The following is a 57,671-nucleotide window of genomic DNA, read 5'->3' as shown; positions in this document are numbered from 1 at the left end:
CGGCGCCTTGGCCCGGTGCCGACCCGCCGCTCACCGCGACCCGACCACCATCGCGGTGTTGACCGCGGCCAAATCGCTCGCACAACGCGCGGCCTTCCTCGAAGAGCAGAAGCAGGAGTTGACCGACCATCTCGAACTCCTTGTCCGACAGATCAATCCGGCACTGCGCGCCGCCTACGGTGTCGGTACCGACACCGCCGCCCAACTGCTGGTGACCGCCGGCACCAACCCCCACCGGTTCCGCAACGAGTCGTCCTTCGCCGCGCTGTGCGGGGCGGCCCCGGTGCCGGCCTCGTCGGGCAAGATCACCCGCCACCGGCTGTCACGTGGTGGTGACCGAGCTGCCAACAACGCCCTGTACCGAATCGCACTGGTCCGTATGTCCGCACACCGGCAGACCCGCGACTACGTCGAGCGTCAGATGGCCAAGGGGCGCACCAAGAGGGAGATCCTGCGTCTCCTTAAACGGGCCATCGCCCGCGAAGTCTTCAGACTGCTGACCCGCCCCGTTCCAGTCGACGACTACGGCGACCTGCGGCCCGCCCGGCAAGCCAAAAACCTCACGCTAGCCACGGTGGCCACCCACTTCGGCGTTCCGATCATCACCATCTCGCGGCTGGAACGCGGATGCCAACGCAACGACACCCTCGTCAACGACTACCGCCAGTGGCTCACCGCCGCTTGACTTCTAACAGCAATAGGAGCATCAAGCGGTGCGAATCGGGTGGGTTGGCGGGAGACGGCTTGAGACCCTTTTGCGCTGGTCGCGGTGCTACGAAAGCCATTGCAACACACTGCAATTCGGCCAATGTCCGACTGGGGGTCGAGTGGTCGCAGGTTCAAAATCCTGTCAGCCCGACCTGTCAGCCCGACCATAAGAAGCACGCGTTGAACTGCAGCGATTCGCTGTCACCTGCCGCAGATTCCTGGGCCTGCAGGACCAGCCGCGACGGCCCAGGCGTCTACGGGTTTGGGCGGCCTGTCTAGCGTTTGAGGACGCTGGAAGATCTTTCGCGGAATTGCCATGTACGACTTACGGCGGTAACAGGCCGTTGGCATGGTCGACCATTGTGTCGCGATTGTTGTCGGGGCTGGTGTTGGTGCGCGTGACCGCGGCCTACTCGGTGATGCTGATACTCGTCGCCGCGGCGTTGGTGGTGTTGGGCCCGCAGGCGCAGTGCCGTGTGATCGATCAGTTGAGCACCAATTTGCATAACCTCGCGCGCGGGCCTGTGGGCACGTTGATCGGCAGTGCCTTCGTCACTGGCGACGATCGCGTCTACGTCTGGCTGCCGGGGCTGGCATGCCTGCTGGCTCTGGGCGAATTGCTCTGGCGCGGGAAAGGTGTCGTCGTCGCGTTCACGGTCGGCCATGTCGGGGCGACCCTGATCATCGCCGCCGTGCTGGCCACCGCGATCGTAGCGGGCTGGCTACCGGCTTCGATCGCTGGTGCCAGCGACGTCGGGATCAGCTACGGCGCCGCGGCGGTACTGGGCACCCTCACCGCCGCCATACCTACGTGGTGGCGGTTGGCCTGGGTGTGTTTTTGGCTGGTCAACGCCGTCCTCGTCGCGACATCCGCGGGCGGTTTCGACTTCACCGCCGTCGGGCACGTGGTTGCTTTGGCCCTGGGCATCCTGCTGTCCACCCGGTTTCGCTTGCTGGGGTCGCACTGGACACCGTTGCGCCTGGTGCTACTGGCCAGCGCGGTCGCCTTTGGGTACAACTCATTGATCGGGTTCTCGGTGGTAGGCACTCCGGTTGTCGGACTGGCCACAGCCCTGATCGCGCTCGCTGCGCGCGCGGCGGCGCACCGATGGAGAAGTCGCGAGCGGTCGCGATCCGTTGCGCCGCCTGATCGTTCCGGCGCGCTCGCCGTCTAGCTGGTTGAGACTCTCTAGTGCTCGGCATCGCCGACAACATGCTCGCGGGGGTTCACGCCAAAGCCGAGTGCTTTGTCCCGGCAGCCCGGACACCGACTGATCCCCCACATCCAACGCCGCATGGCTCCTGACTCGGGGATCAAAACTACCCAGATTGCTGAGTGAAGCACCGTCCGACCATGCCGACGGGTGCCGAGGATCGCGGCTTGCGTGCCATTGCATCCATAGCCCTCGGGCCTCGTTCGACCCCGTCCGAGAGCCGGCAAACGCGGCGTACCCTACATACCGCTATCGCATTGCGTCAGCAGGTCGGTTCAATCTTTGAGTGTGGTCGACCGGTGCCAGCTACGGTTCGAGGGCCGAAGGCTTCAACAACTCTCTCGAAGGGCACGAAACCGATGTCGACCAGAACCCAAATTGCCGAAGGTGTCCTACTGGCCGCCGATTTGCCCGACGTGGAATCAGCGACTCGCGTAAAGGAGATCGGCCCGGATGCGGTGGCCGAGGTATTGCTCGCCGAGGTGGCCAGTCGCGCGTCTCTGCTCAACGGCCCGAGCGATGAGTTCGTGATTCAGTGTGATCTGGGCTTCGGCGGTGAGCGACTGGGCTATCTCCTCACGGTCGGCGATGGCGCTCCGTCCTCCGAAAAGGGTTGGGACGGCAACGCTGCTGTGACGATCCGTCAGGATCTGGTGGACCTACTGCGTGAACTCTTCGGTCCGATGGGGCCGTACGGCGCCACTCGCGAAATCTCCGCGACCGAATACGTGAACTCGGAATATTCCGCGGCAATCGCCGCCGCGATGTGGCCGATCGTCGGCGCGATGACACAACGCCCGAAAGATTTGTCCGAACTCGCGGCATGGTTTGGTTCGGATAAGTGGGGCGGGCGCTGGTATACGCCGCATTACCAGAAGCACTTTGAGCCCTACCGGGAGCTACCGGTGAAGGTCCTTGAAATCGGAATCGGCGGCTACGACGCGATCGACGCCGGAGGAGAATCGCTGCGCATGTGGAAGCACTACTTCCGGCGCGGCCTGATCTTCGGACTAGACATCTTTGAGAAGACTGGTGTTGAAGAGAGCCGTCTGCGGGTCGTGCAAGGGGACCAAGGCGACGAGGTATTCCTTGACTCGCTGGGGCGCGAACTGGGACCGTTCGACATCATCATCGATGACGGCAGCCATATGAGCCACCACATCCTGGCCTCGTTCAATGCCCTATTCCAACACGTGAAACCGGGTGGCATCTACGTGGTGGAAGACCTCGCGACTGCCTACTGGCCGGCCTGGGGTGGCGCCACTGATCCCTCGGCTCAATACAAGGCGATCGAGTTCATCAAGAACTTGCTCGACGGTCTGCACCATTCCGAGCAGATTCGAAACGGCGACGATCAGCCCTCAATGACCGAGGCGACAGTCACCGGTGTGCACGTGTACCACAACCTTGCCCTCATCGAGAAGGGACTCAACACCGAACAAGGCGGTCCGGAGTGGCTGAAGAGGTACGACCACACAGGCGCGTACACCGAGGCATGAACGGCTAGCACGCCGATTCGTAGGTCTGTATCGAGGACAAGTCGTGGATCATCCACACGTTGGGTTCGAGGTAGGTGGCGTGATCAGCCTCGCGGTCCACTGCAAGAGGTGACAGCCCGCCCGGAAAAACATAATCGCCCGACTCGGGAAACGTCATCTTGAGCCACGATTCCCATTCCGGGACTGTTCCATCGATGCGGTATGAGGCCGGCGCGGGTGGCCCCATACGGGCCCCCATGCGTTCGTGCAGCCGCAGCCATGGATCAAACAGTGACCCGTCCTCGCGGCGCCAAGCCATGTACCGCTCGATCGGCGTGATCGGATAACGGTCCTTCCACGTCGGCCGGACCGGCGCGATCATCTGCGTTAAGCCGTGCTGCGCCGCGATGGTTCCCATAGTCTTCAGAATGTCGGCCGCGAGGCCAGTTCCGCGACCGTCCGTCGGAATCTCGGCCGCGATGGCGCACAGCGTGTTGACCGGCTGACCAGTCTCCTGCCGGGTCAAGGCGTCGGCAATGGTGGCGTCGAAACCAGCGGGTAACCCCTCCGGCGTGCCGTCCCACCAACATGGCACCGTGTGCGCGTCGGCGATGACCTCCCCGGTTTCGGAATCGCACATCGCGAACTGGAATTGCGGCAGATCATCGGACAAGCGCTCCCACGACAGGAGATAGGTCTCGCCATGAAGGTTGAACTCCGGCCAAATCTCGCCGTCCGGAATTGACTGATCCTTCAGCTCCGGCTGCTCCGCCAGCGTTATCGCTATGTGGGCCATGCGCGTACGGTACCTGCACACGGCATATGTGAACGGACTTCTCGCGAAGCGACGCGCGTCGCCGGAGCTCACCCCCGGCAACCGACCAAAACCACAGTTGTGCCAAGAGTGTGCCAAGCCGCGCAGATACGGCCCGACAAGCGCCGGACCGTACGGACATGGAATAGGGTCTGACCTGGCCATATCGTTGCGCTGTGGCATCCCGTGAAACGCAAAATACGGGCCGGCAGGCATTTACACACCAACGGTCGAGTTCGGATGCACGCGCCAGCCGAGTAGTCGAACCGCGGCAGTGCAGGGTCCCCAGCGGTTACCGATTATTCACCGGCAATGACTGGGAATCCGTGGGAAACGCTACGCCGGTGCCGGAGCGCGCACTGAACTAAATCCGTTGCGGCACAGGATAAAACACGTACAGATTGGCATTGCTGCGAACGGCGTTCTGGTAATCCGTTGGTCGCGGGTTCGAGCCCCGCCCGCCCCACTTCAGAGGCTATTTTTCAAGATCACTTTCTTGGTCTCATCGGTTTTTCATCGTTAACGCGGACGGTGCGGGCCAGCAGGTCGGCGACCTGGGTGAGGATGCGGCCGCGGCTCATGTAGCGATCTTGGGTCATGCGGACGTTGCTGACCGAGTGACCGGCGCACTGAAGACCGCGAAGGCGCGGCGCGCCGTGAGTTCGGTCGTTCCGGTGAACTGGTGCACCTCCGTCAAGTAGTTCGACTGCATTCTTGACCGGGACGGCGGCGTGCTGATGGGCTTCGAGACGAGCTCGGCCTACACCGCTTCGGGAACGTTTGCATGCAGATTTCGCGATGGCCGCACCAATTGCGAGCGATCGCGCCGCGCGGTCCTCGCGCAGAGCCCGAGATGTCATCCGACATAGGACTCGTTCCTCTATGGTCTGGGGCTCCTGATGCGTGTCGCACTACATGTGAAGGTCTGAGTCAGACTAGAAGCAATTCATCCGAACGGATGAATTCTGGCTACTCGATGGCAAGCGGAGCCCCCTTCAAGGTAGCTTTGTGTAGCCGGGGGGAAGCCGGTGGGGAAAACAGTTATTATTCGGAGGGGGAGCCTTCGTGTTGAGTTGCCGTATGCGCCTAGAGCAAATGCGGGGCAGGTGGAAATCGAGCTATTTCGTGTCGGAAGGACTTGCACGGTCCATCCCGCGAAACAGGCGACCGCGTGTGGTAAATACCTTCACGCACCCTAGAGCCTTTAGCGGTTTGTTCAGATCGCCTCCTATCCGCGATCGGTCGGGCGACCGAGGTCACGGCAGCGTGTCGGAGATGAATGGCGATGTTCGCAAGGTGCATGCTTTGCCGCTAAAGTTGGCGGCCCGCGCACATCAGCGCCGAGAAGATCTCCGGTTCAGCACTTCAGAGGCTGATGGCGGAGTTCTAGCACCAACGAGATTTGGCGACTATGACCGGGGTAGCTCTTACTCGGCCTAGGCAAATCAGCCCATATTCGGACAAAGCCAAATTATGGCTAACACCGCTTAAGTTAATTCTTTTCTGCGTCTTTAGGATCGGCGTCACAGCGAACCTGGCATGCAGTATTCAATTTGTAATTTTCTAGCAGTAAAGGCTTATTAACCATGACCATTGAAACTGTTAAGGCACGCGTCGTCGCGGATAAAGATGGATCGGGCCGTGATGGCGCGATCGTGCATCCGGGGGCTGCAGTCATCGCGTGCAAGGATGTCCAGGCTGCCGAAATTGAGCAGAATCTGCCCACGGCCGAACGCGTGGCTAAAGTAGTTTCTGGCTTGTCGGCTATCGGCTTCGCGTCCACCGCTCTGGAGCGGGCGGGATGGCAAACCAACATCGTCGGAAACCGGATCACGGTCGACGCAGACGTGATAGCCCAGTTCCTGCCCGCGGCTGTTAGCGCGCATGGCAACAGGGTGGCGGCTCGATGGATGGTCTTTTCAATGACCGACGCGGGTCCCATCTGGGTTGTGGGAACGGAGTGCCCGCGTTGACGAATGAGTCTCTCGAACGAACCTCGAGCCAGGCGATGGCGCAGCCGGTCGGGGGCGGCCTCCGCAATCAGCGGATAGCCGTCGTTGGTTTGGGTTATGTGGGACTACCGACTGCTCTGTCGTTCGCGGACCAGGGCGCCGAGATCATCGGTTGTGACGTCAGTGAAGGGCGCTTGACCGACATCAAGTCCGGCCGCGTGGATTTGCTGGATCGTGATAGAGCGCGCTTGGCGCGACATCTCCGAGGCGAACAGTTCAAATTGACAACCGAGCCGTCAGCCATCTCCTCCGCTGACGCCATCGTTATATGCGTCCCAACCCCGATAGATGCACACCAGACTCCCGATCTGACGGCTCTATCGGCCGCGTGCGATGGCGTCGTGAACAATGCCCGACCAGGCCAGACGGTTGTCTTAACTTCAACTACCTACGTTGGATGCACTCGCGACCTCCTTGTGAGATCCCTTCAAGCGAGCGGTCTCAAGGTTGGGGATGACATCTTCGTTGCGTTTAGCCCGGAGCGCATCGACCCAGGTGTGGCAACCCACGCTCCTGAGACCACTCCACGCGTCGTCGGCGGGCTCACCAGTACTTGTACCAGTCGGGCGGTCGACATCTTGCGCCACACAGCGAGCGCAATGCACCGCGTGTCGAGCCCGGAAGCTGCCGAGATGACGAAGCTTCTCGAAAACAGCTTTCGAGCAGTCAATATCGCAATGGCCAACGAATTCTGCAGCGCAGCCGAAGAACTGAATGTCGACATCGTGGAAGTCATCCGTGCTGCGGCCACGAAGCCATATGGATTCATGCCGTTCTATCCGGGCGCGGGTGCTGGTGGGCATTGCATTCCATGCGATCCCCACTATCTGCTGTGGCAGCTGCGTGCTCGGCGAATAAGTTCCCCGCTTATGCAGACGGCCATGACCGCAATCGTGACTAGACCTCGTGAGGTCGTTGCACAGGCACGAAGGATGCTTGGCGAATCCGGATGTAGAACAAGGGGAGCCCGCGTGCTGATCCTAGGGGTGACTTACAAACCAGGTGTGGCTGACACACGGGAATCGCCTGCCCTGGAGATCCTCGACCAGCTCGCTTCGGCCGGTGCTCGCGTTGCCTACTCCGATCCTCTCATTGACTACTTGGAAACCCCATACGCCGGATGCCTTTCGAGCGAGCGGAACCCGGAAGCGATGGAATGGGACCTGGTTGTTATCCATACCTTGCATGCAACGGAGGACTACGAGTGGTTAATTGGCCGTGCCTCGGTCCTCGACACAACTTACCGAATAGGCGACTTGATCGGCCGCCGCCTCGGTTGACCACAATCAAGACCCTAATAGAGGAAGAATTTGATGGGACACACCTCTATGGTGGCCGCTTCCCAACTCGGCGGGACTGGGCTACTCGATTGGATCATTGGCACCGGCTTCTCCGTTGTGGTGTTAGGGGTGCCGTGTTTTCGACTGCTAGCGATATGGCGCGGCTGGATGTCTGATGACTAGGCAGCTAATCCGCGCAGTTGTGTCAGCAATCGCGATTGGCGTGTTGGTGTCTGTGACGGTGCTTGTGCATCATCAAACGAACGACCTGATACTCCTTGCCTATTGGTATGTTGGCGCAACGGTAATGTCAGTGTGCCTAGTCGCATTTGTCGTTGGGCGCAGGTATACCTCAAAGCCGATCGCTCCCGGTCGTGTGCTCTGCATCGTGCCGAGCTACAACGAGGATCCTGCTGGCCTGCACGCGACCGTGAAAGCGCTACTGGCGCAAACAATCCCAGTCGACATCGTCGTGATTGACGACGGTTCATACATACCGGTCGCCGCGACAGTGGACCACCCAAGGGTAACCTGGCTACGGCAGGAGAACATCGGCAAACGTGGTGCACAGGTTAATGTGTTGCGAAGATTCACTCGTGACGATTACCAGTTCATACTGACCGTCGACTCGGACTCTGAACCGTATCCGGATGCCTGCGAACACCTCCTCCGTGCGATGTCAGATCCGCGTATTCAGGCGGCGACCGGCATGATCTATATCCGCAACTACAAATCCAATTGGGTAACTCTTGCCGCGGATATCGATATCGGGACATCATGCGTAATAATGCGCGCATCTCGCTCGATGCTTGGCGCACTTGAGACCACCTCCGGTGCGCTCGCTCTGTATAGGAGCGAACTCCTGTATGACCATCTCGATGCTTACGCGGTGGAGTGTGGGACCGGCGATGACCGGTGGCTGGCGTTGCGTGCCCTCCGTCGCGGAGAGGTAGTCGCTGTCGCCGAAGCCGGCGTTGAAACTGATATGCCTTCGACGTTTCGTGGAACTTATCGCCAGCGGCTTCGGTGGGCCAGGTCCTGGTGGTGGATGCTGCCATACGTCTTTCGCCACTTGACGATAAAAAAACTGTTAAGCCCGCTTTACGGCCTTACACAGCTCATCATCACGCCCGCTATGACTGGATATATCATTTTTCAGACCGCTATCTCCTTAGGTAGCCGTTACTCGGGAAATGGTCGCGTGCTAGTCGCATACATCGGCGCCTACCTGATCGTTCGATACGCTGGCTCCGCGCTCTATCTCATCGGCCGCCCAAGACTGGCAATGAACGACAAGCTGCGGTGCTGGATCGTTGGGACGCCCGGCGCAATCATCCTCAACGCATTCCTATTGATACCGATTCGCTACGTCGCGCTGGGAAAGCTCTTCGATAATCGCTGGCGCACGCGCGAGATCGATTCGCGTCTGATTTCCTCCGAACAATGTGCCGCTGGCGGAGTGGTCCTGCCGCGCGCTGGGCTGCGGTTGATCCGTGGAGGGCTCGAGAAAGCTGGTGAAAATCAGCCGCAATGTCACGGCCTGTACGAAGGACATTCCACCCACGGAGAAGCGCCAATTCGCGAGATGAATTACGCCGCCAGCCAACCCGTCTATCAGGAGAGGACGCTGTGAGGTATATCCGCAATCGCGGGTGTCGGGGAATGCACGCTGAGGGTATCAACTCACGCCAGCGGACGCGACCTGACGCATGGACCGCAGTAATCTTTGGAGCACTCATTCTCATACTCTCCGGCCAACTGGGCGGCTCTTTTGTAGCCGCGGCCAGCCCTCCACCTGGTCGGAGCGGTGCCACCGTTGTGTCTCTGACCTTCGATGACGGGTATGCATCGCAGGCACTCGCGGAAACAATTATGGCTACACACCACATGAACGGGACCTTCTACATCCCAAGCGGATTCGTTGGAGTCCCGGGGCGAATGACCCTCGACCAGATTAAGGCAATCCAGGATGCCGGCAATGAGATTGGCGGACATACCGTTAACCACCTGCATTTACCCGCGTTACAGCCTGCGGAACAAGCGCGACAGGTCTGTGATGACCGCGTTGCGTTGAGTCGTGATGGCCTGAAAATAACGTCATTCGCGTACCCGTTCGCAGCACTGGATGCGATTACAAAGCAGATCGTAGCGAGATGTGGGTATAACAGTGCGCGATCCGAAGACGGGCTGTTTACAGCGGACGAATGCAGTGGTAGTGATTGTGCCTTCGCCGAAACGATGCCTCCTGCAGACCGGTATTCCGTTCGGACCGCTACGCCCGTCATACCCCCAACAAGAGTCGCAGCGATCGAACGACAAATCACCGATGCGCGCATGCATGGCGGAGGCTGGGTACCTATCGTCTTTCATGAGGTTTGCGATCGATGTTCAAATCTCGCAATCTCAGTGAAGGACTTTGCCGTGCTGCTGGACTGGATCCAGTCCGAGTCGGGAAACGGCGTCACTGTCGCCACCGTTCAGCAAGTAGTAAATGGTGACGTGCAGAACCTAGTAACTGGGCCCGTTAACCCGAAGCGCCCCGATGGACAGTTGATCAATGCTTCCCTAGAAGTGGCTACCTCCCCTACCGATACACATCAGGCGTCAGCAGAGGACGAAAGCGAGTGCTGGCAGCGAGCTGGTTATGGGACAAACTCCAGCACCTGGGCCAGGGTCGAGTCGGCGCACTCAGGAGGATGGGCCGAACAGGTCTCTATAGGGTCCATCGCCTCGGGAGATCAGAAGCTGGTCGTCCAGCAGGACACGGGCTCTTGTTCGCCAGAGGTAAAGCAGGGCCAGTCGTACAGCTTGAGCGCCTGGTACACCTCGACGGCACCAGTCCGGTTTGTCGTTTACTATCGGGATGCGCAGGGCCGCTGGGTGTTCTGGACACAGTCGCCTGAGATGCCGCCCTCGGCTGAATGGATACAGTCTTCTTGGCAACCTCCGCCCATCCCAGCCGACGCCAAAAGGCTAAGTTTCGGCCTGCAGATCGCCAGCACGGGAACACTCACGATAGACGACTATGGCATGACGCTGCTGCCGCCGCCGCTGCCCATCTGGAAGTTCACCGGCGTCGCGCTAGTGCTTATCGTGGTGTTCCCCACCATTGGCTATGTCGGATGGCTACGGATCAAACCACTATTAAAGAGAAACTCGAGCGGAAGTGCGTGAAGCTGAAATGAGAAAACATCGCAGAACTCGTAAGGGGGGCGGCAGCCTTCCTAAGTTCGGGAGCGCACTGCGAACGCACCTGTTTTCAAGCCGGCCACGAATGCTCCTGACATATTCTATTGCGCTACTGCTGGCGTGCACGCTTGGCGCAGTAACCGTCTTCTCGGTGCATAGTGAAAAGCCCGATCCAGGACGTGCGCCCGGCGCCCTCAAGAACGGTTCAACGGTGGTAAGTTTGACGTTCGACGATGCCTTCGTTTCGCAGATGAATGCGAAAGAACTATTGGCTAGGCATTCAATGCACGGCACCTTTTTTATCCCCAGCGGATTCATTGGCAGCGAGGGTCGTTTGACGCTGGATCAGATCAAGGCTATTCAAGACGCTGGCCACGAAATAGGTGGGCACACCGTGAACCACCTCCACCTACCCGTTCTCGACCCTGCCGAGCAAGCACGCCAGATTTGCGACGATCGTGTCGCGCTCAATAGCGAAGGATTAAATGTTCGATCATTCGCGTATCCCTACGCTGTCTCAGATTTAAGGACAGAGCAAATCGTTAAAGACTGTGGATACAATAGCGCGCGTTCGGAGAGTGGTCTATTCCGCGGCGGCGCGTGCGACACATGCGATTTCGCAGAGACGGTGCCTCCAGCGAACCCCTATTCGATTCGGACGAGCACCCCAGTTATAAATACGACAAAACTTGCGTCAATTGAACGCGAGATAATTGATGCACGTAATCATGGCGGGGGGTGGCTGCCAGTTGTCTTCCATGACGTGTGCGACGGATGCTCAAGTATGGCTATTTCAACGTCAGACTTCGATGCGCTTTTGGAATGGCTCGAGTCGCAGGCGGCGAACGGCATTACCGTTGCGACCATCGATCAGGTAATTGGGGGACCCGCAAAGGGTGTAGTTGCCGGACCAGTCGATCAGCGTCCGGATGGGCAATTGGTTAACTCGTCCTTGGAAATCCCGGATCCTAACGGTGACCCCAACATCAGGGCTCAGTGTTGGCAGCGTTCTGGGTATGGCGATAATACCAGCACATGGAGCCGAGTAGAGTCGGCTCATTCGGGTGGTTGGGCCGAGCAGGTCACAATGGGCTCATGGGAATCGGGTGATCAAAAGCTGATCGTTGAGGAAGACAGCGGTGCGTGTTCTCCTGCGGTGAAACCTGGTCAGACCTACACGATGAGCGCTTGGTATAAGTCGACGGCGGAAACCAAATTTGTCGTTTTTTTCCGAAATTCACAGGGGCGGTGGAAATTTTGGACTGAATCGCCCCAAGCCGATCCAAGTCAGGACTGGACACAATTTTCCTGGCAAACTCCGCCTATCCCGGACGGTGCGACCCGGTTGAGCTTCGGATTGCAATTGGCACGTGTTGGTACGTTAAGTATCGATGATTATGGGATGGCACTTGACTCGCCGACATAGTCTCAGTGGTCCCGAGCATCTAAAAGTCTATTTGTCGTGCGAGACACTAATAGAAGGCCAACAAACAGCAGTACGCGGAAGAACAGCTCGATATATGCACTCGTCCATGCCAACCTCAGCAGACCAGCCGGCGTCGATTCGACGCGCCATGTTGGCGGTCCTGGGCGTAGCTATGCTTGTCTGCACTGCATGTGCTACTCCGCAGGCAAAGGGCGTGCCAAGTCTGCCCTTTGGGCCATTATTCATTGGAGGATGGGGTCTGACCACCTCGGATCTTGTCCATTCCGCCTCAGAGGTCGGCGTGAATTACGCACTGCTCTATGGGCCGCCCCCGGAAGCATCTAGCCCGCAAGGCCAAGCCCTCCTGCAGGCAAATATCCGCGTAATAAGTGCCGAAGTATCTGACCATGTGTCGCAGTATGAATGTTCTAGGACTGCGACGGTCGCACCGAAACCAGCGGGATCTCCGGCTGAGAGCTACTGCTCGTCCGATGTCGAATACTCGAAGTCGCAGTTGCGCGATGATGTGGAAGCGATTGCACGAAGAGATCGAACCAATCCATTAGTGGCTGGGTACTGGATTCTTGACGACACTCCTGACTGGGACTACGGCAGTCTGAAGCCCGTCCTCAATGAGTTAAAACCCTTGATTCCGGTTGATCGCCCGACTATCTGTGGCTTTAGTGCAGGCCTAGGCCCAGATGGTACTGACTCCTGGAACCCGGGCCGAGCGGAAAATTTCAGTGCTACCGCATGCGATGTGGTGGCACCCTACGTCTATGCCGATTCTAGAAACGAAACCGATCTTCCGCTGAGCGGTGTTGACTGGGCGATGACTGGACTACTTCCCAAGATTAAGGCAAGCCTCTCGGACAACGGTTGGGATCAAAGTCGCCAGCCCTTACTGGGCGTTGCTCAAGCGTTCGGTGGTCGAAGAGCCAAAAATGGCGCAATAACTGACGCGCCCAGCCCTTCCGACATGGCTGCGCAGGCCCGAGGCTTCTGCAGTATGGGAGCCTCAGGCGTCGCCTGGTTCGCATGGAGCATCACCACAAATTACCCATCGGCCCAGACCCCGGCGAATAATTCAGCTCTGCGGGATGGGGTTCGTGAAGGAGCGAAAGCGTGCCTCAGAACGTGAGTGAACCGACCTTGTATATCACTCGCATTCGCCAGGACAGTTCGGAGCATCTAGAACAATCAAACAGACCGATTGCCGGACTTTACAGTCTTTAAATGTCCTCCGCGGCCAGGGCGCCATCTTGTATGGCGCGTGCAATGAGCGCCCCTTTCGTTGGCGCTGGCCGGCCGATCGCTGCATACTTCGCTCTGATCCGCTGCAGGTGGCTCGCAACTGTGGACGGTTCGATAAAAAACTGCTTAGCTACCGCTTCCTTGCTCTCCGTTCGGAACCACGCAATAAGTATGTCGCGTTCCCGTTGCGTGAGGTTGGGCCTGCCCTTCGTCTTGTCATTCAGGAGCGCCTTCGCCGTGCGGGGCGGTATATATGGCGTGTCGGAGCGTGCGGAGTAGATAGCTTCGCATAAGTGATTCGCGCGCTCAGATTTCGCCACATAGGTTACCGCTCCAGCATCAAGGCTTGTAAGAATCACTTCGTCGGAGACTAAGGAGGAGTAGACAATGACTCGATGGCCGGCGCGGCAGAGGGTACGAAGCGCGTCGAAATCCGGACTGCGCCCCTCGTATTGAAGTGCGAACAGCACGACGTCTACGTCAGGTGTCGCCGACGGATGAGATTTCATAAAATCCGCTGGAGCGGCGTAGTTACCGACGACCTTGATTGGCGGTACTGCGCCGGTCAACCAGGCGCCGATCCCTGCATGGACCACGTCTTGACCATCAATTATCACCACCGACAGCGTTGATCCGTCGTCGCCAAACGTTGACACTCCCTACCCCCAGTTGGCTATCCCCCAGCTATTACCCGTATAACAAAGATTTACTGAGTCGTCAATGACGTTGTTGTGGATCCTCGACATTGCTGAAACTGCACAACGCTCTAAGGCGATCCTCTGGCCAGGCGACTAAGACATATCATCCGAAGTCTAAGGTTTGCTGCAATCCCGTTCTTGTGCTGTTAATCACCGGGATCCTGTCTCCAGCGGGCGTTCGGTGGTTGCGCTCGTGGCTCCTGGCAAAGATGGGAACTCGGCCGCCGAAGGTGCGAGCCGAGCGGTCGATCATCGCATCTGGTGCTTCCCCGTGCTGGTGCAGCAGCGTCACGTACAGCCCAAGCCGAATCTGAGCCCGGGTCCTGAATTCTTGCACTTCTGAGTATCCGGTCGGCTTGATCGTGGGTTGCCGGATGGGCCGTGTGAACGGTTCGCGCATGGCCATGTAGTGCCTGCACCATTCCAGCCACTCGACCGCTGCAGCCCGTTCCTCGCGCCGGCTATGTGCTCGGTCGGTCGGCCATTTCAGCCAGGAGGGGCCGTAGGCGTGCAGCCAGCTCCCGTTCTTCGAGGTCGGCATCCTTGCGTTCGGTGTCGACCAGCGCCCAGCGCTCGAAGGTTGTCGTCAGGTCTGGCAGCCGCGCCTCTAAGCGCACCTTCTTTATCTCCGGCCCTGCGATCTTCGACGAGTACTACTGTTGGTATCCAGTGCGCAGAGCCTCGTTGGGCCCCCGCCATCGTTTACAACCCGCGCCGTCCAAAATATGTGGTCTAACCGGGGGCATTTTCGTCATCCCTTTTTCACCCTGTATGACCGGGATTCGACCGGAATCAGCACTTATTCGTTGAGAACGGAGGCACGCCGAATCCATTGTGGCACTAGGAATTAACGGGATCTCAGGCGATTCGGTGAGATCGGCCAAACCGAATCCGTTGGTCGCGGGTTCGAGCCCCGCCCGCCCCACGCGAAGCTACAACTGCCAGTCGTTCGAGCCATCGTGGCGCGAGTAGGTACCGCCGCTTGAGTTCTTCACCACGATGGGGTCACCGGCGCCGAAGTTGTCGAAGAACCACTTGGCATTGGCCGGGCTGATGTTGATACAGCCATGGCTGACGTCGCGCTTGCCCTGGTCATCCACTGACCAGGGGGCACTGTGGACGAAGTCGCCGCTGTCGTCGAACCGAACGGCCAGTTCCACCGTCGTCTTGTATCCGTACGTCGAGTTGACCGGAACGCCGTAGGTCGAGGAGTCCATCACTACCGAGGGCATCTTCTCTTGGACGTAGTATGTGCCGTTCGGGGTTTGGTGGCCGCCGGCAGACATCCCCATCGACATTGGAATTGTCTTCTCCACGTTGCCATTTCGGGTAACGGTCAACTGGTGCGTGGCGTCATCGGCCGTGGCGACCAATGCATCTCCTGTCTGGAAGCCGGACACCGTGCCACCCGCGTCGACGGTCACCGCGGTATGCGCGGGCCAGAAGGTCAGCGGGCGCCAGCGCAGCTGGGTGGGCGACATCCAGTAGAACTTGCCGGGAACGGGCGGGACCGAAGAGACGTGCACAGCGCTTTCGGCTGCTGCGGAGTCATCGACGAGCCCAGGGAAGTTGATGATGATCGGTTGCGCCACACCCACAGTCGCGCCGTTGGCAGGGACAAAACGCGGCGGCCCGAATGGCGCCTCGCCGGTGAACGGTGTCGGGTCCTGCCCCGCCGCGGGCCCCGCGACCCCCGGATCACCAGGAGCCGGATCCGCCAGCGCAGTACCCGTACCCAGCACCCAGCCCAATATCAAGGCGATCCCGGCTGCCTTCAGAGCGGCGAAAAGACTCGAGCCCGACATATAGATCCCTTTCAGTCGCATCGCGGAAACAGTCTCACATTGACGCGGTTGCGGCCGAAACCGGCGCTTCATCCATAGCCAAGCCCGCGTCAGGTCGTGGCAGCGCGTTCCGGGCAGAAGTAGATCTGGGCACCGGCAATGATGTAGTTCGACAGGTTCTCGTTCTTGGTCGCGAGGTCCAACTTCTGCGCGACCGTCTCCAGATCGACGCCGCGTGCTTTTTGCGCACATGCGTCTCGGGCCAGGGCGGTGAGTGGGGCGCAATCCCCGGTGAATCCCACGCCGACCATGCTTCGGCAGAAGTCGCTCTCGGGGGTCGCGGCGGCGCCCGGCGCACCAAGGAGTGCGCCGACTATCGCCGCCACCAGCAACGTGATTCTCGCAAGCATGGTCATATTGAGTCCGTCCTATCGCTGCTTACCCACTTGGGGCCAGCGGCACGCAAGGAACGTCGCTTTTTGAGATAGGAGCGTTACCGACGAGCGACCGTTAAGCAGGAACCAACATCGATAGGATCCCGATATGTCGTTAGTAGCCGGCCAGACATTCGCCGGGTACACGATTCTGGAACAGCTGGGTTCAGGCGCGATGGGCGAGGTCTATCTTGCTGAGCATCCGCGGTTGCCGCGCCGCGACGCCCTGAAGGTCCTCGCACAACAGGTATCGGATGATCCGACGTATCGCGAACGCTTCAACCGCGAAGCCCAGAACGCCGCCACCCTGTCGCACCCGAACATCGTCGCCATTTATGACCGCGGCGAGTACGACGGCCAGTTGTGGATCTCGATGGCCTACGTCGAGGGCACCGATGCCGGCCGCTTGTCGCAGGAGCGATACCGCAAGGGCATGCCGCCCGACGAAGTCGTGCGGATCATCGCCGCGGTCGCCGACGCACTCGACTACGCCCACCAACGCCAGTTGCTTCATCGCGACGTCAAGCCCGCCAACATCCTTCTCGCCGAGTTGGATTCCGGCGGCTGGCGAGCAATGCTCGCCGATTTCGGCATCGCGCGGCGGGTCGACGACTCCAGCTCACTGACGCAGACGAACATGGCGGTCGGCACCGTCGCCTACGCGGCGCCCGAACAGCTGCTGGGTCTGACACTCGACGGCCGCGCCGACCAATACTCGCTTGCTGCAACAGCTTTCGAACTGTTGACCGGAACGCACCTGTACCTGGATCCCAATCCCGCCGTCGTGATCAGTCAGCATGTTTCTGCGCCGCCGCCTGAGATCGCCGAACGCAAGCCCGAGCTTTCCGGCCTGGGCCGAGTGCTGTCCAAGGCTCTCGCCAAGTCACCCGACGACCGCTACGACACGTGCATGGATTTCGCCAATGCGCTTGCCCGGCACCTTGACGTCGCGATCGACGGTGTCGGAGCCAACGACGCGACGTTGGACGCCGTCGCCGTCGCGCGCCTTCGCAACAAAACCGAATCGAAGAGTCGCAAGCGGTGGCTGGTGATCGCTTCCGCGATCGTGGCCGCGCTCGTGATCGTCGGCGCCGTCGCAGCCGCCGTCCTCACCGGCCGTCACCAAAACCACGCCGCCCCGTCCCCAAGTCCGATGGCCCCAGCGGTCCCCGTGGTGCTTGTCGGCGCCGACTGCGCAGTGCTCGGGGCGGCCGGCGTCACCGAGACCGGCCAGAAGGCGTACTGCGCGCGTCTGCCGTCGACGGGGGACACCATGTGGTCGGTGGTCTCCGGTGTGGTCCCGACGCCGACCGTCAGCAAGGCGCCAACCGATCCGGTCTACCCGGCGGGCATTGAACAACAGGTCGAGGTTTGTATCCAGCAGACCGGACAAACACGCCTCGAGTGCCGCGAGGACATCCGACGGGGAAATCTGTCCGGACCCCCGTAGGCCGCGCTTGGCGGATTCTTGACGCCGCGGGTCGAACTAGCGCCTTACCCCGCGGATAGGAAAGTCTTCCCCTCTCGGCAGTGGATTCTGGCTTGTGGGCGATTACGCGGGGGGCCGCTGACCAGCAGTATTTCTCTCAACAACAACAAGCACCCACGCCAAACATCCCGAGAGGAATCAACGATGACCACTTCCACCCCCCGCAAGCTGACCGGCCTCAAGTACGCAGTGACGGTCCTCGGCGCCTTCGGCATCCTCGCCGTCGCCCCGGCGACCGCCTTCGCCGTCGACAACAACCCGACCCCCGACTCCGGCGGGTGCACCTACACCGACGCCGACGGCTACGACATCCCGATCGACGACGGCCAGGACGTGTTCGTCGACGGCAAGATCGTCAGCTGCCGCGGCGGCAAGATCGTGATCACCACGGCGCCGCAGCGCGCCGGCAACGCGGGCACCGTCGGCGGTGTCAACACCGGCGGCAAGAAGCCGATCCTCAACCGCCAGGTCCCCGTCCTCGTCGCACAACCCTGACACCTATCGGACTTTCGGCCCGCCACTCGCCCTCCCGGGTGGCGGGCCGAGTCGTATGTGGGCGGCGTTACCGCACCCGGACTCGTTCTCGTGTCGGCGCGGGTCTGGCCCGCACGACCTGCGGCCACCAGAACCATCGGCCAAGCAACGCCGCAATCGACGGCGTCATGAAGGCGCGAATCACCAAGGTGTCGAACAACAAACCCAACCCGATGGTCGTGCCGATCTGGGCGACCACGACCATCGCGCTGACCGACATCGACATCATGGTGAACGCGAACACCAGCCCGGCGGCCGTCACGACGGATCCGCTGCCGCCCATCGCCCGAATGATCCCGGTGTTGATGCCGGCGGGAAGTTCCTCCTTCATGCGCGCGACCAACAACAGGTTGTAGTCCGCGCCGACCGCCAACAGGATGATGACCGCCATCGCCATCACCATGAATTGCAGTTGGGTCCCAAGCAGGTGCTGCCAGAACAGGACTGACAGGCCGAATGAGGCGCCGAGCGATAGCACCACGGTGCCCACGATGACGGCTGATGCCACAACACTGCGCGTGATGAGCAGCATGATGATGAAGATCATCGTCAGCGCAGCAACGCCGGCGATCATCAGGTCGTACTTGTTGCCGTCTTCCATGTCCTTGAACGTCGAGGCGGTGCCGCCGATGAAGACCCTGGATCCCTCCAGCGGTGTCCCCTTGATCGCTTCGAAAGTGGCGTTCTTGATCGCGTCGATGCGCTTGATGCCATCGGCGGACAGTGGATCTTCCTCGTGGGAGATGATGAACCGCACCGCGTGCCCGTTGGGGGAGATGAAGTTGTCCATGCCGCGTTTGAAGTCTTTGTTGTCGAAGATTTCTGGCGGCAGGTAGAAGGTGTCGTCGTTGTGGGAGTCGTTGAACGCATCGCCCATCGCGGACTGATTTTCGCTCATCGCATGCTGCTGATCCTGCTGACTGGATTGACTCGACTGCATGCTCAGCATCATGTCGCGCGCGTTGCGCATCGTCTCGATCGTCGGCGGCATCGTCGCAATCATTTGCGGCATAAGGGCATCGAGTTTGTTCAAGTCCGGCAGCAGACTCTGGAAGTCGTCGGTCATGGTGTCGACACCGTCCAACGCGTCGAACGTCGACCGCAGCGACCAACAGATCGGGATGTCGTAGCAGTGCGGTTCCCAGTACAAGTAATTGCGGATCGGCCGGAAGAAGTCGTCGAAATCGGAGATGTGATCCCGCAATTCGGCGACATCGACCGCCATCTGATTGGACTTGCCCACCATGCTGTGCGTCGTTGCGGCCATCTGTTCCATCAACACGATCATCCGATCCATGGTGTCGACGGTTCTCTGCATGTCGTTGGCCTGCACCTTCATCAGGGCCATCACGTTGTTCATGTAGTCGCGGTTCATTTCCTGGAACGTGCCGCTCATGCTCATCTGAGCCGGAATCGTGCTGAACTTCAGCGGCTTACCGTCAGGACGCGTGATCGACTGCACCCGTCCGATGCCGGGAACCTTGGTCACATACTTGGTGATCCGTTCGATAACCAGGAAATCGGCCGAATTGCGAAGGTCGTGATCGGTTTCGACGAGTAGCATCTCGGGGTTCATCCGGGCGACCGGGAAGTGCCGTTCGGCCGCGGCGAATCCCTCGTTCGCAGGCAAGTCGGCCGGAAGGTATTTCCGGTCGTTGTAGCTCGGCTCGTAGCCCGGCAGCGTCAGCAAACCGACCAATGCGAGAACCACCGACGCAAGTAGGATGAAGCCCGGCCACCGCACGATCGCGGCACCGATGCGTCGCCAGAACCGAATTCGCATGGCGCGCTTGGGCTCTAGTAGGCCGAAGCGGCTCGCGACGGTGATCATCGCGGGTCCAAGAGTCAGCGCCACAAGCACCGCGACGACCATGCCGACGGCCAGCGGCACGCCCAACGTCTGGAAATAGGGCAACCGGGTGAACGACAGGCAGAACGTCGCTCCGGCAATCGTCATACCCGACCCCAACACGACGTGCGCGGTGCCGCGGAACATGGTGTGGAAGGCCGACTCTCGGTCCTCTCCGACCGTGCGGGCCTCCTGGTAGCGCCCGATCAGGAAGATCGCATAGTCGGTCGACGCCGCGATGGCGAGGGTGACCAGAAGCTGAGTCGCGAACGTCGATAACCCGATCAGCTCGTGGTAGCCGAGAAACGCCACCACGCCACGGGTCACCGACAACCCCAGCATCAGCATCAGCAACACGAGCACAACCGTGAAGATGGAGCGATAGAAGAACAGCAGCATCGTGATGATGACGACGACGGTGACGATCTCGATCGTTCGGACGCTCTTGTTGCCCGCGGCCTCTTGGTCGGCCTGTAGCGCCGGTCCTCCGGTGACGAAGGCCTTGACCCCGGCCGGCGGAGTCAAGCTGTCGACGAGTTTGTGGACCGCATTGACTGATTCGTTGCCGAGAGCCTCGCCCATGTTGCCCGCGAGGTACACCTGCACGTACGCGGCCTTGCCGTCGTCGCTCTGCGCGCCGGCTCGTGTCAGCGGGTCGCCCCAGAAGTCCTGAATATGTTGGACGTGTTTGGTGTCGGCCCGCAGCTTGGCGACCATGTCGTCGTAGAACCGGTGCGCATCCTCGCCGAGCGGTTTGTCGCCCTCCAGCACGATCATTGCCGAACTGTCGGAATCGAACTCCTCGAAGACCTTGCCGATGCGCATCATCGCGGCAACCGACGGCGCCTCTTTCGGTGACATCGACACCGACCGCATCTCGCCGACGACTTCGAGTTGCGGCACGGCCAGGTTCAGCACCGCGATGACCGCGATCCAGCCAAGGATGATTGGGACCGCTAGGCGGCGTATCCATTTGGCGATTCCGGACCTCTGCGGATGCTGGCCCGGCGCGACGGGGTCGATCGTTGGGGCACTCACCAGGTCCTCAGTCTTACCAGAACTCTCCGCGCGGCCGTGGGCTCTCTCGGTCCGATACGCAGCTAATCTAACCTAATGAGCAGCCAACGAGTGCCTGGTGGGGTGGTGCATAAGCTGCCCGATGACCTGCGCAAGTCGTTGATCGCCAACGCCGCGGCGCTCGCCGCCTGGAAAGACATCACGCCGTTGGCGCGCAACGAGTTCATCTGCTGGGTCGAGGACGCCAAGCAGCAGGCGACCCGGGAGCGGCGTATTCGCCGGACTCATGAGGAACTAGAGGAGGGCATGCGCCGACCCTGCTGCTGGCCGGGGTGCAAGCATCGCGAGCGCACCGGCAGGTAAGGCGTCAGATGCTGTAGATGATCTGTTGACGCTTGGCGCTGTATTCGGAGTCCGATATCGCGCCGCTGGCGTGCATGCCGTCAAGCTCCTGCAGGCGTTGAGAAACCGGCGCGGCGGGCACCGAAGGCGCCGGGGGCGGCGGTGTCTGCGCACCGATGTTGTGGTGCCAGGGCTGCATCGGGCGGACCGACCGCTCGCCAAAGTTGAACAGTCCGAGTCGGAGCAGCAGGACAACCAAACCGATCCCACCAAAGGGCACTCCGAAGTACATCCAGCTGCCCGATATGCCGTACTCGCTCAGCATGACGAACCGCATCACCATCGACAGAGCGAACAGACCGACGACCACCGCGAGGACGGTCACTGCCACCTTGTTGTTGTTGTTCATGCGGCAAGTTGACTCGGCCCCCGGCGCTACCGATCCCAACTAACGGCCGAGCTTCTCGCGCACCCGTTCGTTCAAATAGCGGCCGGTCGACACCGGCCGGAACGCCCTGGCGGCCGCGGTGAGCGCATCCTGCGACTCGGAGCTCAGCTCGATATCGGCGGCGGCGACGTTGAACTCGAGTTGTTCCACACTGGACGCTCCGGGGATCGCGACGACGTTGGGCAGGCTGATCAGCCATGCCAGCGCGACCTGCGCGGGTTTGGCGTGCGCCTCTGCCGCGACCTCACGCAGCGTCTGCAGCAGGGGTTCGACCCGACGCAGATTCTCGGTGCCGAACAGCTGGTTGGCCGCCCGCACGCCGCCGGGCCGGTTGTCGACCCCGTACTTGCCGCCGAGCAGGCCCTGCGCCAGCGGGCTGTAGGCGATCACGATGCGGTTCTCCCGTTCGGCGAACGGCACGAGGTCTTCGAGCGCGCTGGGCCTGGCCAGCGAGAACTGCACTTGGTTGCTGATCACCGGGCGCCCGAGCGCGGCGTCGGCCTTCTTCCAACGCTCGAGCGAATAGTTCGAGACGCCGGCCGCGCCGATGTCGCCGCTGTCCAGCAGGCTGCGCATCCCGGGCATGATCACCGAGTCGGGGACCACGGGGTTGGGCTGGTGGATTTGATAGAGCGGGATGCGGTCGACCTGTAACCGCCGCGCGCTGGCCCGTTCGCGCTGTTTGATCACCGGTGGAAACGGCGCGACCGGAAAGATCTTGCTGGCCAAGGCAACTGAGGAGCGTTGGTCACCGAGCGCGTCGCCGAGGATGCGCTCACTGGTGCCCATCGCATATATCTCGGCGGTATCGAACAGGGTCACCCCCAACGCCAGCGCCCGCTGAACGATATCGCGGGCAACACCCGTGGAGTAGTTGTCTCCGTATCCCCACTCGCGCGAGCCGAACTGCCAGGTGCCCACACCGATCCGACTGACTCGCCCGATTCCGTCGACGTCGAGGTATTTCATGTGCCCACCGTACTGAGTCTGGAAATTCGAGTAGCCGACTACGCGTGCGCGAGTGGGCTGTCAGCGCGATGCTTTTCGCTATCAACAGCTCGGCCGCGAGCGGCGAACGCGGGGGACGCCGCTCGCGGCCACAGCAATCGTCGGCGCGACGATCGCATTTGACGCTCTCGTCTGTACCCCGTTGGTGGCATGCGGTTTTGGGTTGGAGCCAATCGGGCCACCGAATCGGTCCCGCTGGCAAATAATGGGGCTACGCCGCCAGCGAACCGGAGGGCAGGATGAACGTCACACGTGGTCTTGCAGCAGCCGCCCTACTCGCCGGAGGTGCCCTCGGTCTCGCCGGACCGGCCCACGCTGACGGCTTCAGCGGCACCTTCATCCCCAACGGACCGGGGTTGAATTCCACCTGGGTGGTCACCTCGTGCGGCCCGGGCTGCGCCCGCGTCTCGGACAGCAACGGCTGGTCCGCGGATGCTCACCCGTTTGGCGGAGTGTGGAGATTCGTCGCGGATCTGCCTGACGGAACGAAATGCAACAACGACGGCGTGCTTCCCGGAAAGGTCACCTTTTACGTCGACGCTGCGCAAGACAATGGCACGATGCTGACCACGATTCCGGCTGCGGGATGCAGATGGGGACTCGCGCCCGGCTACTCCCAGCCGATCTTCATCACGTTGACCAGGATCTGAGCGGCGTCAGAAACCGATTCCCACGCCGATGCCGCCCCAGTCGTCGTCATCGGGATTTGGACACGAAACGTCGACGTAGACCGTGTCCAACGTGTCGCCGGTAGGCGGTGAGTGGTTGGGGTTGTGAATGGCCGTGACCTTGCACCAGTGCAGCGGCACAGAAGGCACACCGCTCACCCAGTTGATCTGGACGTCGTATCCCTGGGCTTGCAGGTCGTCGACGGTGGCACGGGCGTCCTCGGCACCGGCCACCGGCCACACCGGCTCGGCAGCCGCGACGGGTGGGCAGGCGACCGAGAGGGCCATCAGCGCCGCGGCGGCCCTGCCGAACTTGAGTGACATAGCGGTCCTCCTGACCCGCTGGCCGGTCCTTCAATGATGCGCCAGTCGTTGTAACAGTTCCGGCAAACCAGCGATGAATTAGCAGACCGCGGCAACTGCTGGACCGGGCCCAGCGTTGGGGGAGATGGCTGCGCATGGCTGCAGTGACGGAGCAATCCGCCACTCGCCGTTAGTAGAGGAGTCGATGCACAGATGAGTGCACCGCTTGAAATCTGCTCTAAGCGAGGCGTTGTCGCTGTTTTGGCGACGGGAGTCGTGATCTCCCTCACAGCCCTCACTGGAGGTGTCGCGCCGGCGTTCGCGAAGCCGGACACCGATCCGGTCATCACGACGACCGCTGCGGCGCCGGAGCCGAAGTCGCCGGTCGCGGAAGAGACTCAAGCTCCCGCACCGCAGGCGCCACCGAAAGCGCCGGCCGTTGCGCCCGCCGCACCCGTCGAGCCGGCACCGCAGACGCAGCAGCAGACGCCGCAGACGCAGCAGGCGATCGAACCGGTCGCACCGGCTCCCGTCACACAGATGACTACCGCCCCCGTCGTGACGGCAGTCGCGCCCGCCTCGCCGACCGCCACGTCGGCTCCGACTGTGACGAAGGTCGAGTCGCAGGCGCCGCGCGCTGTCGCCCCGAGCTCTGACACGCCCACGGTGACCTCGCCCGCGGCGTCACCGAGCCCCGCCACGCAGGCGCCGGCGTCCTCGCCGTCCGCGACCGCGAGCGCCTCTGCAACGGCGTCGGTTGGCTCCGTGCCGCCGTCGGCCGCGCTGGTGCCACCGAACTCGGCAACCGCGGACCTGCCGTCGACGGGTAGCACGGCATCGTCGCCGTCCAGCGCGTCAGCCTCGCCGTCCAGCGAGTCCGCTACCGCTGGGAGCGAGCCGAAGGTGAGCGCGGCCCAGAACTCGCCCGCCACCGGAACATCGGGCGAACCCACCGTCTCGGTCACGCAGGCCGCGAAGGTCATCCAGATGTCGGAACCGCAGACACTGGATGCGCCCAAAGCGGATATCGAGGTCGCCAAGAACGCCAAACCTGTTGAGGTGAAAGCAGATCCGGCGCCGAAGCAAGATGTTGATTCGATCGCGAGCTCGATCGGACTTGATCTCGGCAAGAAGGGACCGCTCGGTGTCGACGCCAGCGCGAGCGCGAAGGTTGATGCCCGACTGGCCAGCGACCGCGTGTTCGATCGTCCGATCCGTCAGTGGAGGCCGGATTGGGTGCAGTACGACGAGTATTACCGGCCGATCATCCTGAACCCGTATCACGAGCGCGTTCGGATTGTGTACATGTACGAGAACGCTCCGCGGATCATCTGGATCCCGCCGCTGGCACGGGCCGTCCTCGAGGTGGCGCAGTTCGCGGCCTACAGCTTCACTGCCGTCGTCGACACCGCGGCCAACATCGTCAACGCTGCAGTGAACACGGCCCTCAACGTGGCGGTCGGCTCGTTCTTCGGTGGCGGCTACGTCCCGGCGGTCGGGCTTCCGCTGCCGCCGCCTCCGCCTCCGGTGTTGCGCTACGACAACGTCCCGGTGTTCGTGAACTACTCGCACGCCCGGTATGAGCCGTTCCGCGTGCGGCGCATCATCGACGTCGGCGACGACCCCCAATTCGGAGAGCGCAAGGTATTGCTCGACGGCGCGACTCCCGCGTGGGGTGAATGGACGCAGACAGCAAGTGGCGAGCGGCAATTCGAGGTGCACAGGACCCAGCAGTTCCCGGGTCTGGACGCCCCGCAGGAAGCACCGCTACCGGGCGACTACCAGCTGCGGCTGGCCTCCGATGAGTCACCGTCCGGCATGACTGGACGCGACATCTTCCTGTATGTCGCTGCAGGGGTGACAGTGGCGCTGGGCTTCGGTGCGATCGGCCTCGTACTGTTCCTCGGACGCCGTCGGCCACAGCACTAAACAGAGCACACAACGAAAGAGGGGCACCCGAAATGGGTGCCCCTCTTCGTATGTTGGGTTAGCGGCTCTGCTGCACGCTGGTGTCGACCTGGGGGACGCTTACCGTCGGTTGGACGTCATGGACCCAATCATGGTGGCCGGCGTCGGCCGACGCCGGGCCTGCCAGACCGAGGACCGCTGCGGTCAGGCCGCTTGCGATGATGGTGGCAAATCCGAGCTTCTTCATTGTTCTGTCCTTCTCTTGTCCGCTCGCCGCGGCGTGACGGTCGCGGTTCGTTGGCTTCTGGTGCCGCCGGGGAGGTTGTCTCCGCCGGTCTGATGGGTAGAACAGACCAGGTCAGGGGTTTAATTCCGATGGCAGTAATTGGTTGACCGTTGGCAGGAATCCACTACGTGCAGCCGTGAGACGGACCCGATTAACGCCTTGGGGTGACCGGGGTCACGAGTCGAGCGACCCACTGCCCTGCAAAAGGCTTTGAAACTGCGGGGAGATCGCGATCTGGGGCTAATCTGCGATCTGCCCGCATTCGCGGGGAGGAGGCCGACTCGTCAGCCCGCGCCCTTGCCGTTGTCGACGCGGTACACCGCACCATGGATGGCCGCGGCGTCGTCGCTCGCCAGAAACGCGATCGCCTTGGCCACATCGACGGTCTCCATGAAGCCGCGCGGCGAGGCGATGCGCAGGATCAGGTTCCAGTCGGCGTTGTCCGGCGCCTGAAACTCCGTGGACTGCGCGGTCGGCATGCCGCCAGGGCACACCGCGTTCACCCGCAGCTTCTCTTTGGTGAATTCGACCGCCAGCGCGCGCGTCAGCCCGATCAGTCCATGCTTGGCGGCGCAGTACCCCGCCGAATACACCTCGCCCTCGACGCCGGCGATCGACGACACGTTGACGATGTTGCCGCCCGTCTCGAGCAGGTGAGGAAGCGCGGCCCGGCACAGATAGAACGGCCCGTTCAGGTTCACCGCGAGGTCGCGGTCCCACTCCTCGTCGGTCATCGTCGGCGTGTGCCGCATCTGATGGAAGCCAGCGATATTGGCCAGGATGTCAACGCGCCCGAACTCGGCGACGCAGTCGGCGACGGCCCGCTTACAGGCGACCGGATCGGCGATGTCCACCGACGTGTACTCGCCACCCGGCACGCTTTCGAACACGGTCGCCATCCGGTCGGCGTCGCGCGCGATCCCGAAAACAGAGGCGCCCCGTTCGGCGAAGAGCTGCGCGGTCACGGCACCCAGTCCCGCTGAGGCGCCGGTAACCAATGCGACCTTGCCATCGAGTTGTGTCATGGCAAGACCTTCTCATGGGCCTTCGGCGCGTCAAACGGCGGCGCGTGGTCGCGCGGGCGGGACTGCCGCCAACAACGCGCGGGTGTAGTCGTGCTCGGGGTCGGCGAACAGCTCCGCGGCGGTTCGATATTCGACCGCCTCGCCGTCACGCATCACCAACACCTCGTGGCTCATCTGCTGGATGACCGCTAGATCGTGTCCGATGAACAGATACGTCAACCCGAGCTCGCGTTGCAGGTTCGTCAACAAGTCCAGGACATGAGCCTGCACCGAAACATCCAGCGACGCAGTCGCTTCGTCGAGAATCAACAGCTCCGGCTCTGCGGCCAGCGCGCGGGCGATGCTCACACGCTGTCGCTGCCCACCCGACAGCTCATGCGGGTAACGGGAAGCGAATGACGCAGGCAGACCGACAAGTTCGAGTAGTTCCTTTACCCGGGCCTGACGACCACCCTTGCCGGGTGCGAGTCCGTGTACCCGCAACGGTTCGTCGATCACCGTCTGCACCTGCATGCGTGGGTTCAGTGACGAGAACGGATCCTGAAAGACCAGACCGATCTTGCGGCGCAGCGCCTTCGCGGCCGCCCCACGAACACCGAATATGTCCACACTGTCCAACCGCGCGGTACCCGCGTCCGGCTCGACGAGCCCCGTGAGCGCGCCGGCGACAGTCGACTTGCCCGACCCGGACTCGCCGACCAGGCCCAGTGTGGCGCCCCGGCGGATTTCGAACGAAAGGTGTTTCACCGCATGCACTGTCGACTTGCCAACCAGCGTCGTCACCGCGAACTGCACGTCGAGACCGTCGACCCGGAGCAACACCGGCGCATCATCGGGCACCGGCGCAGGCCCGGACCGGCCGACGAGCGGGCGCGCGTGCAGCAGCTCCCGGGTATACGCGTGCTGCGGATGGTCGAAGACGTCGAGGATCGGTGCCTGCTCGACCATTTCACCTTCGCGCAACACGATTACGTCGTCGGCCACTTGACCGATCACGCCGAGATCGTGACTGATCCACACCACCGCGGTACCGAAATCCCGCTGCAGATCCCGCACCAACCCGATGATCTGAGCCTGTGTCGTCACATCCAGCGATGTGGTCGGCTCGTCGGCGATCAGCAGTTCGGGATCGCACGCCAGCGCGATCGCGACCATCACCCGCTGCCGCTGGCCGCCCGACAACTGGTGGGGATAGGCGTGCAGACGCGTCTGCGGATCCGGCAGTCCGACCGCCTTGAGCAACTCCAGGGCGCGGGTGTTGGCCTGCCGTCGTGTCATCTTCCGGTGTGTCTCAAGCGATTCAGTGATCTGGCGCTCCAACGTGAGCAACGGATTCAGCGACGTGCCGGGGTCTTGGAAGACGAAGCCGATCCTGCCGCCGTGCACACTGCGCAGCAGCCGAGGCGATGCGCCGACGAGTTCTGTCCCGTCGGCCAAGGCGCTGCTGCCCGCGACGACCGCGCCGGGAGCATCCAGCAAGCCCGTGGCGGCAAGTACCGTCATCGTCTTTCCCGATCCGGACTCGCCGACGATTCCGAGTGTCTGCTCGCGATCGATGTCGAAGCCGACATCTCGGACGATCTGACGGTCGCCAATGCCGACCCGCAGGCCACGCACGCTCAGTATCGGATCGGTCACCGCTTGCCCCTGGCCTCGATCATCGTGCGCTGCTTGGGATCCAGCACGTCGCGCAGCCCATCGCCGACCAAATTGAAGGCCAGCACGATGACGAAGATCGCCGCGCCGGGAAACACGGCCATCCACCACGCCATCGTCACGAACCCCTGCGAATCGAAGATCATCCGGCCCAGCGACGGCTGCGGCGGCTGGATGCCCAGCCCGAGAAACGAGAGCGCCGCCTCGGACAGAATCGCGAACGCCAGCGACAGTGACGTCTGCACGATCAGAGGCCCGGAGATATTCGGAACGATATGGCGGGCAAGGATGTACAGGTTTCCGGTGCCCATCGCGCGCGACATCTGGACATACGGCTCCACGCGCACGCTCAGCGTGCTGGCGCGGGCCACCCGCGCGAAGATCGGCGTGTAGACGATACCGATCGCCAGAATCGTCGTCGTCGTTCCCGGTCCGAGGATCGCGACGACAGCAAGGGCCAACAGCAGCACAGGGAATGCGAACATCACGTCGACGATGCGCATGAATACCGTATCGACCCAGCCGCCACGGTAGCCGGCGATGACACCGACCGTGATGCCGACAACGACGGCAAACGCGACGCTGATGACCGCAACACGCATCGATGCCTGCGTCGCTACCAACACTCGTGAGAACACATCTCGGCCCAATTCGTCGGTGCCAAACCAATGCTCGCCACTAGGTGATCGCAGTGCGTTCGGGACGTCGATGTCGTTGATTCCGAAGGGGGCGATCCAGTTGGCAACCAGCGCAACGACGACCACGACGGTTAACACGGCTGCGCTCACGACGGTCACCGGATTGCGCAACAGCAGCCGCCACGACGCGACGCGCGTCGATTCGCCCGTAAGTGTGCTCATGCCAACCGGATCCTCGGATCGACCACCGCGTACAGCACATCCACGAACAGGTTGATGATGAGGAACAGCGTGGCGATCAACAACACCGCGCCCTGGATCACGGGGTAATCGCGTGCCGCGACCGCGTTGTACACCAGCCGGCCGAGGCCCGGCCAGGCAAACACGACCTCGACGACGATCACCCCGCCGAGAATCGTCGCCAGCTGGATACCGGTGATGGTCAGCACCGGGACGAGCGCGTTACGCACGGTGTGGCGGAACGTCACGACGCGCGGCGGCAATCCCTTCGACCGCGCGGTGCGGACGTAACCCATCGACGCGACCTCCAGCACGGCGGACCGGACGTATCGCGTCATGATCGCCGCGGCCACCAAACCGACTGTCAGAGCTGGCAATACGATGTGGCGCAGCCAACCTGCCGGGTCGTCGAACAGCGGACGATATCCGGAGGTGGGGAACCAGCCCAGCGTCGTCGCGAACAGCGCGATCAGCAAGATCCCCAACCAGAAATCGGGAATCGACACCCCGAACTGGCTTGTGATGCGCACGATCGCATCGGAGACACGGCCCTCGCGCAGCGCCGCGAAGATTCCTGCAGGCAGCGCGATCACCAACGCGATGAAGATGCCTGCCACGCCGAGTGACACCGTGGCGGGCAAGCGTTCGAGCAGCGTGACGGTAACGGGATCGCCGTTGCGGAAACTGACGCCGAGATCGCCGGTGAGCGCGGACCCGATGTAGCCGAAGAACTGTTCGACGATCGGCCGGTCCAGACCGCTTGCCGAGCGCAACGCCTGGTAAGCCTCAGGGGTGTAGCGGGTGCCCAGCGCGATGCGGACCGGGTCGCCCGGAACGAGATGCACGAGCGCGAACACCGCGACGAGCACACCCAGCAGGACGACAAGGGAGTAGAGCAGCCGCCGTGCGATGAAACGGAGGATCGGATGGGTGAATACGGCCATCACGTCGCCTCACCGGCGGCCAGCGTCGCGGTGCTGAACCGGACCGCGCGGTCGCGGCGCGCCTCGTAACCCGACAGTCGCGTCGTCCAGGCTTGGATCACCGACGGGTTGTACAGGTAGATGTAGCTCACCTCGTCGGCGATGATCGTGGCAGCCTTGGCGTAGTCGTCGGCGCGCGCGTTCCGGTTGGTTTCCACGCGCCCCGCATCGAGCAGTCGGTCGACCTCGCGATTGGAGAACTTCTGCGCGTTGCTGCTGCCGTCGGTGTGGTGTTGGGCGTAATAGAAGTCGTCGGGGTCGATGTTGCCCAGCCAGCCCATCATCAGCATGTCGAAGTGGCCGTTGTTTTGCTCGTCGAGCCATGTCGCGAAGTCGACAGTGCGGATGTTCACGGTGATACCAAGTGGTGCAAGGTTATCCGCGATGATCTGCGCGGCCGTCACCGTTTCCGGATACTCGGTGGTCACCAGCATGTCCAGGGTCTTGGGCGCGACGCGGGCTTCTGCCAGGAGTCCTTTGGCTTTGTCGATGTCGTGGCGGTAGGTGTCGTAGGGGGTGTAGAAGGGATTGCCCTGCGGGATCGCGAGTTGATTGGCGACAGCGGTCCCGTAGGTCGTCGCCTGGACGATGGCGTCGCGGTCGATGGCGTAGGCGATCGCCTGCCGGACGCGCACATCGTTCCACGGCGGGCGGGCCTCGTTCAGCGCGAGGTACCAGTAGTCGTTGCTCGGCGTCGCTGCGAGCGTGATGGAGTCGTCGCCCTTCAGCGCAGCGACGCGTTGCGGGGGAATGGCGTCGGTCCAGTCGATCTCACCGGCCTGAAGCGCCGACAGTGCCGTCGACGGTTCCGAGATGAACCGGAACGTCACCCCCGAAACCTTCGGCGGCCCAGCCCAATACGTCGGGCTCGCCTTCAAAGTGATTGAGTCGCCGCTCTTCTGGCTTGCGAACGCGAAGGGGCCCGTCCCCACGGGATGCGTTGCGATCTGGCCGCTCTCGACGTTGCGGCGCGACACGATCGCCACGCCTTTGAACCCGCCGAGGTTGGTCAAGAGATTCGGCGTCGGCTGCTTCAAGGTGATTCGCACGGTCGACGGGTCTGTTGCGGTGACCCCGGTGACTGCGCTGAACTTGTCGGCATTAGCCAGCTTCTGGTCAATGATGCGCCGATACGAGTAAACGACGTCGTCGGCGGTGAACGGGCTGCCGTCGTGAAACGTGACGCCGCGACGCAGATGGAATGTCCAGGCCAGTTGGTCGGGGCTGACGTCCCACGACTCGGCGAGTCCGGGCCGCATCTCCAGGTTCGCATCGGGCGCCACGAGCGTGTCGAAGACGTTCTCGAGCACCTCGAAGGAGAAGTAGGCACTGGTCTTCTGCGGGTCGAGTTGGTCGGGCTCGCCCGCGATCGCGGCGACGAGATTGCCGGATGAATCGCCGCCGAGATCGACCCGGGATCCCGTCGAACAGGCGGTGAGGGCAACCACGAGCGATACGACGACCCCGACAGCGGCCAGCACCGCTGGTTTCGTCACCAAGGCTCTCTACCCCCAAAAAGCGGCATCCGAAACCACGGCGCGCCACCAAACCGTGACTTAGTAAAACCAAGACTGCGATACTCAGCGACGTGAGAATCATCCGTGGTCTGGCCGCAGCCGTCATCGTGGCGTGCGCGGCCCTTGGGTTCGCCGGCCCCGCCCACGCTGATCAGGTCATCCAGGGCGTTTACACCTACACGCCGGAGCAGGGTGACAGCGGGACCTACACGATCTGGCCGTCCTGCGTACCGGTCGTCGGAGACCTGCGCGAGCCGCTGAACCTGCCGGTCGCCTGCAGGCTGCACATGGACGCGTCGTCAGGTCTGGCCGGCGGTATCGCACGGCTGACCGGCGGCGTTTGGGAGTGGACCTATAACACAAGCCAGGGGATGAAGTGCCCCGACGGTAGCTGGGCGCCAACGGTCGAGACGTTCAAGTTCGACGACCTCACCATGACGGGCACCCGCAACATCGCACACAACGACGTTTGCGGACTGCAGCCGGGGATCATCACAATCCCGTTCACGATGTCTTACCAGGGACCGCTGCCAATTCCGGTCGAGCAGTATCCGCTGTACTGCGAGCCCGCCGGGCTGCGCATCTGCCAGTAGTGGTCCGCTGGCGCCCCAGCGCTCACACCGGTACTGCTGTCCCGCTGCTCACCGGCAAGGTGGTCAACCTGACCGGGCCTCGGCGCACCAGCCGTTGGGGCCACTCCGAGAACAGGGTCGCCCAACTCTACGGCGGCTATCTGCTGCCGGGCTCGCGCTTCGACATCCAGGGCGGGGTCGGCGTCGTGGTGTCCCAGTGGCATACCCACGCCGGATGGCCTTATCGCGCAATGCAATTCAAGACCGCACTGCGGGACACCACGAAAGCCGTGCCACCGCCGGACCCGATCAACCTGTGAAACTAGACGGTGATACCGCCGTCGACGTTCCAGTTGGCGCCGGTCACATAGGACGCTTCCGGCCCTGCCAGATAGCTCACCGCGCTGGCGATGTCGCTGGTCTGACCGTAGCGTCCCAGAGACGTCAACGGCCTTGCCCAATCAGCGAATTCGCCCTCTTCGGGGTTCATGTCGGTGGCGATAGGGCCGGGCTGGATGTTGTTGACGGTGATGCCGCGCGGGCCGAGCTCGCGCGCCAGCCCCAGGGTGAGGCTCTTGACGGCGCCCTTCGTCATGGCGTACACCGCGAGGCCGGCAACGGGTACCCGGTCGGCGTTGACGCTGCCGATGTTGATGATCCGGCCGCCGTCGCCGAGGTGAGGAAGCGCCCGCTGGACCGCGACGAAGACGGCGCGAACATTGACGGCCACCAATCGGTCGAACTCCTCCAGCGGGAAGGACTCGGCGTCACCGACGTACGCCACGCCCGCGTTGTTGACGAGGATGTCCAAGCCACCCAGCTCGGCGACGGCGTCGTCGACCGACCGGGCAACCTGCTCGGGGTCGGCACTGTCTGCCTGGATGGCGACGGCCGTTCCGCCCGATTCGGCGATCTGTGCGACTAGCTTCTCGGCGTCAGCGGCCGAGGCGCCATACGTGAAGGCCACGGCGGCGCCGTCGGACGCCAGCCTTCGGACGATTTCTGCCCCGATGCCGCGTGACCCGCCGGTTACCAGTGCTCGTCGTCCACTCAGTGTTGTAGTCATGCCTTCCTCAAGGCGGATCGCGGCAAGAACATTCCCGGTGTGACGACCAACGGTTACCGGCGCGCCTATGGTGAAGGCCGTGAAGCTAGGAGACAAGAAGCGGGTCGTCGTCTGGGGCACCGGCTTCGTCGGCCGGATGGTGATCGCCGAGATCGTCAAGCATCCGCTGTTCGAACTGCTGGGTGTCGGGGTGAGCAACCCGCAGAAGGTCGGACGCGATGTCGGCGAAATCTGTTCTCTTGGAGACAAACTCGGGTTGGCTGCCACCGACGACGTGGACGCCCTGATCGCGCTGAAACCCGACGCACTGGTGCATTACGGCCCCACCGCCGCGCACGCCGAGGACAACATCGCGCTGATCACCAGGTTCCTACGGGCCGGCATCGACGTGGTCTCCACCGCGATGACACCCTGGGTGTGGCCCACCATGCACCTCAACCCGCCGAACTGGATCGAGCCGATCACCGTGGCATGTGAACTGGGCGGGTCATCCTGCTTCACCACCGGCATCGACCCGGGGTTCGCCAACGACTTGTTCCCGATGACGCTGATGGGCCTGTGCTCGGAGGTCCGCAAGGTGCGCGCGTCCGAATTGCTGGACTACACCAACTACGAGGGCGACTACGAATTCGAGATGGGCATCGGCAAACCCCCCGAATACCGCCCGCTGCTGGAGAACCGCGACATCCTGATAATGGCCTGGGGCGCAACGGTTCCGATGATCGCGCACGCGGCAGGCATCATGCTCGACGAGATCACCACCACGTGGGACAAATGGGTGACACCCACCGAGCGCAAGTCGGCCAAGGGCATCATCGCGCCCGGAAACGTTGCGGCCGTGCGGTTCACGATCAACGGCGTATATAAGGGCGAGACCCGCATTCAGCTCGAGCACGTCAACCGAATCGGCATCGACGCCGCGCCGGACTGGCCATCAGGCACCGACATCGATGTCTATCGCGTCGACATCGAGGGCACGCCCAGCATCTTTCAGGAGACGGCGTTCCGATTCACCGACGGTTCGGGGCGGGACGCCGCCGCCGCAGGCTGCCTCGCTACCGGCCTGCGGGCGCTCAACGCCGTTCCGGCGGTCAACGATCTTTCGCCAGGCTGGGTGACAGCTCTGGATCTACCACTGATTCCCGGTGTGGGCACCATTCGCTAGTAACGCCAGCGCCGTCAGTAAAGATGGAATACCGGATAAGGTTCATCGAGACGGAGTGACATGTCTGACGGGGTAGGGCTGTCGGTTGGCGCCACCAACCTGACGGCCGTGGTAGTGGGCCGGACCGCGGTGACGCGGTCTCCGGTGGTGACGCTGTACCCGCACAGGCCGCCCGAGGTGGGCGTGCCCAGCGAAAACCCCAACCTCACCGAGCGCGGCCTGATCATCACCGACTTCGTCGACCGCGTTGGCGACCCCGTCGGGATCGTCGCCGCCGACGGCTCCTCACATCTGGCCGACAAGGTGCTCGCCGACGCGTTGCGCGCCATGCTCTACACCGTCGGCCAGCGGCCGGCGGGACCCGTCGCGGTCACCTACCCCGCCCATTGGCGACCCGCGGCCGTCGACGCGCTGCGCACCGCCCTGGCCGCGGTGCCGGAGTTTCAGCAGGCACCGCTGGTCTCCGATGCTTCCGCAGCGCTCACCGCATTGCAGGACGATCCCGGCGTGCCGACCCGCGGCGTGATCGCGCTCTGCGATTTCGGGGGCACCGGCACCAGCATCACGCTCGTCGATGCCACCAACGGCTTCGCGCCTGTTGGCCCGACCGTTCGCCACACCGACCTGTCCGGCGATCTCATCGACCAGGCGCTGCTGACCCACGTCATCAACGACCTGTCGGCCGCGGGCACCATCGATCTGTCCGGCACCTCGGCCATCGGCTCGCTGAGCCGGCTGAGGGCCCAGTGCCGCGGAGCCAAGGAGCGGTTGTCCACCGCGGCCGTCACCTCACTTGTGGCCGAGTTGCCCGCGCACCGCAGCGATGTGCGGCTGACCCGCACCGAACTCGACGAATCGATCCGCGCGCCGCTTGCCGAATTCGTCGCGGTGGTGCAGGACACCGTGGAGCGCAACGGAATTCGCGGCGCTGATCTCGTCGCCGTAGCGACCGCGGGTGGTGGGGCGCGCATTCCGATCATCACCACCACGCTGTCCGAACACTTTCGGGTGCCCGTCATCACCACGGGGCAGCCCGAGTTGGCCGCCGCGATCGGCGGCGGGCTGCGGGCGGTGCGCGGCACGGTCGAGGAGGGTGCGACGTCGATGGCGGTGGTACCCGGCGTCGCGGCCGCGGCAGGCGCGGCCACCGCGATGGCGCCCGAGGTCGGCGCGCAGGACGCGGGACCCGCGTCGAGCACGTTTCGTGCGTTGGCGTGGTCGGACGCCAACGACGTCCCCGATGTCGCGCCAGCTGAGTCGTATGACTACGCCGCACCCGTCGACGGCGGCTATGACGCGCGCCCGCAGATGCAGTTCGACCATGAGCCATATGAGCACGATGCAGCGCCGCTTCCGTGGTACCGCAAGCCTGCGCTGGTGCTGGTCGCCGGGGCGCTGGCGCTGCTCGCGGCGCTCGCCGCTGCGGTGCTCTTCGTGATGCGTGGCGACTCGACGCCGACGCCGGCGTCGACGACCGGCCCCGTCACAACCACCACCACGCCGGCCCTCACCACCACCGCGGCCGCACCACCCCCAGAGACGCAGGCCCCCGCGCCGCAGACGCGCGCGCCGCAGACTCGCACCGTGACCCAGCAGGCACCGCCTCCGCAGACCGCGACCGAGGCTCCGCCGCCTCCGCCGCAGACGACCGAGGCGCCGCCGCCACCGCCGCCTACCTCGGAGGCACCGCCGCCGACCACGGAAGCTCCGCCGACGTCGCAGCCGCCCGTGTGGAGCCCGACCGCGCCGTACCCGACGATCCCCGGCCTGCCGTGGGTTCCCGCGCCGCAGATACCGGCGCAGCCCTAGGCTCGCCTGCATGACGCAGACCTCATCCCCCGGTCGCTCCGCTCCTGCCCGCCGAACCGACGGCTTGCTCTTCGACCCGAACACCTACGACCCGCAGCAGTTCGACGAGGAGACGCGGCGGCTGCTGCGCGCCACCATCGACTGGTTCGAGGGCCAGGGCAAGAAGCGCATCCTGGACGACGACCTGGCTGCGCAGTGGCCCGCGGACTTCGTCGACTTCGTCAGGCGCGAGAAGCTGTTCGCGACGTTCCTGACGCCGTCGGAGTTCGCCGACGGCGACCCGAACAAACGCTGGGATGCCGCCCGCAACGCCGCGCTTTCGGAGATCCTCGGGTTTTACGGGCTGACGTACTGGTACACCGAGCAGGTCACCATCCTGGGCCTCGGACCGATCTGGCAGAGCGAGAACAAGGACGCCAAGCTCAAGGCCGCTGACGACCTGGATGCCGGCCAGGTGATGGCCTTTGGGCTGTCGGAGCGGGCTCACGGCGCCGATGTCTACAACACCGACATGGTGCTGACGCCGGCCACCGAGGAGGACCGTGCCAACGGCATCCGGTATCGCGCCTCGGGGGAGAAGTACTACATCGGCAACGGCAACGTCGCCAGCATGGTGTCGGTGTTCGGGCGACGCGGCGACGTCGAGGGCCAGGACGCGTACGTGTTCTTCGCCGTCGACAGCCAGCACGAGAACTACCACTTGCTCGACAACGTTGTGCACATGCAGATCTACGTCAGCACGTTCCGGCTGGAGAACTATCCGGTGCGTGAATCAGACATCCTGCACACCGGTGTGGAAGCCTTTGCGGCAGCACTGAATACGGTCAACGTTGGCAAGTTCAACTTGTGCACGTGCACGATCGGCATGACCGAACACGCCTTCTACGAGGCGATCACCCATGCGCAGAACCGCATCCTGTACGGCAACCCGGTCACCGACTTCTCCCACGTGCGAGCCAATTTCGTCGATGCGTACGCACGGCTGGTCGCGATGAAGTTGTTCAGTCAGCGCTCTGTCGACTACTTCCGCAGCGCCAGCCTCGACGACCGACGCTACCTGTTGTTCAACCCGATGACCAAGGCGAAGGTCACCATGGAGGGTGAGACGGTGCTGCGCGCACTGCACGACGTGATCGCCGCCAAGGGGTATGAGAAGAACACGATGTTCCGTGAGGTCTCGCAGTTGATCGGCACGCTGCCGCGACTGGAAGGCACCGTGCACGTCAACGTCGGCCTGGTGCTGAAGTTCATGCCGAACTACATGTTCAATCCCGCGGAGTATCCGGAGATCCCGACGCGCAACGACCCGGCCGATGACGTGTTCTTCTGGAATCAAGGACCGACGCGCGGCGCAGGCAAGGTGCAATTCGCCGACTGGAAGCCGGTCTACCAGAAGCACCTGGGCATCGCGAACGTCGCGCGGTCCTACGAACAGGCTCGGGCGTTTTCGACGCTACTCGCGACCGCGGCCCCCGATGCGGATCAGCAGAAAGATCTTGACTTCATGCTCAACGTCGGGCACCTGTTCTCACTGATCGTCTACGGCCAACTCATTCTGGAGCAGGCCGCGCTGACCGGGCTTGATGACGACATCGTCGATCAGATCTTCGACTTCCAGGTTCGTGACTTCTCCACGTATGCCGTTGCGCTGCACGGTAAGCCGAGTTCAACGCAGGCCCAGCAGGACTGGGCCATCGGCGCCATCCGCAAACCGGTGTCCGACGCCGACCGCTTCAACCGGGTATGGGAGCGCGTCAAGGCCTACGACGGCGCATACGCAATGCGGCCCTGATGGGGCTCATGTCGTCATCTTCGGCGCACACCCGTCACCGCTGAGCGCGGCAACCTGCCTGCCTTCGAGTGGCCCGCCAGCCGGTCGCCGTCGACCACGACATCGAACTCGAGGTTGAGCCGCATCGGCTTGGTCACCGACTGGCGCCAGGTAACCCGTTGTCCCGCAACGACGATGTCGCGCAACGGCACTATCTCGCCCTTGCTGGTCGCCGTACCCGTCGCCCCGTCCTCGTCGAATGTGTACACGACGGCCAGCGACCCGATCGGCGTCTTGATCGTGACGTCCCAGATGCCGGTCAGCGCCACACCGTTCCCCTTCGCTCGTAGGCGAACAACGACTCGACGGCCAGCGCAACGCGCGGGCCGTAGCTTCGCCGCAGCAGATGCAATGCGAGGTCCAGGCCCGAGGTCACGCCGCCCGCGGTGACCAGATCGCCGTCGTCTACGACGCGCGCATGAACGACGTTGACGCCGGTGGCCTCCAGCACGTCCATGCCGAGGTGATGAGTGACGGCATGCCGACCCTCGAGCAGTCCCGCCATCGCGAGTGCGAGCGATCCTCCACAGACCGTGGCGACGGTGACGTCGGGATTGGCGATCGCCTTCTGTATCAACGGGACCGCGGCCGTCTCACCGAACCGCGCCAGCAGGACCGGAATCGTATCGATCTCGTCGGGATCGCCGTCGATGGGACCGCTGGCGCCGGGCACGATCACGTAGCCAGGTTTCGCCGGATCGAGTTGTGCCGTCGCGTTCAACACCATGCTGCGGGTCCCGCTGACCACCGGTCGCGGCCCCTCGGCCGAGACCAGTTCGACGTCCAGGTCACCGCCGACCTCCTCGCTGCCGGCGGCCAGCACCTCGAACGGGGCGATGGCATCGAGCGGGTCGAACCCGTCGAACAACACAATCTGTGCGTGCATGTGCTCATCGTCGGGCGGGCCGACAGACGGCGACTAGCGGTTAGACGGCCATTGCTCGCCGAGATGTGGCCACCAGTGCGGCCGTGGCCAATGCGACAAATGTGTCGGCCTCGACGTCACGGTGAGTGATGCGATCAATGCCCTGGTGCCGGGGCGGGGCGCCGACCACTATGGGGTGGGTGACTACAGGTGCACATGTCGTGATCGACGGACTGATCGCCGGGGGAGTCGACGTCTGCTTCGCCAATCCCGGCACATCGGAGATGCATTTCGTCGCCGCGTTGGACTCTGCTCCGCAGATGCGCGCGGTGCTGTGCCTCTTCGAAGGCGTGGTGACGGGCGCCGCAGACGGGTATGCCCGCATCGCGGGTAAGCCCGCCGCCACCCTGCTGCATCTGGGGCCGGGGATGGCGAACGGGTTGGCGAACCTACACAACGCCCGTCGTGCGGGTAGCCCAGTGATCAACATCGTCGGCGATCATGCGACCTACCACCAAAAGCTCGATGCGCCACTGCAATCCGATATCGACGCGTTGGGACACTGGCTGACCGGCACAGTGCATCGGCCCGCTTCGACCGCTGAACTCGCAGTGACCGTTGGGCGGGCCATCGCCTCCGCCAGTCTCGGGTGTGTCTCCACGCTGGTCTTGCCAGCCGACCTGTCGTGGAGCGAAGTGGAAACCGACGCGCCTCCGTCGACGCCACTGAGCAATCTTGAGCGGGACATCGTTCGATTCATCTCGCAGGGCTACTCCACGCTCGAGGTCGCCGAGAAGCTGACCATGTCGGCCAGGACAGTCGAAGGGCACCTGTACCGCGCGATGACGAGACTCGGCCCGCGCAGTGAGTGGCCGGGTGGGATGCGCGAGTCGGCTGACGTCGACGTCGCTGGTGCCGCTGAATTGCTGAAAACGTATGGCGAGAAAGCGATTCTGTTACTTGGTGGATCTGCCACCTCCGCGTCCGGGCTGCGCGCCGCCGCGCGGATCTTGGCCGCCACAGGCTCCCGGGTTCTGGTCGAAACGTTTCCCGCCCGGCTGGCCCGGGGTCGAGGTGTCCCGGATATCGCGCGCCTGGGCTACTTCGCCGAAATGGCGCAGGAACAGCTCAGGGGCGCAAGGCATTTGATCCTGGCCGGCGCGCGGTCGCCCGTGGCCTTCTTCGCGTACCCGAATCTTCCTGGGGATCTGGTGCCCGGTGGCGCAAAGGTGCACACGGTCGCGGCCGAACAGCTGCAGGCGATCGCCGATGGCCTTGGCGCGCCTGAGCTTGTCGAGTCGCTCGCCGGCACGCCGCAATTGCCCAGCGGGCCACTGCGATCCGACAACTGGACGTCGGTGATCGGCGCACTGTTGCCCGAGAACGCGATCATCTCCGACGAGGCCAACACCAGTGGGCTGCTGCTACCCGATGCGACTGCCGCGTCACCACCCCACGACGTCCTCACACTGACTGGTGGTGCGATCGGCCAGGGCCTACCGGTTGCGGTCGGCGCCGCCGTCGCTGCGCCACACCGGCCCGTCATCGCGCTGCAGTCCGACGGCAGCGCGATGTACACGATTTCGGCGTTGTGGACGATGGCTCGCGAACAACTCGACATCACCGTCGTCATCCTCAACAACCGGGCCTACGCGATCCTGCAACTCGAGTTGCAGCGCGTCGGCGCGACAGCCGGCGGCCCCAAGGCGCAGTCGCTGCTCGACCTGTCCAATCCGGGCCTCGACTTCGTGGCCATCGCCGAAGGGTTTGGCGTTCCTGCGAAGCGCGCCATCACGGCCGAAGAGCTCGGGACCCACTTCAGCGCTGCGATCGCCGAACCAGGACCACACCTGATCGACGCCGTGTTGGCCAAATAGCCCACGATCGCCATGATATTGCCACCGCAGCTGCTAGGGTCTGTCCGTGCACACCGTCGCGGTCCTCGCCTTGCCGGACACGATCGCATTCGACTTGAGTACCGCGGTCGAGACCTTCGGCCGGGTGCAGCTGCCGACCGGTGGGCCGGGATATCGCGTGCTGGTCTGCGGCTCCGAACCCGTCGTCGCCGCGGGACCGATGCGCATCGCGACCGACCACAGCATCGACGCCGCGGCGGAGGCCGACACCATCGTCGTTCCTGGCCGCAACGACGTGACCGTAGCCACGCCCGAACCCGTGCTGCGGGCGCTCGACACCGCGTATGCCGCAGGGGCCAGAATCGCCTCGATCTGTTCAGGCGCGTTCAGCCTGGCCGAAGCCGGGCTGCTCGACGGAAGACGTGCGACCACTCATTGGCTCGCCGCCGACCGGTTTCGCGCCACGTTCCCCGCGGTGAACCTCGATCCCGACGTTCTCTATGTCGACGAAGGCCAACTGCTGACATCGGCAGGCGCATCGGCAGGCCTGGACCTGTGTCTGCACATGGTTGCTCGTGACTACGGTGCCGCGGTGGCGGCCCACGCCGCACGGCTTGCGGTCGCGCCCTTGCACCGCAGCGGAGGGCAGGCGCAGTTCATCCTACGAAACATGGCCACCGCCAAGCATATTGCCGAACGCACGGAACTCGACGATGTGTTGGCATGGATCGAGCAGCAGGCGCATCGTGACCTGACGCTCGGTGACATCGCCAAGCGCGCCGCCATGAGCGTCCGCACGCTGAACCGCCGATTCCAGGCCGAGACGGGCCAGACGCCGATGCAGTGGGTGACCGGGGTGCGCATCCGGCACGCTCAGCAGCTACTGGAGAGCACCGCCCACGGCGTCGAAAAGATCGGCCGCGACGTCGGATTCAGCTCGCCTGCCAATTTTCGGGAGCAGTTCCGGCGGCTCACCGGGGTGGCGCCCCAGAGCTACCGCAACACCTTTCGCGACCGAATGGCGGGCTAGCGCGCCTTGGGCCGCTTCCACAGCACCACCTGAGCCAGCGGAATCTGCATCTCCTCCGGCTCGGCGGCCATCCGCCCCGCGACGCCGGCCTCCAATCGATCGATGAACTCGCCACACCGCGGGTCGCTTCGGCCGCCGTCGAGCGCGCTGGCCAGCGACGGGAACACCGACGCCCTCGCGAATGCCGCCCACTGCGCGCCGAAAGCCTTGGCGTCCCGGTCAACTCGGTACTGGGACCAGAACCGGTCCTCGGCGTTGAACACCTCGAGGTGCTCGATTTCGAGCCGCTCGAATCGACCCTTGGGTGCAAACGGTAACAGGAAGTCCGTGGCACAGCGGGAGACCATCGGGATGCACATGCGGCGCACCTCGTCGTCGGTGATCAGCCCCTGCGCCACCAGGTCGGCGAGCTCGGCGAGCATGCCGCGGAACAACGGCCGGTGGCCGAATTCCCCGTCATCGCCAACGGCCGTCGTCAACACCACAAGTCGGCCGCCGGGGCACAGTTCGCGACCGCGAAATGCGACGAACTCATGCCAGTCGAATGCCGCCTGTTTGGCGTAGGCCGCCTTCACGTTCTCGTCGCCGCTGAAGGCGACCTGTAAGTGGTCGGGCACCGGCGCCGGAACCTTACCGAGCCACTGGATCGCCCACGACGACCAGCCCAGGTTCACACTGTTGGACGGCAGAATCTGGGTGTAAAACGACCGGCCGATCGCCGAGGCGAAGCTCGCCGCGTCCTTCTTCAGGTACGAGTCGGGGTCGTCGTCGAGCGTCTGGAACAACACCGTGAAGTCGTTCTCGGCCACATCGGTATGCGCCACCAAGATCGAGTGCTCGGGTCGGGTCCGCTTGCGTGCCACCGCGATGGCGGCGCAGATCGGCAGCAGCGAGTTGTGCCCGGTGGACGCGCCGTAGTCGGCGATCACGATCGGTTGCGGCGGCTTTGGTAGCGGGACGGTGTTAGCCGCATCCTCGAAAAGCTTTATCGCCCCCGACAATCCGGCCGCCTGCAGCCGCGAGCTCGCGGTATAGGAACCGCTGTCCATCGGCTCAGGCCGCACGACGATGCTGGATTCGGGCACACTACGACGGTAGCTCGCGGCTGCGGCCTGCGCCGACGAAGGCCCGGGTTCAGTCTGCCGTCGGGAAGCTCGCCCGATCAGTTGCACGGAGCGCTCCCGCAGCCGCCGGCCCTTCTCCAGGGGCCGGCCACGTGGCTGATTGGCGCCTCGGCGCAAACCGAGGCATGACAGACTGCACGCATGCGCAAACAGATCGGGCCTCGCGTCGCGATGGTTTCCGCTGTTGTGGCGTTGGTAGTCGGTGGCGTTGGGCTTATCGCGATGCTGATGCTCAACGCGTTCGTCCTCGACGAGTACGACGCCTACGGAGAGGTGCCCGTCCCCGGCTCGACCAGCCTGCACCTGCCGGCCGGTGAGATGACTGTCAGCTTCCACACGATGGTCACGGGCAGCCCCTCGAGTGGGTTCCCCATCCCGGATCTGAAGTTCTCAATCACGCCGCAGCAGGGCGGTGCCAAACCCGAAGTGACCGAAAGTGTCGGCGGCACAACGACGGTCAACAGCGATACGCACGTGCAGGTATGGCTGGTGCAGGTCCCACAGGACGGCACCTACGACATCGTCACCGACGGAAACGTCAACGGCTACATCAGTCCCCGGCTCGCGTTCGGCCATGGCAGTTCCTACGGGTGGCTGACGTGGCTGTTCGGCGGGATCCTTGCGCTCGGCGTGGTGGAGCTCATCGTGGCATTGTTCTGGTCGGCCCGCTCGGCCAAGGCGGCCACACCACTTCTGCCCGACGAGGCTGTCCACCTCGACGAGCCGGCGTTCAGTAGCGGATCGGGCTTCACGCCGACCGATCAGGGCGTGCGTCTCGAGCAGCTTCGGCAGCTTGCCGCTTTGCGTGACTCGGGCGCGTTGACGGAAGCCGAATTCGAGAACGAAAAGCGCCGCATCCTCGACAGCTAACCAGAACCGCCCCGGTCAGAGCACGGGACAGCTCGGGACGGCGTCCTCCAACGAGGCGGGACCTCTGCCCTTGGCGGGGTCGGTCTTCCACGGCCAGTCATTGGACCGGAACGGCGCGAGGCTCGGCAGCACTGCCTGTAGACCCCGGTTCGCCATCTCGCGTTGGATAGCCGCGCGCCCGCCGCCACCGAGTAGCTCGACGTCCATTGCGAAGAAGTCCCGGAAGAAGACCATCCCGAGGGAGCGGTCGGCGACGATGCGGGCCAGCACGTCGAGCAACTTTTCCGGCGTGGTCTCGAATTCCGCGGTCTCGACGAGCAGCAGCCGTTCACCCATGGTTTCGGTGCCCATGAACTGCACCAGGATGCTGTAGAGGATGTTGTTCTGGCGCGTTACATACATCGTGTTGTTCACGGCGTAAGTCGCGTCCCAGTCCTTGCCGAGCTTGTTTTTCCACCCCTCGACGACGCTCATCCAGTGACTCACCTGAGCGCTCGACGCGATGCCGATGCCCCTGACCGAGTAGGGCGTGGTGCCGCGGATGTACTCCTCGAGTTGGCCGTAGGTGTAGGTGCCTGCGGCTAGGCAGTCGTCCATGAAGGCCAGGTTTCGCTGGAGGATGGTGCGCAGCACCTCGCGGTCGTCGTCGGACAGATCCAGCGCCTCCAATCCGTCCAGGGCACTTTGATTCTGCGCCCGGTACATCTGAAGCGGGGCGCGCCACAGCTGATTTGCGCGTGGGTCGGACAGATACGGCGCGACAACCTCATAGATGGCCATCGAGCTGTGGCCCACCGACTTCGCGAGCTGGTAGGTGATCGGCACGGGCGGCGCCACCTCTGGGGGCTGACCGGGCGGGTACAGAATCAGCTGGCCGCCTTGGCCGCTGAACAGCGCCACGATGATCGGCACGCGTTCACGCATATTGTGTTTGAACGTCGCAAGGGACTCGTCGTACAACTGCATCATCGACGAGTTCAGTGTCAGGATCGCATGTTCGGCGACCTGGCGAGCGCTTGCGGGAGGCCGTGCGTCGAGGACAGGCTGCATGAAATCCGGTAGTCCGCCGTTTGATTCACTCATGCTGATCATTACTCCTTTTCTTGGCCTGATTAGGGCACGGACCAGAACTTCCAGACGAGGCCGAAGACCACCGCCCAAAACAACAGGGAGGCAGCAACAATGGCAGCGCCTCGAAGATTTGTCCGTGACTTTGGCTCGTCCGCCCGCGGCCACAGGAAGTGTTTGAGCAGTCGGTTGGCGTAGAACGGCATTGTCACGAAGGTGAGGATGAAACTGGAGAACAGGTTTCCCACTAAGGTGCCCAGAAAGACGGGCAGGTGCAACGACGACAGGGCAAGCATGATCATCATCGCGGTGGGATAGATGCCCACCCAGACCGCAAAGGACGTCTTGATGTCCGATGGTGGCGGCACCTGGTTGCCCTTGTCGTCGAAGGCGAACCAGCTGCCGAACGAGTTGTCCACGGTTCGTAGCTGGAAATCGCGGAACTTCGCGCCTTCCTCGAGCAGTCGCTCCCGTTCGTCGGAGGTGAGCCACGCTTCGAGGTGTGCGACGTTGTCGTAGCGGTACATCGCCGTCCACTCGTCCTGAACGCCTTCCACCGGTCGGAACAGCTCGGTGCCGTGGTAGCCGTCAAACTTGCTTTCGGCCAACCGAAGTCGCTCCTGCCACGCGAGAAACTCGTCGACGTCATCTGGCTCGACGCGGTGGGTCGCGACCACGGTAACCAGTTGGTCCGCGACTTTGGCCGCGCCCCCGACGATCTGCTGTGTCGGCGGCCCGTCGAAGTACTGTGCGCCGACCTCCAGCCCCGCCAGCCGTGTGGAGCTGTTCAACCACGCTCGCAGGTTGGCGATGGTATCGAAGCGGTAGATCACCAACCAATCCGGCTGAGCCGCGATGGGTGGGTTGACCTCGGCACCGACGAATCCCGGATAGCCCGATGCGGCTTCATTCACCTCGTGTTGCCATGCCAGGAATTCCTGTTCGACGCCGGGACGTACACGCTGGCCGAGGATTACCGTGACAGCGCTATCGGTGACATTCTGTGTAGTCATGGACGTCGCCCCGACCCGCTAGGTCGTCGGCACCAAACGGCTGTCCGACAGGCGGCTGTATATCCGTTGAGGCGACAGCGGCAGCGAGCGGTAACGAACGCCGGTCGCGTTGGCGACGGCGTTGGCCAATGCCGGCGCCACCGGGTTGATGCAGCACTCCGCCATTCCCTTGGCACGCATCGGGCCGACCGAGTCGGAAGAGTCGACGAGCAACACCTCGGTGCGGGGAGCGTCGGCGTAAGTCGGGATTCTGTAGTTGCGTAGGTTCGGATTCATCATCACGCCGTCGGCGTCGACCTGGAAGTCTTCCGTCAGCGCGAAGCCGATACCTTGTGTCACACCGCCTTCCACCTGTCCGCGCACTTGCACCGGGTTGATCACGACACCGGCGTCGGTGGCTTGCACACTGTAAAGAATGCGGATCTCGCCGGTGATCCGGTGCACGGCGACCCGGAACCCGTGGGTGTTCGACGTGACGCTGCGTGGTGACCCGTATGCTTTGCGCGCCTCGGTCAACCGGATGCCACGTACGCGGGCCACCTCGAGGAGCTCGGCCAGCGACATCCGCTCGCCGCCGCAGATGACGCCGTCGTCGTCCATCGCGCAGTCGGCCGCCTTGCAATTCATGTGTGTCGCTGCGACTTCGAGTATCCGGTCGCGCAGGGCGGTTGAGGCCCGCTGCACGGCATTACCCGCGACAAACAGCCCGGCGCTTGCGAACGCGCCCGTGTCGAACCCGGTTCGGTCGGTGTCGGATTGCACCAGATGGATGCGCGACGGCGTGGCACCAAGCACGGTGGCCGCGATCTGCACGTGGGCGGTCGAAGTGCCTTCACCGAATTCGACAGTGCCGACCGCGATCTCGTATGTGCCGTCGTCTCGGAGTGTCGCCCACGCGTCCGAGATGTGATCGGTTGGCGGCGCCGTCTCGTGCAGCGAACTCGCCACACCGGTGCCCACCATCCAGTCGTCGCCGAGGACTTCTCCGTTGGTGTGGTGCCGCAGCGCCTCGTCGACGAGATCGATGCACCTGCCCAGGCCGTCTTCGGTGAACTCGACGTCGTCGGGATGATCGTCGATGGCAAGCAGCGCGTCGCCCGGCCGGACGATGTTGCGGCGCCGCAGCTCAAGCGGATCGAGACCGAGGGCAATGGCCAACTCGTCCATCGCTGACTCCACCGCGAACGCCGGCTGGGTCATGCCGTACCCGCGCAGCGCACCACTGGGCACGCTGTTGGTGTAGACCGAGTACGCGTCGAATCGCTTGTTGGCGCAACGGTATATCGCGATGGCCGCACCGGCAGCAAACAAGGTCTCGCCGCCATGGTTGCCGTATGCGCCGGTGTTGGACATGTTGCCGAATTGCACGGCGGTCAGGGTGCCGTCGGCGCGGGCGCCCAGCCTGACCGTGATCTTCATCGGATGCCGCGGTGATGCGGTGGTGAACTCCTCTTCGCGGGTGTACTCGAAGCAGACCGGGCGCCTGGTGTCGAGGGTGGCCAGCGCGACCAGATCCTCGGAGATTACCTCCTGCTTACCGCCGAAGCCACCGCCGACCCGCTCACAGAAGACGCGGACCTGATCCGGGCGCAGGCTGAACAGATAACACAACTTGACTCTCGCGATCGACGGCGACTGCGAGCTAGTGCGCACGATCAACCGGTCGTCTTCCATCCACGCGATCGACCCGTGCGTTTCCAAATGGGCGTGCTGGACCCGCGGCGAGAAGTACGTGCCTTCGTGGATCACTTCGGCTTCTGCGAAACCCGCTTCGATATCGCCGATCTCGCCGTGCAACTCCAGCAGGATGTTGCGTTCGGGATCACGGACGAACGGGTCGTCGTATCCGTGTAACTGAGGAGCGCCGGGCGCCATCGCCTCCTCGGGATCGAAAACCGCTGGCAGCAGCTCGTATTCGACGACGACCTTGCTGCACCCCTCTTCAGCGGCGGCCACCGAGTCGGCGAGAACGGCAACCACGCGCTGGCCGGCGAACCGGACGACGTTGTCGAGGATGTAGGTGTCGTCCGGGTCGACGAGGTGATCGGTGTGGATGGCCGTGGTGTATCGCTTGCGCGGGACGTCTTCCCACGTGTACACGCGATGCACGCCTGGCACGGCGAGTGCGGCCGACTTGTCGATGGACACGATGCGGGCGTGCGCGTGGGGCGAGTGCAGCACCTTGAGATGCAGCATGCCTTCGATCTCGGTGTCCATGGTGAACTCGACTCGTCCCGTCACCACGTCAGTGGCGGCGGGCGCGCCGACGCTGGTGCCGACGGCCTGGCCGGGTAGCGCCTGCTCGATACCGGTGACGCCGTTGATCGCGTCCTCGATGGCGCGATAACCCGTGCAGCGGCAGAGGTTTCCCTTCAGCGCGCGCGGTAGGTCTTTCTTCTGCTCGTCGGTGAACGTCGCGGATGTCATGATCATCCCCGCTGTGCAGAAACCGCACTGAAACCCGGGGGCATCGCGGAACTGTCGCTGCAACGGATGCAAGTTTTCCGGTGTGCCGAGGCCCTCGATCGTGGTGACCTCGCGGTCCTCGGCGCGGAAAGCCGGGGTGATGCAACTGTGGACGGGGACACCGTCGAGCCACACGGTGCAGGCGCCGCAATCGCCTCCGTCGCAACCCTTTTTGACGCCGTGCCATCCGAGCGAGCGGACGAACGTCCGTAGGCACTGGCCGGGTTGCGGTTCCGCATCGAAGCTCTTGCCGTTGATGGTGTAACTCATCGCGGGGCTCCTGCCGCCAGGTCCATCCGGATTTCCTCTGCGTAGTGCTTGGCCAGGTGATGGCGGTGGTCGGGGCTTCCGTTCGGATCGTCGAACCACACGTCGTCGGGCAGCGCATCGATGCGTGCCTGCAGTTCGTCGGCGTCGGGCACGGCGTCGAAGGCCAGGCGGATCGGATGGGTGGTCGCCGCGGTGATCGTCAGCAATAGGTCGGCGGTGTCGGGGGATTGGGTGCCGATCATGAAGATCGTCGACCGGCCCAGTTTGGTCAGTGTGAAGTGACGGTGCGCATGACGCTTGCGCAGCGCATGGATGGGGATGTCGATTTTTCGGAGCAGTTCGCCGGGAGCGAGCACATTTGCGTGGTCTCCAGTGACAAAGTCGACGGCCTCGACAACGCGTTCAGAACCGTCGGCGGCCCACAGCGTGTAGGCGCCTTCCAGCGCCACCGTCATCGTGATCATCGGTCCCGCAGGCAATGACATGCAGATATTGCCTCCGACCGTGGCCGAGTTCCACACCTTGAACGACGCCAGGAAAGCTTCACAACTGGTGGCGAACAATGGTGCGGCGCGCCAATCGGGGCCGCGAAATGCGTACAACTGCGCGATGGTGCACGTCGCGCCGATCTCCAAGCCCGCGTCGCTGGCGTGAAGCGGATCCCACCTGAGCGCTTCGAGATCGATCAATCGTCTGACGGCAGGCTGTTTGTCGGAGAACAACCAGCTTCCGCCTGCGAGCCAGGCATCGCCGTCGCGCCACTGGCTCCCCGGTCGTTGCGCAGGGCGCCGGACCACGTCCTTGACGGTGTTCACGTCCATTGATGTGCTCCTTCGTCTCCCGGCAGAGCAGCCAGAGTGCTTTGCTGCAGCTTCGGCCCACGACGTGCTTGACGGCGCAAGAAATCACGGAGTCCGAAGCCCTGCACATCCCTGAGACGTCCCGGCTGCGGCGAAGATTAACATATGCGTTAATTAGCTGGCAATATCTCAACCCGGCGTTTCACAGCGCGGAGGTGAAAGTCAAAGCGCAGTACATCCGCTTGTTATTTCGTTCTGGATAGCGTTGCAGCAAAAGCGTAAGCGCGGCACAGCAAGCTCACGGAAAAGCCTCCACCGCACAGCGGGCGGAGCACGATCGTGGCATCGTCACGTCCGGCAGCGCGGCCGTGTCAGCCGAACGTATGAAAACGACTTTCTCGGACGCTTATTTGCTCGAAACGGCCCGCCATGCTGTGGGCGGCGTTACAGTGCGCGGCCCCGCCGAATGCTAGTGGCCGCGTGCCACCCAGTCGTCGTAATGCACGATCTCGTCGCCGATTGTGGTGGAGTCACCGTGGCCGGTGTAGACGACAGTCTCGCCCGGCAGCCTGCCCAGTCGGCCCCTGATCGACTCCAGGATCGTCGGAAAGTGGGAATACGACCGTCCCGTCGCACCTGGCCCACCCTGGAACAGGGTGTCACCGGAGAACACGGCATTGAGTTCGGGGGCGTGCCAGCACACTGACCCCGGCGAGTGTCCCGGGGTGTGGATCGCACGCAGTTCATGACCCGCGACGCGCAGCGTGTGGCCGTCGTCGACCGTGTGAAAGTCCTTGTCCGGATGCGTCATTCGCCACAGCACGTCGTCGGCCGGATGCAGCAGCACCGGGGCATCGAGCGCCTCGCTGAGCTGTGGTGCGACGGTCACGTGGTCGTTGTGCCCGTGTGTGCACACCACCGCAACGACGTGGCGACCGCCGACGGCCATCACGATCGGTCCTGCATCGTGCGCGGCGTCGAAGACGACAACCTCGGAGTCGTCGCCGACGAGCCAGATGTTGTTGTCGACTTCCCAACTGCCGCCGTCGAGTTCGAACGTGCCGTGGGTGACGACTCGCTGGATTGGGCCGCCGTTCATCGTCTTCTCCTCTTCGCGCAGGCGCTCATCGCTGGAGCACGACCACCGAGCGCAGCACCTCGCCGGCGTGCATTCTGTGGAAGGCGTCTTCGATGTCGTCAAGCCCGATGCGTTCGGAGACGAACTTCTCCAGCGGCAATCGGCCCTGTAGATACAAACTGATCAGGGTGGGGAAGTCGCGCTCGGGCAGGCAGTCGCCGTACCACGACGACTTCAGCGAGCCGCCCCGGGAGAAGAAGTCGATCAGCGGCATTTCCAGCTTCATGTCGGGTGTCGGAACACCAACCAGCACAACCGTTCCCGCCAGATCGCGGGCGTAGAACGCCTGCTTCCAGGTCCCCGGCCGACCGACCGCGTCGATCACGACGTCGGCGCCGTTGCCATCGGTCAGATCCTGAATCGTCGCTACTGGATCCAGCTCACGTGCATTGATGGTGTGCGTGGCGCCGAACCCGCGTGCCCAGTCGAGCTTCGTGTTGTCGGTGTCCACCGCGATGATTCGCTTGGCGCCCACCAACGCCGCACCCGCGATCGCGGCATCACCTACGCCCCCGCAGCCGATCACCGCAACAGTGTCGTCGCGGCCGACCGCGCCGGTGTTGACCGCGGCGCCAAGGCCCGCCATCACACCGCAGCCCAGTAGCCCAGCCACCGCGGGATCGGCCGCCGGATCGACCTTGGTGCACTGCAACTCATGCACCAGCGTCTTATCGGCGAACGCACCGATACCCAACGCGGGTGTGAGTTCGGTGCCATCGGTCAGCGTCATCGCTTGGGAGGCATTGAAAGTGTTGAAGCAATACCACGGCCTGCCCCGCTTGCAGGCCCGGCACTCGCCACACACCGCGCGCCAGTTCAGAATCACGAAGTCGCCGGGCTCGACGTGAGTCACGCCCTCGCCTACCGCCTCGACGGTGCCCGCCGCTTCATGCCCGAGCAGGAAGGGGAATTCGTCGTTGATGCCGCCGTCGCGGTACGTCAGGTCGGTATGGCAGACGCCGCACGCAAGGATCTCGACAACCACGTCGCCGGGTCCCGGGTCGGGAATGAGGATGTCCACCACCTCGACGGGATCGCCCTTTTTCCGTGAGATGACACCGCGCACCGTCTGAGTCATTCGTACAACCTAATGGTTCCGGTGGCAGGCTTGGGAGATGGTGACCCTGCCTGATGCCGGCCGAAACGCGCTTCCGACGGTTTACCTGTCCCATGGCGCACCGCCGCTCGTCGACGACGAACTGTGGGTTTCGCAGCTGAGAAAGTGGGCGGCCGACCTGCCGACACCGAGCGCCATTCTCGTCGTGTCCGCGCACTGGGAAGCCGCCCCGCTGACCATCGGTTCGACCACCACCGAAACCCCGCTGACCTACGATTTCTGGGGATTCCCGCAGCACTACTACGAAATCACCTACGACGCTCCAGGCGCATCCGACCTCGCCGCGCGAGTCGAAGCGCTGATGCCCGACAACGAGCCCGTCGCCCACGACCCAAACCGCAGGCTCGACCATGGCGCCTACGTCCCGCTGACGGTCATGTACCCCGACGCCAGCATCCCGGTGCTCCAGATCTCGATGCCCACGTTGGACCCGCAACGTCTGCTGGCGCTCGGCCACAGGCTTAGACCGCTGCGCGACGACGGCGTGCTGATCATCGGATCCGGATTCACCACGCACGGCCTGCCGTTCCTCGATGACCCCTCGCCCGGCGCCACCCCGCCGGGTTGGTCCACCGACTTCGACGCCTGGGCCAGCGAGCGCTTCGCCGCAGGCGACGTCGACGCGCTCATCGACTTCCGGCACCGCGCGCCCGGTATGCCGTACGCCCATCCGACCATCGAGCACTTCTCACCGTTGTTCGTTGCGCTCGGCGCATCCGGTGATCCGGGCCAGTCGCCCAAACAGGTCATCGACGGCTACTGGATGGGCCTTGCAAAACGGTCCATTGAACTGATCTGAATCACCTAGCGTTGAGGTTGGCATGACAACGCTTGAGCCGAATACCGACACCACCGAGGAATTCGCCGAACGGATGGTCGGCGCGATCGATGCCGCCAGCCTGGCCCTCCTGCTGTCGATCGGACACCAGACCAAACTCTTCGACACGATGGCTGGGCTGCCCGCAGCCACGAGTGCACAGATCGCCGATGCCGCCGGGCTCAACGAACGCTATGTGCGTGAGTGGCTGGGCGGTGTGACTGCAGGCCGAATCGTCGATTACGACCCTGCGGCGCAGACCTATTGGCTTCCAGCCCACCGCGCCGCGGTGCTGACGCGCGCAGCAGGGCCAGACAACCTTTCGCATGTCGCGCAGTTCATTCCCCTCCTGGGTGAGGTGGAACAGAAGATCATCGGTTGCTTTTCCGCCGGTGGCGGCTTGTCGTACAGCGAGTATCCGCGCTTCCACAAATTGATGGCCGAGATGAGTGGTGAGACGTTCGACGCCGCGCTCATCGACGTCATCCTGCCGATGGCCGAGGGTCTCCCTGAGCTGCTTCGCGACGGCGCCGACGTGGCCGACATCGGCACGGGCAGCGGGCATGCCGTCAACGTGATGGCGAAGGCGTTTCCGGCCAGTCGGTTCACCGGAATCGACTTCTCCGACGAGGGCCTCGCCGCGGCTAGGGCAGAAGCGTCGCAGTGTGGATTGACCAACGCGGCGTTCGTCGCCAAGGACGTGACTGCGCTAGATGAAACCGAAACCTATGACGCCATAACGGTATTCGATGCGATCCATGACCAAGCTCATCCCGCGCAGGTGTTGTCCAACATCTACCGCGCGCTGCGGCCCGGTGGCGTGTTTCTGATGGTCGACATCAAGGCGTCCAGCCAAGTCGAGGACAACATTGGCGTGCCGTTCGCCGCTTACCTGTACACCGTTTCGACGATGCACTGCATGAGTGTGTCGCTTGCATTGGACGGCGACGGGCTCGGCACCGTTTGGGGACGCCAGCTCGCCACGACGATGCTGGCCGATGCGGGCTTCCGCGACGTTGCCGTGCACGAGATCGATTCGGACCCGATCAACTTCTACTACGTCGCCCGAAAGTAGTCCGACTAGGCTGCTGCGGGTGCCTGCGCTCGACGCCATCGCCGGCTGGCCCGTCAACTCCGCCGCGGCCGCGGTGGTCGCTCCGTCCGGAGTGATCGCGCAATACGGCGACCCGAAGCAACGATTCGCGTTGGCGTCGGTCACCAAACCACTCGTCGCTCGCGCCGCGCAGATCGCGATCGAAGAGGGTGTCGTCGAACTCGACACCGAAGCCGGCCCGGCGGGCTCCACGGTCAGGCACCTGCTCGCACACGCGACCGGCTACGCGATGAACTCGCCGGAATTGATTGCCAAGCCGGGCCAGCGTCGCGTCTACTCCAATTACGGGTTTCGGGTGCTCGCCGAGACGGTCCAGCAGGCGTCGGGCATCGAGTTTGGCCAGTACCTGGCCGAGGCGGTCTTCGAACCGCTTGGCATGACCGATTCCACGCTGGATGGCGGCGCGGAAGGCGCCGGATTCGGGGCGACGTCCACGGTTGCGGACCTGGCGGCCTTCGCAGTCGACCTGCTCCGGCCCAAGACGGTTTCTCGCCAGATGCACGCCCAGGCCATTGACGTGCAGTTTCCTGGGCTGGCTGGGGTTTTGCCCGGGTTCGGGTCGCAGCGGCCGAATGATTGGGGGCTGGGCTTCGAAATCCGGGACGCCAAGTCGCCGCATTGGACCGGATCGTCCAATTCAGGCCGGACGTACGGCCATTTCGGCCAGTCAGGGACGTTTTTGTGGGTCGATCCGGACGCGGACCTGGCGCTTGTCGCGCTGACCGACCGCAACTTCGGGGACTGGGCTTACCGCTGCTGGCCAGCGATCTCTGACGAAGTGCTGAGAGAATTCGGGGCACACTAGCGCAACAAGGGCCTCACAAGGCACAATAGACACGCACGACACAGTGCTAGCTCTTAGTCATTCGGTTCTGCCAGGTCGTTGGGGAAGACGTCCCTCGCGGAACCGAAGGAGCAGCAGATGCGTGCAGCGAACCAATTCGCCGACGCGGCGACAGGTGTGGTGTACATCCATGCCTCACCTGCGGCGGTGTGCCCGCACGTCGAGTGGGCGTTATCGTCGACCCTTCAAGCAAGGGCGAACCTCAAGTGGACGCCGCAACCGGCCATGCCCGGACAGCTGCGCGCGGTCACCAACTGGATCGGGCCGGTGGGCACCGGGGCGCAGCTCGCCAACGCGCTGCGCTCGTGGTCGGTGCTGCGGTTCGAGGTGACCGAGGATCCGAGTGCGGGCGTCGACGGGCACCGCTGGTGCCACACCCCGCAGCTGGGTCTGTGGAGCGGCGCGATGAGCGCCAACGGCGACGTGATGGTCGGCGAAATGCGGTTGCGCACCCTGATGTCGTCGGGGGCCGATGTGCTCGCGGCCGAACTCGATACGGTGCTCGGCACCGCGTGGGACGAGGCGCTGGAGCCCTATCGCGACGGCGGGGATGGCGCGGAGGTCAGCTGGCTCAGCCGCGGAGTCGGATAGCCGCTTAGGGCCCTAACTGACGTCGTCCGTATACAGATGTCCTGATCGGCAAGTGGCTGCGGGCTGGGGCTCTTTCTGCCGATTTCCGCGAAACTGCAGTTAATGCGTAGCCCACTCGATCTTTCTCGCAACAACTGCAACCTCGCGGAAGTCAGCGTGCTGGCTTGGGCACCAAAATCTTCAAGGCGCTCGGCACTACTGACACGTCGACCGGAAGCGGACACACGTACTCGCCGTCGGCGTAGGCGTTGATGCCGGGGGAGTCCACGCTGACCGACCCCGCGCGCTCGGTGGTGACGGCGTCGAGCTCGATGTGCGTGCCCTTGAAAACGGTGGGGAACAAGCGAATTAGCCGTGTCCGCGATGTCGCGTGGACCATGGTGATGTCGAGTTGGCCGTCGGAATGGTCGGCGCCCGGACAGATCTGCATGCCGCCGCCGTAGCTCTTGGTGTTGCCGAACGCGGCCAGGGTCAGGTCGGCCACGATCGTCTTGCCGTCGTCGAACGCGAGCCGGAACGGCAGCGGCCGCAGCTGCGAGATCTCGGCGATCATCGCCAGGTTGTAGCGCATCCGGCCGTGCGGCCACCGCATCCGATTGGTGCGGTCGCTGACCAGCGAGTCGAAACCGGCGGCCATGATCGTGCCGAACCACTTCCGCACCCCGGCGTGATTGTCGATGCGCCCGAGGTCGACGGACTCCGTCCAGCCGTCGGCGACGATGTCTGCGGCGGCCTCGGGATCGCTTCTGGGAAGCCTATATTCGCGTGCATGGTCGTTGCCGGTGCCCGCGGGGATGATGCCGAGAGGGATATCGCCGAGCGCAATTGACTGCAACGCCAACGAGATGACACCGTCACCGCCGCACACCACCAGTGCGTCGGTGCCGTGTGCCAGTGCCTCGTCGAGAAGTTGGCGCGCGTGCTCCGCATACCTGCCGACGATTTCGCACGCGTCGACGCCGCGCTGCTGAAAACGCGCGATCGCCCGCTCGGCCGCGTGCTTCGCGTTGCCGTGGCCCGACATCGGATTTGTCAGAACGGTGACGCGGCCGATCTCGCGTTGGGTCACGGAATGAGCTTGCCGGGGTTGAGGATTCCGGTCGGATCGAGCGTGGCCTTGACGGCCCGCAGCACCGCGACGCCCAGGTCGCCGATCTCGTCGCGCATCCACGGTCGGTGGTCGGCGCCGACGGCATGGTGATGGGTGATCGTTGCACCGGTGCGCATCATCGCGTCCGACGCCGCGGCCTTGGCGTTGCGCCACTGCTCGATCGGATTGCCGCGTTGGCCCGCGACGACGGTGAAGTACAGCGACGCGCCAGTCGGATACACATGCGAAATGTGGCACAGCACGAGCGCAGGCGTGCCCGATTCGGCCAGTGAGGTCGTCAGCGCCCCGGTGACAGCGGCCTTGAGTGCGGGCAGGTTGGACCAACTGGTCGCGGTTTCCAGCGTCTCGCACAACGCGCCGGCCGACAGCAGCGAGTCACGCAGATAGGGGGCGCTGAACCGACCGTGCTCCCACGCCCGCGCCGGCGCCTCCCCCAGCGACGTGCCGCCGTGGGCCTCCATCAGCGCGCGGGTTTCGGCGTGGCGGCTATTGGCGTGCGCCTCAGTACCTTCGAACACGGTGATGGCCAGGCAGCCGCCGGTGATCTTGTCTTCGCCAATGCTGTCGGTGGTCGCAAGGTTGACTCCGGTCTCGGCTTCGTCGGACAACCGGATCACGGTCGGCCCTGTCCCCGTTTGGACGACGGCACGTAGCGCGTCGGCGCCGGTCGCAAAGTCCGGGAACGACCATGCCTCGTAGCGGGTGGTCTCGGGCACCGGATGTACCCGAACGCGCACGCGGGTGATGATGCCGAACACGCCCTCCGAGCCGATCATCAGCTGCCGAAGGTCGGGCCCCGCGGCCGACTCCGGCGCCCGGCCGAGGTCGAGCACGCCGGCGGGTGTCACCGTGCAAAGGCCGCGGACCATGTCGTTGAAGCGGCCGTAGCCCGCAGAGTCCTGTCCCGAGGATCGCGTCGCGGCGAACCCGCC

Annotated in this window: 52 protein-coding genes and 1 pseudogene (2 of these 53 cut by a window edge); 25 read left to right on the top strand and 28 right to left on the bottom strand. The window is 63.5% G+C overall.

Annotated elements, in window-relative coordinates; genetic code table 11:
• The 3 genes from MYCSM_RS19455 to MYCSM_RS19445 all read left to right on the top strand — a co-directional run.
• Window positions 1-685, top strand: partial view of an IS110 family transposase gene (locus MYCSM_RS19455; RefSeq protein ID WP_015307876.1) — the 3' portion only. It extends 515 nt beyond the left edge of the window; only the last 685 of its 1,200 coding nucleotides appear in the window; its start codon lies beyond the left edge, outside the window; it ends in the stop codon at window positions 683-685.
• A gap of 385 nt (window positions 686-1,070) precedes the next feature.
• Entirely contained in the window at window positions 1,071-1,883 is an 813-nt protein-coding gene (locus MYCSM_RS19450; RefSeq protein WP_157681359.1) for a rhomboid-like protein, read from the top strand.
• A 398-nt stretch (window positions 1,884-2,281) separates the two neighbouring features.
• Window positions 2,282-3,421, top strand: coding sequence for a class I SAM-dependent methyltransferase (locus MYCSM_RS19445; protein ID WP_015307874.1), 1,140 nt, complete (start codon window positions 2,282-2,284; stop codon window positions 3,419-3,421).
• A gap of 4 nt (window positions 3,422-3,425) precedes the next feature.
• Here MYCSM_RS19445 and MYCSM_RS19440 read toward each other — a convergent pair whose 3' ends face one another.
• Window positions 3,426-4,196 (bottom strand): hypothetical protein, encoded by a 771-nt coding sequence (locus tag MYCSM_RS19440; protein WP_015307873.1) that lies wholly within the window; start codon window positions 4,194-4,196, stop codon window positions 3,426-3,428.
• Between the two features lie 1,604 nt (window positions 4,197-5,800).
• On the opposite strand from MYCSM_RS19440, the gene MYCSM_RS19435 reads away from it, so the two are divergent.
• The 5 genes from MYCSM_RS19435 (at window position 5,801) to MYCSM_RS36100 (ending at window position 12,121) form a co-directional block, all read left to right on the top strand.
• Window positions 5,801-6,187, top strand: coding sequence for a hypothetical protein (locus tag MYCSM_RS19435; RefSeq protein WP_015307872.1), 387 nt, complete (start codon window positions 5,801-5,803; stop codon window positions 6,185-6,187).
• A 35-nt stretch (window positions 6,188-6,222) separates the two neighbouring features.
• A complete protein-coding gene (locus MYCSM_RS19430; RefSeq protein ID WP_015307871.1) occupies window positions 6,223-7,506 on the top strand; it encodes a nucleotide sugar dehydrogenase in 1,284 nt (427 codons plus the stop codon).
• 175 nt (window positions 7,507-7,681) lie between these two features.
• Window positions 7,682-9,139, top strand: coding sequence for a glycosyltransferase family 2 protein (locus tag MYCSM_RS19425; RefSeq protein ID WP_015307869.1), 1,458 nt, complete (start codon window positions 7,682-7,684; stop codon window positions 9,137-9,139).
• Window positions 9,037-10,680, top strand: a complete 1,644-nt coding sequence (locus tag MYCSM_RS36105; protein ID WP_335337493.1) for a polysaccharide deacetylase family protein — start codon at window positions 9,037-9,039, stop codon at window positions 10,678-10,680. Before MYCSM_RS19425 ends, MYCSM_RS36105 begins: the two co-directional genes overlap by 103 nt.
• 7 nt (window positions 10,681-10,687) lie before the next feature.
• Window positions 10,688-12,121, top strand: coding sequence for a polysaccharide deacetylase family protein (locus MYCSM_RS36100; RefSeq protein WP_015307867.1), 1,434 nt, complete (start codon window positions 10,688-10,690; stop codon window positions 12,119-12,121).
• Window positions 12,122-13,353: 1,232 nt separating this feature from the next.
• Here the strand turns inward: MYCSM_RS36100 and MYCSM_RS19415 are convergent.
• The 4 genes from MYCSM_RS19415 to MYCSM_RS19400 all read right to left on the bottom strand — a co-directional run bounded on the left by MYCSM_RS19415 (window position 13,354) and on the right by MYCSM_RS19400 (window position 16,273).
• Window positions 13,354-14,031 carry a DNA-binding response regulator gene (locus MYCSM_RS19415; RefSeq protein WP_015307865.1) on the bottom strand — a complete coding sequence of 226 codons (678 nt, stop codon included), beginning with the start codon at window positions 14,029-14,031 and terminating at the stop codon, window positions 13,354-13,356.
• A 503-nt stretch (window positions 14,032-14,534) separates the two neighbouring features.
• Complete coding sequence (locus tag MYCSM_RS37275; RefSeq protein WP_015307863.1) at window positions 14,535-14,690, bottom strand: hypothetical protein; 156 nt, start codon at window positions 14,688-14,690, stop codon at window positions 14,535-14,537.
• A gap of 315 nt (window positions 14,691-15,005) precedes the next feature.
• Window positions 15,006-15,899, bottom strand: a complete 894-nt coding sequence (locus tag MYCSM_RS19405) for a L,D-transpeptidase (protein ID WP_015307862.1) — start codon at window positions 15,897-15,899, stop codon at window positions 15,006-15,008.
• Window positions 15,900-15,967: 68 nt separating this feature from the next.
• On the bottom strand, window positions 15,968-16,273 hold the full coding sequence (locus MYCSM_RS19400) for a DUF732 domain-containing protein (RefSeq protein ID WP_015307861.1): 306 nt from the start codon (window positions 16,271-16,273) through the stop codon (window positions 15,968-15,970).
• Window positions 16,274-16,400: 127 nt separating this feature from the next.
• Between MYCSM_RS19400 and MYCSM_RS19395 the strand changes: the two genes are divergently transcribed.
• Window positions 16,401-17,741, top strand: a complete 1,341-nt coding sequence (locus tag MYCSM_RS19395) for a serine/threonine-protein kinase (RefSeq protein WP_015307860.1) — start codon at window positions 16,401-16,403, stop codon at window positions 17,739-17,741.
• Between the two features lie 183 nt (window positions 17,742-17,924).
• Entirely contained in the window at window positions 17,925-18,275 is a 351-nt protein-coding gene (locus tag MYCSM_RS19390) for a hypothetical protein (protein ID WP_015307859.1), read from the top strand.
• A 67-nt stretch (window positions 18,276-18,342) separates the two neighbouring features.
• On the opposite strand, the gene MYCSM_RS19385 is transcribed toward MYCSM_RS19390, so the two are convergent.
• Window positions 18,343-21,201 carry an MMPL/RND family transporter gene (locus MYCSM_RS19385; RefSeq protein ID WP_015307858.1) on the bottom strand — a complete coding sequence of 953 codons (2,859 nt, stop codon included), beginning with the start codon at window positions 21,199-21,201 and terminating at the stop codon, window positions 18,343-18,345.
• A gap of 75 nt (window positions 21,202-21,276) precedes the next feature.
• Here MYCSM_RS19385 and MYCSM_RS19380 point away from each other — a divergent pair, with 75 nt between their 5' ends.
• Window positions 21,277-21,543, top strand: coding sequence for a YdeI/OmpD-associated family protein (locus tag MYCSM_RS19380; protein WP_015307857.1), 267 nt, complete (start codon window positions 21,277-21,279; stop codon window positions 21,541-21,543).
• A 4-nt stretch (window positions 21,544-21,547) separates the two neighbouring features.
• Here MYCSM_RS19380 and MYCSM_RS19375 read toward each other — a convergent pair whose 3' ends face one another.
• Both MYCSM_RS19375 and MYCSM_RS19370 read right to left on the bottom strand, forming a co-directional pair.
• Window positions 21,548-21,931 (bottom strand): SHOCT domain-containing protein, encoded by a 384-nt coding sequence (locus tag MYCSM_RS19375; protein ID WP_015307856.1) that lies wholly within the window; start codon window positions 21,929-21,931, stop codon window positions 21,548-21,550.
• Window positions 21,932-21,970: 39 nt separating this feature from the next.
• Window positions 21,971-22,939, bottom strand: a complete 969-nt coding sequence (locus tag MYCSM_RS19370; RefSeq protein WP_015307855.1) for an aldo/keto reductase — start codon at window positions 22,937-22,939, stop codon at window positions 21,971-21,973.
• A gap of 278 nt (window positions 22,940-23,217) precedes the next feature.
• Here MYCSM_RS19370 and MYCSM_RS19365 point away from each other — a divergent pair, with 278 nt between their 5' ends.
• On the top strand, window positions 23,218-23,628 hold the full coding sequence (locus MYCSM_RS19365; protein ID WP_015307854.1) for a hypothetical protein: 411 nt from the start codon (window positions 23,218-23,220) through the stop codon (window positions 23,626-23,628).
• Between the two features lie 6 nt (window positions 23,629-23,634).
• On the opposite strand, the gene MYCSM_RS19360 is transcribed toward MYCSM_RS19365, so the two are convergent.
• Together MYCSM_RS19360 and MYCSM_RS38315 are read right to left on the bottom strand one after the other, a co-directional pair.
• Window positions 23,635-23,970 (bottom strand): hypothetical protein, encoded by a 336-nt coding sequence (locus MYCSM_RS19360; RefSeq protein WP_015307853.1) that lies wholly within the window; start codon window positions 23,968-23,970, stop codon window positions 23,635-23,637.
• Window positions 23,971-24,347: 377 nt separating this feature from the next.
• Entirely contained in the window at window positions 24,348-24,932 is a 585-nt protein-coding gene (locus MYCSM_RS38315; protein ID WP_041312417.1) for a hypothetical protein, read from the bottom strand.
• 4 nt (window positions 24,933-24,936) lie between these two features.
• On the opposite strand from MYCSM_RS38315, the gene MYCSM_RS38310 reads away from it, so the two are divergent.
• Window positions 24,937-25,878, top strand: a complete 942-nt coding sequence (locus MYCSM_RS38310) for a hypothetical protein (RefSeq protein WP_157681356.1) — start codon at window positions 24,937-24,939, stop codon at window positions 25,876-25,878.
• Window positions 25,879-25,936: 58 nt separating this feature from the next.
• Here the strand turns inward: MYCSM_RS38310 and MYCSM_RS37865 are convergent, their stop codons facing one another.
• From MYCSM_RS37865 to MYCSM_RS19325, 6 genes are all read right to left on the bottom strand, one after another.
• Window positions 25,937-26,104: a hypothetical protein gene (locus tag MYCSM_RS37865; RefSeq protein WP_015307851.1), complete on the bottom strand. Its 168-nt coding sequence runs from the start codon at window positions 26,102-26,104 to the stop codon at window positions 25,937-25,939.
• 323 nt (window positions 26,105-26,427) lie between these two features.
• Window positions 26,428-27,168 (bottom strand): SDR family NAD(P)-dependent oxidoreductase, encoded by a 741-nt coding sequence (locus tag MYCSM_RS19345; RefSeq protein ID WP_015307850.1) that lies wholly within the window; start codon window positions 27,166-27,168, stop codon window positions 26,428-26,430.
• 30 nt (window positions 27,169-27,198) lie between these two features.
• Window positions 27,199-28,806, bottom strand: a complete 1,608-nt coding sequence (locus tag MYCSM_RS19340; RefSeq protein WP_015307849.1) for an ABC transporter ATP-binding protein — start codon at window positions 28,804-28,806, stop codon at window positions 27,199-27,201.
• A complete protein-coding gene (locus MYCSM_RS19335; protein ID WP_015307848.1) occupies window positions 28,803-29,684 on the bottom strand; it encodes an ABC transporter permease in 882 nt (293 codons plus the stop codon). Before MYCSM_RS19335 ends, MYCSM_RS19340 begins: the two co-directional genes overlap by 4 nt.
• Window positions 29,681-30,646 (bottom strand): ABC transporter permease, encoded by a 966-nt coding sequence (locus MYCSM_RS19330; protein ID WP_015307847.1) that lies wholly within the window; start codon window positions 30,644-30,646, stop codon window positions 29,681-29,683. The genes MYCSM_RS19335 and MYCSM_RS19330 overlap by 4 nt, the downstream gene beginning before the upstream one ends.
• Window positions 30,646-32,181 (bottom strand): ABC transporter substrate-binding protein, encoded by a 1,536-nt coding sequence (locus MYCSM_RS19325; protein ID WP_015307846.1) that lies wholly within the window; start codon window positions 32,179-32,181, stop codon window positions 30,646-30,648. The genes MYCSM_RS19330 and MYCSM_RS19325 overlap by 1 nt, the downstream gene beginning before the upstream one ends.
• Before the next feature lie 92 nt (window positions 32,182-32,273).
• Here MYCSM_RS19325 and MYCSM_RS19320 point away from each other — a divergent pair, with 92 nt between their 5' ends.
• Both MYCSM_RS19320 and MYCSM_RS36095 read left to right on the top strand, forming a co-directional pair.
• Window positions 32,274-32,795, top strand: coding sequence for a hypothetical protein (locus MYCSM_RS19320; RefSeq protein WP_015307845.1), 522 nt, complete (start codon window positions 32,274-32,276; stop codon window positions 32,793-32,795).
• 101 nt (window positions 32,796-32,896) lie between these two features.
• A pseudogene (locus tag MYCSM_RS36095) lies at window positions 32,897-33,094 on the top strand (DUF4185 domain-containing protein); the annotation flags it as partial.
• Window positions 33,095-33,096: 2 nt separating this feature from the next.
• On the opposite strand, the gene MYCSM_RS19310 reads toward MYCSM_RS36095, so the two are convergent.
• Window positions 33,097-33,840 (bottom strand): 3-oxoacyl-ACP reductase family protein, encoded by a 744-nt coding sequence (locus tag MYCSM_RS19310; RefSeq protein WP_015307844.1) that lies wholly within the window; start codon window positions 33,838-33,840, stop codon window positions 33,097-33,099.
• 67 nt (window positions 33,841-33,907) lie between these two features.
• Between MYCSM_RS19310 and MYCSM_RS19305 the strand changes: the two genes are divergently transcribed.
• From MYCSM_RS19305 to MYCSM_RS19295, 3 genes are read left to right on the top strand one after another with little or no spacing between them, the layout of a single operon-like run.
• Window positions 33,908-35,005, top strand: coding sequence for an NAD(P)H-dependent amine dehydrogenase family protein (locus tag MYCSM_RS19305; protein ID WP_015307843.1), 1,098 nt, complete (start codon window positions 33,908-33,910; stop codon window positions 35,003-35,005).
• A 60-nt stretch (window positions 35,006-35,065) separates the two neighbouring features.
• Window positions 35,066-36,814 (top strand): Hsp70 family protein, encoded by a 1,749-nt coding sequence (locus MYCSM_RS19300; protein ID WP_015307842.1) that lies wholly within the window; start codon window positions 35,066-35,068, stop codon window positions 36,812-36,814.
• A gap of 10 nt (window positions 36,815-36,824) precedes the next feature.
• Window positions 36,825-38,606 carry an acyl-CoA dehydrogenase family protein gene (locus MYCSM_RS19295; protein ID WP_015307841.1) on the top strand — a complete coding sequence of 594 codons (1,782 nt, stop codon included), beginning with the start codon at window positions 36,825-36,827 and terminating at the stop codon, window positions 38,604-38,606.
• Between the two features lie 14 nt (window positions 38,607-38,620).
• Here the strand turns inward: MYCSM_RS19295 and MYCSM_RS19290 are convergent, their stop codons facing one another.
• Together MYCSM_RS19290 and MYCSM_RS19285 are read right to left on the bottom strand one after the other, a co-directional pair.
• On the bottom strand, window positions 38,621-38,914 hold the full coding sequence (locus tag MYCSM_RS19290) for a hypothetical protein (protein ID WP_015307840.1): 294 nt from the start codon (window positions 38,912-38,914) through the stop codon (window positions 38,621-38,623).
• Complete coding sequence (locus MYCSM_RS19285; protein WP_015307839.1) at window positions 38,905-39,531, bottom strand: DJ-1/PfpI family protein; 627 nt, start codon at window positions 39,529-39,531, stop codon at window positions 38,905-38,907. Before MYCSM_RS19285 ends, MYCSM_RS19290 begins: the two co-directional genes overlap by 10 nt.
• Window positions 39,532-39,701: 170 nt before the next feature.
• Here MYCSM_RS19285 and MYCSM_RS19280 point away from each other — a divergent pair, with 170 nt between their 5' ends.
• Window positions 39,702-41,387, top strand: a complete 1,686-nt coding sequence (locus MYCSM_RS19280) for an acetolactate synthase large subunit (protein WP_015307838.1) — start codon at window positions 39,702-39,704, stop codon at window positions 41,385-41,387.
• A gap of 46 nt (window positions 41,388-41,433) precedes the next feature.
• Window positions 41,434-42,396 carry a GlxA family transcriptional regulator gene (locus MYCSM_RS19275; RefSeq protein ID WP_015307837.1) on the top strand — a complete coding sequence of 321 codons (963 nt, stop codon included), beginning with the start codon at window positions 41,434-41,436 and terminating at the stop codon, window positions 42,394-42,396.
• Here MYCSM_RS19275 and MYCSM_RS19270 read toward each other — a convergent pair.
• Window positions 42,393-43,481, bottom strand: coding sequence for an SAM-dependent methyltransferase (locus tag MYCSM_RS19270; RefSeq protein WP_041312411.1), 1,089 nt, complete (start codon window positions 43,479-43,481; stop codon window positions 42,393-42,395). The two genes, MYCSM_RS19275 and MYCSM_RS19270, sit on opposite strands and share 4 nt — an antisense overlap.
• A 180-nt stretch (window positions 43,482-43,661) precedes the next feature.
• Here MYCSM_RS19270 and MYCSM_RS19265 point away from each other — a divergent pair, with 180 nt between their 5' ends.
• A complete protein-coding gene (locus MYCSM_RS19265) occupies window positions 43,662-44,390 on the top strand; it encodes an SHOCT domain-containing protein (RefSeq protein WP_015307835.1) in 729 nt (242 codons plus the stop codon).
• 15 nt (window positions 44,391-44,405) lie between these two features.
• On the opposite strand, the gene MYCSM_RS19260 is transcribed toward MYCSM_RS19265, so the two are convergent.
• The 6 genes from MYCSM_RS19260 to MYCSM_RS19230 form a co-directional block, all read right to left on the bottom strand.
• Window positions 44,406-45,473, bottom strand: a complete 1,068-nt coding sequence (locus tag MYCSM_RS19260) for a hypothetical protein (RefSeq protein WP_015307834.1) — start codon at window positions 45,471-45,473, stop codon at window positions 44,406-44,408.
• 29 nt (window positions 45,474-45,502) lie between these two features.
• Window positions 45,503-46,471, bottom strand: coding sequence for an antibiotic biosynthesis monooxygenase (locus tag MYCSM_RS19255; RefSeq protein WP_015307833.1), 969 nt, complete (start codon window positions 46,469-46,471; stop codon window positions 45,503-45,505).
• Between the two features lie 18 nt (window positions 46,472-46,489).
• Complete coding sequence (locus MYCSM_RS19250; protein WP_015307832.1) at window positions 46,490-49,207, bottom strand: molybdopterin-dependent oxidoreductase; 2,718 nt, start codon at window positions 49,205-49,207, stop codon at window positions 46,490-46,492.
• Window positions 49,204-50,028, bottom strand: a complete 825-nt coding sequence (locus MYCSM_RS19245; RefSeq protein WP_015307831.1) for an FAD binding domain-containing protein — start codon at window positions 50,026-50,028, stop codon at window positions 49,204-49,206. Before MYCSM_RS19245 ends, MYCSM_RS19250 begins: the two co-directional genes overlap by 4 nt.
• A 448-nt stretch (window positions 50,029-50,476) precedes the next feature.
• Window positions 50,477-51,106: an MBL fold metallo-hydrolase gene (locus MYCSM_RS19235; protein ID WP_015307829.1), complete on the bottom strand. Its 630-nt coding sequence runs from the start codon at window positions 51,104-51,106 to the stop codon at window positions 50,477-50,479.
• A gap of 25 nt (window positions 51,107-51,131) precedes the next feature.
• Window positions 51,132-52,223, bottom strand: a complete 1,092-nt coding sequence (locus tag MYCSM_RS19230; RefSeq protein WP_015307828.1) for an S-(hydroxymethyl)mycothiol dehydrogenase — start codon at window positions 52,221-52,223, stop codon at window positions 51,132-51,134.
• 37 nt (window positions 52,224-52,260) lie between these two features.
• On the opposite strand from MYCSM_RS19230, the gene MYCSM_RS19225 reads away from it, so the two are divergent.
• From MYCSM_RS19225 to MYCSM_RS19210, 4 genes are all read left to right on the top strand, one after another.
• On the top strand, window positions 52,261-53,061 hold the full coding sequence (locus MYCSM_RS19225; RefSeq protein ID WP_015307827.1) for a dioxygenase family protein: 801 nt from the start codon (window positions 52,261-52,263) through the stop codon (window positions 53,059-53,061).
• A gap of 22 nt (window positions 53,062-53,083) precedes the next feature.
• Window positions 53,084-54,154: a class I SAM-dependent methyltransferase gene (locus MYCSM_RS19220; protein ID WP_015307826.1), complete on the top strand. Its 1,071-nt coding sequence runs from the start codon at window positions 53,084-53,086 to the stop codon at window positions 54,152-54,154.
• A gap of 19 nt (window positions 54,155-54,173) precedes the next feature.
• Window positions 54,174-54,998, top strand: a complete 825-nt coding sequence (locus MYCSM_RS19215) for a serine hydrolase domain-containing protein (RefSeq protein ID WP_015307825.1) — start codon at window positions 54,174-54,176, stop codon at window positions 54,996-54,998.
• A gap of 117 nt (window positions 54,999-55,115) precedes the next feature.
• On the top strand, window positions 55,116-55,628 hold the full coding sequence (locus MYCSM_RS19210; protein ID WP_015307824.1) for a DUF3145 domain-containing protein: 513 nt from the start codon (window positions 55,116-55,118) through the stop codon (window positions 55,626-55,628).
• A 151-nt stretch (window positions 55,629-55,779) separates the two neighbouring features.
• On the opposite strand, the gene MYCSM_RS19205 is transcribed toward MYCSM_RS19210, so the two are convergent.
• Both MYCSM_RS19205 and MYCSM_RS19200 read right to left on the bottom strand, forming a co-directional pair.
• Window positions 55,780-56,697, bottom strand: coding sequence for a diacylglycerol kinase (locus MYCSM_RS19205; protein ID WP_015307823.1), 918 nt, complete (start codon window positions 56,695-56,697; stop codon window positions 55,780-55,782).
• Window positions 56,694-57,671 carry the 3' portion of an FAD-binding oxidoreductase gene (locus MYCSM_RS19200; protein ID WP_015307822.1) on the bottom strand. 603 nt of this gene lie beyond the right edge of the window, so the window shows 978 of its 1,581 coding nt (coding positions 604-1,581); its start codon lies beyond the right edge, outside the window; it ends in the stop codon at window positions 56,694-56,696. The genes MYCSM_RS19205 and MYCSM_RS19200 overlap by 4 nt, the downstream gene beginning before the upstream one ends.

It is taken from the genome of Mycobacterium sp. JS623, from assembly GCF_000328565.1.
In the GTDB taxonomy this organism is placed as follows: domain Bacteria; phylum Actinomycetota; class Actinomycetes; order Mycobacteriales; family Mycobacteriaceae; genus Mycobacterium.
Note: the sequence above shows the minus strand (reverse complement) of the source record. Positions and strands in the feature narration are given on the sequence as shown.

Bases quoted from the DNA above. Each gene is read 5' to 3' on its own strand.
- MYCSM_RS19445 (WP_015307874.1), top strand. From the start codon at position 2,282: ATGTCGACCAGAACCCAAATTGCCGAAGGTGTCCTACTGGCCGCCGAT.
- MYCSM_RS19440 (WP_015307873.1), bottom strand. From the start codon at position 4,196: ATGGCCCACATAGCGATAACGCTGGCGGAGCAGCCGGAGCTGAAGGAT.
- MYCSM_RS19435 (WP_015307872.1), top strand. From the start codon at position 5,801: ATGACCATTGAAACTGTTAAGGCACGCGTCGTCGCGGATAAAGATGGA.
- MYCSM_RS19430 (WP_015307871.1), top strand. From the start codon at position 6,223: ATGGCGCAGCCGGTCGGGGGCGGCCTCCGCAATCAGCGGATAGCCGTC.
- MYCSM_RS19425 (WP_015307869.1), top strand. From the start codon at position 7,682: ATGACTAGGCAGCTAATCCGCGCAGTTGTGTCAGCAATCGCGATTGGC.
- MYCSM_RS36105 (WP_335337493.1), top strand. From the start codon at position 9,037: ATGTCACGGCCTGTACGAAGGACATTCCACCCACGGAGAAGCGCCAAT.
- MYCSM_RS36100 (WP_015307867.1), top strand. From the start codon at position 10,688: ATGAGAAAACATCGCAGAACTCGTAAGGGGGGCGGCAGCCTTCCTAAG.
- MYCSM_RS19405 (WP_015307862.1), bottom strand. From the start codon at position 15,899: ATGCGACTGAAAGGGATCTATATGTCGGGCTCGAGTCTTTTCGCCGCT.
- MYCSM_RS19400 (WP_015307861.1), bottom strand. From the start codon at position 16,273: ATGACCATGCTTGCGAGAATCACGTTGCTGGTGGCGGCGATAGTCGGC.
- MYCSM_RS19395 (WP_015307860.1), top strand. From the start codon at position 16,401: ATGTCGTTAGTAGCCGGCCAGACATTCGCCGGGTACACGATTCTGGAA.
- MYCSM_RS19390 (WP_015307859.1), top strand. From the start codon at position 17,925: ATGACCACTTCCACCCCCCGCAAGCTGACCGGCCTCAAGTACGCAGTG.
- MYCSM_RS19380 (WP_015307857.1), top strand. From the start codon at position 21,277: ATGAGCAGCCAACGAGTGCCTGGTGGGGTGGTGCATAAGCTGCCCGAT.
- MYCSM_RS19375 (WP_015307856.1), bottom strand. From the start codon at position 21,931: ATGAACAACAACAACAAGGTGGCAGTGACCGTCCTCGCGGTGGTCGTC.
- MYCSM_RS19370 (WP_015307855.1), bottom strand. From the start codon at position 22,939: ATGAAATACCTCGACGTCGACGGAATCGGGCGAGTCAGTCGGATCGGT.
- MYCSM_RS19365 (WP_015307854.1), top strand. From the start codon at position 23,218: ATGAACGTCACACGTGGTCTTGCAGCAGCCGCCCTACTCGCCGGAGGT.
- MYCSM_RS19360 (WP_015307853.1), bottom strand. From the start codon at position 23,970: ATGTCACTCAAGTTCGGCAGGGCCGCCGCGGCGCTGATGGCCCTCTCG.
- MYCSM_RS38315 (WP_041312417.1), bottom strand. From the start codon at position 24,932: ATGACCTTCGCGGCCTGCGTGACCGAGACGGTGGGTTCGCCCGATGTT.
- MYCSM_RS38310 (WP_157681356.1), top strand. From the start codon at position 24,937: ATGTCGGAACCGCAGACACTGGATGCGCCCAAAGCGGATATCGAGGTC.
- MYCSM_RS37865 (WP_015307851.1), bottom strand. From the start codon at position 26,104: ATGAAGAAGCTCGGATTTGCCACCATCATCGCAAGCGGCCTGACCGCA.
- MYCSM_RS19345 (WP_015307850.1), bottom strand. From the start codon at position 27,168: ATGACACAACTCGATGGCAAGGTCGCATTGGTTACCGGCGCCTCAGCG.
- MYCSM_RS19335 (WP_015307848.1), bottom strand. From the start codon at position 29,684: ATGAGCACACTTACGGGCGAATCGACGCGCGTCGCGTCGTGGCGGCTG.
- MYCSM_RS19330 (WP_015307847.1), bottom strand. From the start codon at position 30,646: ATGGCCGTATTCACCCATCCGATCCTCCGTTTCATCGCACGGCGGCTG.
- MYCSM_RS19310 (WP_015307844.1), bottom strand. From the start codon at position 33,840: ATGACTACAACACTGAGTGGACGACGAGCACTGGTAACCGGCGGGTCA.
- MYCSM_RS19305 (WP_015307843.1), top strand. From the start codon at position 33,908: ATGGTGAAGGCCGTGAAGCTAGGAGACAAGAAGCGGGTCGTCGTCTGG.
- MYCSM_RS19300 (WP_015307842.1), top strand. From the start codon at position 35,066: ATGTCTGACGGGGTAGGGCTGTCGGTTGGCGCCACCAACCTGACGGCC.
- MYCSM_RS19295 (WP_015307841.1), top strand. From the start codon at position 36,825: ATGACGCAGACCTCATCCCCCGGTCGCTCCGCTCCTGCCCGCCGAACC.
- MYCSM_RS19285 (WP_015307839.1), bottom strand. From the start codon at position 39,531: ATGCACGCACAGATTGTGTTGTTCGACGGGTTCGACCCGCTCGATGCC.
- MYCSM_RS19280 (WP_015307838.1), top strand. From the start codon at position 39,702: ATGGGGTGGGTGACTACAGGTGCACATGTCGTGATCGACGGACTGATC.
- MYCSM_RS19265 (WP_015307835.1), top strand. From the start codon at position 43,662: ATGCGCAAACAGATCGGGCCTCGCGTCGCGATGGTTTCCGCTGTTGTG.
- MYCSM_RS19260 (WP_015307834.1), bottom strand. From the start codon at position 45,473: ATGAGTGAATCAAACGGCGGACTACCGGATTTCATGCAGCCTGTCCTC.
- MYCSM_RS19255 (WP_015307833.1), bottom strand. From the start codon at position 46,471: ATGACTACACAGAATGTCACCGATAGCGCTGTCACGGTAATCCTCGGC.
- MYCSM_RS19250 (WP_015307832.1), bottom strand. From the start codon at position 49,207: ATGAGTTACACCATCAACGGCAAGAGCTTCGATGCGGAACCGCAACCC.
- MYCSM_RS19245 (WP_015307831.1), bottom strand. From the start codon at position 50,028: ATGGACGTGAACACCGTCAAGGACGTGGTCCGGCGCCCTGCGCAACGA.
- MYCSM_RS19235 (WP_015307829.1), bottom strand. From the start codon at position 51,106: ATGAACGGCGGCCCAATCCAGCGAGTCGTCACCCACGGCACGTTCGAA.
- MYCSM_RS19230 (WP_015307828.1), bottom strand. From the start codon at position 52,223: ATGACTCAGACGGTGCGCGGTGTCATCTCACGGAAAAAGGGCGATCCC.
- MYCSM_RS19225 (WP_015307827.1), top strand. From the start codon at position 52,261: ATGGTGACCCTGCCTGATGCCGGCCGAAACGCGCTTCCGACGGTTTAC.
- MYCSM_RS19220 (WP_015307826.1), top strand. From the start codon at position 53,084: ATGACAACGCTTGAGCCGAATACCGACACCACCGAGGAATTCGCCGAA.
- MYCSM_RS19210 (WP_015307824.1), top strand. From the start codon at position 55,116: ATGCGTGCAGCGAACCAATTCGCCGACGCGGCGACAGGTGTGGTGTAC.